Source organism: Corallococcus sp. AB038B, assembly GCF_003668955.1.
In the GTDB taxonomy this organism is placed as follows: Bacteria; Myxococcota; Myxococcia; order Myxococcales; family Myxococcaceae; genus Corallococcus; species Corallococcus exiguus.
Genome location: NZ_RAWO01000007.1, coordinates 112488 through 169999, shown reverse-complemented (window position 1 = coordinate 169999; position 57512 = coordinate 112488). Strand labels below are relative to the sequence as shown.

The window sequence follows — 57512 nt, the reverse complement described above, 5'->3', positions numbered from 1 at the left end:
GCTCCTCTTCGACGTGGTGCACGTGCCGTCCCCCGCTGAACCCGATGGCCACGCGCGCGCCCTGGCCGAGGTGAAGGCCGCGCTCGCGGCGGATCCGGACGGCATCGCTGGCGTCATCCTGGAGCCCGTCCTCCAGGGCGCGGCGGGCATGTGGATGTCGTCGCCGGACTTCGTGCGCGAGGTGCGCGAGGCCACCCGCGCGGTGGACACCTTCCTCATCGCCGACGAGGTCTTCACCGGCATGGGCCGCACCGGCGCTCGCTTCGCGGTGGACCTGGCTGGCGTGGTGCCGGACCTGCTGTGCCTGGCCAAGGCGCTCAGCGGCGGGATGCTGCCCTTCGCCGCCACGCTCGCTTCGGAGCGCATCTTCCAGGGCTTCCTGGGGGCGAAGGACCGGGCGCTCTATTACGGGCACTCGTATTGCGGCAACCCGCTGGGCGCGGCCGTGGCTCGCGAGGTGCTGGCCGTGTACCGCGACGAGGACGTGCTGGGGCAGGTGCAGCGCAAGGCGCCTCGCGTGAAGGCCGCCTTCGAGCGCATGGCCGCCACCCTCCCCGGGCTGGTGCGCCCGCGCTCGGTGGGCATGGTGGGCGCGGTGGACCTGGGCGGCGGAGGCTACTTCGCGGACAGCGGCTGGCGCGTCTACGAGGCCGCTCGCCGCCGCGGCCTCTATCTGCGCCCCATGGGCAACACCGTCTACATCGCGCCCGCGCTCAACATCCCGGACGCGGACCTGGACCTGCTGCTCGCGGGCGTGGAGGACAGCCTGCGCGAGGTGGCGGCGGGCTGAGTCGTCCCTTCCGGGGGGCGGAGTGGCGGAGCGCTGCGTCCGTACCCGCCCACCGGCGCGTGCCAGGAGGCCCCTTCCTGCCTTCCGGTCCTGCGAGGCCGTCACCGTGCGCATCCGTTGAGTCAGGCGCCGTGCCGGTGCCGGCTCTTAGGAGGGAACCGCCGTGACACTCGAAACCCACCGTCCGCAGACAGGCCCCGGCCTGCCCGCCGGGCTGACGCCGGACAGCGTGGAGATGTTCCGGGCGCAGCTGCGCGGAACGCTCATCCAACCGGGAGACGCCGACTACGCGGAGGCGTGCCAGCTGTACAACGCGATGATCCACAAGCGCCCGGCCATGGTGGCCCGGTGCGCGGACGTGGCGGACGTCATCGCCGCGGTGGCCCTGGCCCGCGAGCGCAAGCTGCCCCTGGCCGTGCGCGGCGGCGGCCACAACGGCGGCGGACTGGCGCTGGTGGATGACGGACTGGTCATCGACCTGTCGCGCATGCGCGGCGTGCGCGTGGATCCCGAGGCCCGCACGGTGCGCGTCGCGGGCGGCGCCGTCTGGGGGGACGTGGACCACGCCACCCATGCCTTCGGGCTCGCGGTGCCCTCCGGCATCATCTCCACCACGGGCGTGGCCGGGCTCACGCTGGGCGGCGGCCTGGGATACCTCACGCGCCGCTTCGGGCTCACCATCGACAACCTGCTCGCCGTGGACATGGTGCTCGCGGACGGCCGCTTCGTCACCGCGAGCGAGGACAAGCACCCGGACCTGTTCTGGGCGGTGCGCGGCGGAGGCGGCAACTTCGGCGTGGTGACGTCGTTCCTCTTCCGCGCCAACCCCGTGGACATCGTCATCGGTGGCCCCACGCTCTGGCCCCTGGACCGCGCGGCGGAGGTGATGCGCTGGTACCGCGAGTTCCTCCCGGCCGCGCCGGAAGACCTCAGCGGCTTCTTCGCCTTCATCACCGTGCCGCCCGCGCCGCCCTTCCCGGAGGAGCTCCACCTCCAGAAGATGTGCGGCGTGGTGTGGTGCTACACGGGCGACCCCGCGCGCGCGGACGAGCTGTTCGCTCCCGTGCTGGCGCTCAAGCCCGCGCTGCACGGCGTGATGCCCATGCCCTTCCCGATGTTGCAGAGCGCCTTCGACGCGCTCTATCCGCCGGGACACCAGTGGTACTGGCGCGCGGACTTCGTGCGCGAGATTCCGGACGCGGCCATCGAGCGACACGTGTCCTTCGCCGAGCGCCTGCCGTCCATGCAGTCCACCATGCACCTGTACCCCATCGACGGGGCGGCGCACCGCGTGGGCCCGCATGACACGGCCTTCCGCTTCCGCGACGCGCGCTGGTCGGAGGTCATCGTCGGGGTGGATCCGTCACCGGAGCGGGCGGCGGACATCTCCACCTGGACGAAGGAGTACTGGAGCGCGCTGCACCCGTACTCGGCGGGCGGCGCCTACGTGAACTTCATGATGGAAGAGGGCCAGGAGCGCGTGCAGGCCACCTACGGTGACAACTACCCGCGGCTGGTGGAGGTGAAGCGGAGCTACGACCCGGAGAACCTCTTCCACGTGAACCAGAACATCCAGCCCGGGCCGGTGAAACCCCCGAGCGTCGCGCACTGAAGGCGCGCGCTCAGGCCTGGGCCTGCGGAGGGAGCGGCAGGTCGATGATGAAAGTGGCGCCCTGGCCGGGGGCGCTGCGCAGGACCAGCTTGCCGTGGTGGCCCTGGACGATCTGATGGGCGATGAAGAGGCCCAGCCCCAGCCCGTGCACGGAGCGGGGCGGGCCGCCGCGCTCGAAGCGTTCGAAGACGCGGGCCTGGTGCTCGGGCGGGATGCCCGGGCCGCCGTCCGACACGTAGAGGATGAGCCGGTCGTTGTGCTTTCTGAGCCCGATGCCGAGCGCCGTGCCCGGCGCGTACTTGATGGCGTTGGACACCAGGTTCGTCAGCACTTGCAGCATGCGCGAGCGGTCCCACGACACGCGCAGGTTCAGCTCCGCCCGCAGCTGTAGGACGCAGCTGGCCTGCTCCATCTGTTCGCGGAAGGTGTCGAGGACCTCGTGGATCATCTCCATCGGGTCGCTCTCCTCCATGTGGAAGTCCAGCTTGCCCGCGCGGATGCGTGAGACATCCAGCAGCTCGTCCACCAGCCGCGACATCCGCTCCACCTGCCGCAGCGCGGAGTCCATCGCCGACGTGAGCTTCTCCGCGGAGGGCGGCTCGCCGCGCTTGGGAGACAGGCGCCGGCGCGTCATCTCCAGGTGCAGGAGCAGCGCGGTGACGGGCGTCTTCAGCTCGTGCGAAGCCACGCCCAGGAAGGTGTCGCGCGCGGCGACCGCGTGCTGGAGGTCATGCGTGAGGGCCTCCAGTTGCTGGCGCGCGTGGGTGCGCTCGCTGACCTCCTGCACGGCGACGAGCAGGCCCTGGATGCGGCCCTCGCCGTCGCGCTGGGCGTGGATGTCCACGTCCAGCAGCAGCTCCCTGAGGCCGCCCAGGCCGTCCGGCTGGCGCACCGGGACCTCGCGGCCCACGAACGGTGCGCCGGTTCGGTAGACGTGCTCCAGGTGCTGGAGCAGCACGCCGTGGCCCCCGACCGGTTGCGCGTCGCGCGCGGGCCTGCCCAGCATGTCCCGGCCCATCAGGTTCGCGAACATGGGGTTGATGACCGTGAAGAGGAGGTCCGGGCCCGACATCACGCACATGGCCGCGGGGGCCTGCATGAAGAAGTCGGACAGCTGCTGCCGGGCCCGCCCCAGTTGGAGCTGGCTGTCCACGCGCGCCAGCAGCTCACGCGCGGAGAAGGGCTTCACCAGGTAGTCGTCCGCGCCGGCCTGGAGCCCCTCGATGCGGGCCTCCTCGCCCGCGCGCGCCGACAGCATGATGAAGGGGATGCCACGCGTGCGCGCGTCGCCGCGCAGCTTGTGGAGCAGCCCGAAGCCGTCCAGCCGGGGCATCATCACGTCGCTGAGGATGAGGTCCGGCTTCGTTTCGAGCGCCGCCTCGAAGGCCGCCTCGCCGTCCGCCACCGCGCGCACGTCCCAGTAGGCCGACAGCAGGCTGCTCACGTACCCGCGCATGTCCGCGTTGTCGTCCGCGACGAGGACGCGCCCACGCCCACGCCCCATGGACAGCGCGAACCCTGCGCCTGTGTTTCCCAGCACGGAGGTCTCGACCGAAGCCCTCATCGGCTCCTGCTCGGCACCCGATGGCGGGAGGGACTCCGGCGCATCCGGCAGCCAGCGCAGCGCTTCCTCGCTGAAGGCGGACCCCAGCTTGCCCGCGTGCGGGGTCCCTTCGTCCTCCTGGACCTGTTCGGCGGGCAGGTGCGCGCGGCCCAGCGGCAGCTCCACGAAGAAGGTGCTGCCCTCGCCCTCCACGCTGTGGACGCCCAACGTGCCGCCGTGCAGCTTCACCAGCTCCTGGATGAGCGCCAGGCCAATGCCGGTGCCTTCATGCGTGCGCCCGCGCGAGGACTCCACGCGGTGGAAGCGCTCGAACACGCGCGGCAGCTCCGCCTCCGGGATGCCGGTGCCGGTGTCCCGCACGGTGAGCCGCACTCGCGTCCCCTCACGTACGAGCTGCACGGTGACTCCGCCGTGGAGCGTGAACTTGAACGCGTTGGAGAGCAGGTTGAGGACAACCTTCTCCCACATGTCCCGGTCCACATAGACGGGCTCGCCCACGTCCTGCGTCTCGACGGTGTACTGGAGCCCCGCCTTCTCCATGGCGGAGCGGAAGACGCTGGCCAGGTCCTCGGTGAGCCGCGTCAGGTCCGTGGGGTGGTAGCTGGCCTTCACCCGGCCCGCCTCGATGCGCGAGAAGTCCAGCAGCGAGTTGACCAGCTTCAACAGGCGCAGCGCATTGCGATGGGTGAGCTCCTGGCGCGTGCGCTGCGATGGCGGCAGGGGCGCGGAGGCGTCCGCGAGCGACTCCTCCAGCGGACCCAGGATGAGCGTGAGCGGCGTGCGGAACTCGTGCGACACGTTGGAGAAGAACGCTGTCTTCGCCCGGTCGATGGCCGCCAGCGCCTCCGCGCGCTGGGCCTCCGCCTCGTAGGCGCGCACGCTGACGACGGCGTTGGTGACCGTGGCCTGGAGCTGCTCATAGAAGCCACGATAGGTGTCATCCATCACGCGGCGGGGGCTCACGCCGGCCACCAGGTAGCCGAAGGGCTCCGCCATGCCGGCCGGGTGGATGGGCAGCACGCGCGCATGCGTCGGCGGCTCCTCGTACGGCCCCAGCGTCAGGCCCGCGTCCAGCAGCGCGCGCGGCACGCCCACCGGGTCCGCGCCCGCGGTGGCGAAGGGCCACGGCCCGTCCAGCCCCGCCTCCACCGGGCTCCACGCGGTGCCCGGAGGCAGGCCCATGCCGCCCACCCACTGGACGCGCGGGGCGGACTCGTCGCGGCGGTAGAAGAGGAGGAAGGGCACGTCGAGCGCGGCGTCCGGCTGCAACTGCGGCAGCGCGGCGCCAATGTCCTCCACCGTCTTCACCTTGCCCAGGAGGGCGGACAGCTCGCGCAGCGTCTGCGTGCGCCGCGCGCTGAGCATCTTGTCCGTCACCTCCGTGATGGGGTGGAAGAGGCCGCCCACGCGTCCGGACTCGTCGCGGATGGGGCTGAAGGAGAAGGTCATGAAGGCCTCCTCCAGATAGCCGTACCGGTCCAGGAACATGCGCTGGTTCTCGATGTAGGAACCCACGCCCGTGCCCGCCTTCTCGAACACGCCGCCCACCACCGGCAGTGCCGTGGCCCAGCAGTCGCGGAAGGGCTGGCCCATGGACTCCGGGTGCTTCGCGCCGCAGATGGGCCGGTAGCTGTCGTTGTAGAGCTGCACGCGCTCCGGTCCCCACGCGATGAGGATGGGGAAGGTGGAGGACAGGCACAGGCTGACCGTCGTGCGCAGGCTCTGCGGCCAGGTCTCCACCGGCCCGAGCGGCGTCCCCGACCAGTCCATGGAGCGGATCAACCGCCCCATCTCACCGCCGCCGGACAGCCAGTCCATTCCCCCTTCCGGGGGCGACACCGCCGTGGAACCGGCCTGGGAGGGACTGGGGGGAGTCATGAGGCCTCGGATGTTCGTCCAGGGAAACCGTTGGTTTGATAGCGGATTCACGCGGCGCGTGCCGTGGCATCAAGAGCAAGTGTGAGCTTGCTTGCTTCGGCCCCGGGTGGGGTGGCAGGGACCGCCGCTCGCGGGTTTCAGGGGGCCGGGCGGGGCTGTCGCTTCTCGCGGGCATGCCGCACGGCGAGCACGACGAGCAGCGCGGCCACGCCCGCCAGCGCGACGAAGTGCTCCACGCGGCCCACGCCCTTCGCCACGCGGTCCACGCTCGCGGAGCCCAGGTAGCCCAGCGTCACCACCAGGGGCGAGCTCAGGCACAGCGCCAGCCCGTCCCAGAGAAGGAAGCGGCGAAAGGACATGCCCTCCGCGGCGGCCATGGCGAACACCGGCACGCGCAGCACGGACATGAACCGGCCCACGAAGACGACGCGCGAGCCGTGCTTCGCGTACAGGCCCTGGATGCGCTCGCGGCGCTCGGGCGGGAACAGGCGGCGTGTGCGCCGGTGCGTGTAGAGCGCCTGTCCCAGCCTGCGCGCCGTGAAGAAGAGGACGGTGTCCCCGCACAGCACGCCCGCGAAGCACAGAGCGATGGCGGCCGGAAGCGGCATCGCGCCACGGTGTGAGAGCACGCCCGCCGCCAGTTGCACCAGGTCCTCCGGGAACGGCAGCCCCAACCCTCCCGCCACGAGCACGACGAAGAGCAGCGGGCCGGAGCCGTGTGTCACGAGGAGCTGGAGGGGCGAGTCGGTCATCGGGGCTCGGCCCGTCAGGGCTCTGGAAGAACGGCCGCGGCGCGGCGCTCCTGGCGGAAGAGGAGGACCTCGCGGACGATGATCTGCAGGGTGGCCGCCACGGGCACGGCCACCACCGCGCCCACGATGCCCGCCAGCTCCACGCAGAAGAGGACCGCGAGCAGGGTGACGAGCGGGTTGACGTGCACGGTGCGCTTGAACACGAGCGGCGCCATCACGTTGCCCTCCAGCTGGCCATAGAGGAGGAAGTAGATGAACACCGCGAGCGCCTTCCACAGGCCGCCGGTGGCCAGCGTGAGCAGCGTGATGATGCCGCCCGCGATGATGGGCCCCGCGTAGGGCACCAGGCTGGAGAAGCCGCTGGCCACGCCCAGGGGCAGGTAGAAGGGCATGCCCAGCACCGCCAGCATGGTGGTGGTGAGCGTGGCGTTGATGGCGCAGATGAGGGTGATGCCGGACAGGTAGCCGCCCGTCGCGGTGTACACGTTGCGCAGCACGCGCACGTAGCGCAGGCGGTGGTCGGGGCGGGCCAGCTCCAGCAGGCGCTTGAGCACGCCGCCGCCGAACACCAGCATGAACACCACCAGGAAGAAGACGGTGAGCATGCCGCCCAGGAGGCCCACCACGCCGCCAATGGCGCTCATCAGGAGCGCGGGCAGGGGGCCCGCGATCGCGGGCGTGGCCTCCTCCAGCCGTTCGTTCCAGCCCAGGCTCTGAAGCCGCTGGTTGAGCGCGCGCAAGATGCCGGTGCCGCGCATCTGCTTCCACAGGTGAGGCCACTGCGTCACCAGCGCGTCCACCTGGGTCACCAGGTCCGGAATCACCAGCAGGCCCAGCGCCACGGTGGCCACGAACAGCCCGAACAGCACCACGGCGATGGCCAGCCACCGCTTGAAGCCGCGCTTCTCCAGCCGCGACACGCCGTGCTCCAGCGACAGCGCGATGAGCGCCGCGATGCCGGTGAGCGTGAGCGCCACGCGCGTCTTGGCGACGAGCACCACCAGGACCATCACCCCCAGCACCACGAGGCACACGGTGAACACCGTGCGGGGCGACACCTGGGACTTCAGCTGCGGCGGGACGACGGGCTCGGACACCGGCGAGGCTCCCCAGGACAGGCCACCGGCTTCGGGCCCCATGTCCTGCGGATGCGTCATCCCGCGCCCGGCGGCAACCACTGTCGGCCGCCAAGTGTGCGCGCCGGGTCCGGGCCTCGCTCAAGCGTCCTGCGGGTGACACCCGGCGTTCGCGAAGGGGCTCCACCGGACGCAATCACCGGCCTGGTGGTTCGTCACCCCGGCAGCCCCGAAACGCCCGGGTTGGCCGCCAGGCCGTCCGTCCCCCCGAGCACGCTTGCGCGTCCGCAACGCGACGGCGCCGCGCTCGGGCGTCGTGCACCTGACGCGCCGGGACGTCGTGGAAAAAGGGGACAGCACGGTTTGCCGGGCCCGAGCGTCAGACGTGGATGGGAACCTTCGTGGGAAGGGACTTTCGCGGGCCGGGAGAGGACACCATGAAAAAGATGGGTGAGCAGGAGCTGGAAGGGGTGCGGCGGGAGGCCCTCGAGACCGAGGCCCGGTGGCGCGGGCTGGCGGCGAAGCTGGCGGAGCTGGGCGGCGAGGAGATGGACGCGCAGCTGCTGGTGACGTTCCGGGGCGCGCGGGACGCGGGAGCGGTGCCGCCGGATGCGGGCTTCTTCCTGGTGGCGCACATCCTCACGGCGATGGCGGACGAGGCCATCGCGGAGGATCCGCGCGTGCGGATGCGGGCGCGCGAACTGGACGCGATGGAGCGCGACTACGGCCTCACCAGCGAGGGCTGGCCGGAAGGGGAACTTCCACCGGAAGACTGGGAGGCGCTGTGCGTGGAGTACGAGCGGGCCTGTGATGAAGCACGCGCCGCGTTCTTCCGCGCGTACGGCGAGGAGGAGATGGCGCGGCTGTACCTGGATCAGCGCGTGACGTTCCACCACCGCTTCGAGAGCGGGCGGCGCTTCTTCCACGGGCTGCCCATGTTGCCCACGCAGCTGCACTGAGCGGGAGGTCCGCTAGACTCCGCCCTCCTGTGCTTTTCGGAAGGCGGCGGATGCGAGCGGCAAGCCTGGCTGTGGCGGTGGGGTGTTGGGTGTGGGGCGCGCTGGCGTTCGGGGCAGCGCCTGCGCCCGTGCCAGCGCGGGTGGAGGCCGGCGCGACGTACGACGCGCTCCAGCGGGTGGTGCGGATCCGCGAGGTGTCGCTGTCGCCGGACGGCACGCGGGTGGCCTGGGTGGAGTCGGTGCCGGGGACCGCGGAGGCCGCGAGGCTCCAAGTGAGGGCGCTGGCGCATCCGGAGCGGACGCCGGTGCGCGTCACCGCGTCGAAGGACGGAGCGCCGTGCGCGGAGGGTTCGCTGTCATGGAGTCCGGACGGCCGTCAGCTCGCGTTCCTCTCCACGGCGGGTGAGGGCCGGGCGAAACAGCTCTACGTGGCGGAGGCGTCGGGGACGGGCGGGCCCGCGAGGCGGCTCACCACGGTGAAGGGCGCGCTGGCGGCGCCGAAGTGGTCGCCGGACGGGAAGTCCGTGGGGCTGCTCGTCATCGAGGGCGCTGAGGACGCGCTGGGGCCTCGGGGGCCGGCGGCGCGCGAGACGGGCGTAGTGCAGGCATCCCCGCCGGTGAAGCGCTTCGCGGTGGTGACGGTGGAGGACACGCGGCTGCGGTGGGTGTCGCCCGCGGGCTTGTTCATCCACGAGTACGCGTGGAGTCCGGACGGCGCCCGGGTGGCGGTGATGGCCTCGAAGCCACCGGGGGATGCGAACTGGTGGAGCGCGCGGGTGTACGCGGTGGAGGCGGGGACGGGAGAGACGTCGCTGCTGCACACGCCCAGGTGGCAGGTGGCGGAGCCCGCGTGGAGTCCGGACGGCCGTCAGCTCGCGTTCATCGAGGGGCTGATGAGCGACGAGGGCAACACGGGCGGGGACGTGCTCGTGGTGTCGGTGCCGGAGCGGCTGGCGGCGAAGGTGCGGTTCGGGGAGAAGGCGGAGCTGCCCGCGAAGGTGCCGCCCGCGCGGAACGTGACGGAGGGGCTGAAGGCGACGGCCACGGACCTCTTCTGGCCCACGGCGGAGCGGCTGGTGTTCGTGGCGCAGGCGCAGGGCGAGGCTGCGCTGATGGCGGTGGCTCCGGGCGGCGGAGAAGTGAAGACATTGTGGAAGGGCCCGGAGCACGTGAAGGTGTCGCTGGGGAAGGACGGAGTCACGAGCGCGGTGGTGCGCGACGCCATCACCCAGGCGCCGGAGCTGTGGACGGGGCCGGTGGGAGCGTGGAAGCAGGCGACGCGCCTCAACGCGGACGTGCGCGTGACGGTGGGCGATGTGCGCAGCGTGACGTGGACGAGCGACGGACAGCCGGTGCAGGGCTGGCTGGTGTTGCCGGTGCCGGACGCGTCCGGGCGCAAGGCGCCCATGGTGACGGTGGTGCACGGAGGACCGGCGGCGGGAGTGCTGCCGGGGTTCAATCCGCAGACGGCGTTGTTCACGGCGAGAGGCTACGCGGTGTTCATGCCCAACCCGCGAGGCAGCTACGGCCAGGGTGAAGCGTTCGTGCAGGCGAACCGCCGGGACTTCGGCTTCGGGGACTTCAACGACGTGCTGGCGGGGCTGGATGCGGTGCTGGCGTCAGCGCCGGTGGATCCGGCGCGGCAGGGCATCACGGGGTGGAGCTACGGCGGCTTCCTGACGATGTGGGCGGTGACGCGGACACAGCGCTTCCAGGCGGCGGTGGCGGGCGCGGGCATCGCGAACTGGCAGAGCTACTACGGCACGAACCACATCGACTCATGGATGCTGCCGTACTTCGGAGCGACGGTGTACGACGAGCCGGAGGTGTACACGCGCTCCTCGCCCATCAACGGAGTGAAGCAGGTGAAGGCGCCCACGCTGGTGCTGCACGGAGAGAGGGACCTGGAGGTCCCCGCGTCGCAGGGCTACGAGTTCCACAAGGCGCTGAAGACGCTGGGCGTGAAGACCCAGTTGGTCATCTACGCGGATGAGGGCCACAGCCTGCGCAAGCCCGAGCACCAGAAGGACCGGCTCTTGCGCACGCTGGATTGGTTCGACGCGAACCTGCCGGCGGTGACGGAGTCGAAGCCGAAGGTGCGGGCACCGGCGCGCTGAGCCGTCGGACACGAAGGCCGTCCCACTGGATGAGAAGGTACGGGGCCTTCCGTGACGCCTCGGCGGGGCTACGAGCGAGGTAAGCACGTGGTTGCGCCACTGACCGTTGATCAATTTTGTCGATATTGGCGGTCAAGCCTCGAATGGGCGGCTTTTGAAGCCCCATATCTCCAATATCGACAAAATTGATGGAGGGCCGCGCGTCAGTCAGGGGCCGCCGCGGAGGCCGGGCTCGGCGGGGGCCACGAGTGAATTGAGCACGTGGTCGCGCCACTTGCCGTTGATGAGGAGGAAGTCGCGGGCGTAGCCCTCGGGGATGAAGCCGAGGCGGCGGAGGACGGCGGCGCTGCGCAGGTTCTCCGGCAGGTGGTTGGCCTGGAGCCGGTGCAGGCCCATGGCGCTGAAGGCGAAATCGCAGAAGGCGCGGAGGGCTTCGGTCATGAGGCCCTTGCCCTCGTGGCGGTGATCCAGGCCGTAGCCCAGATCCGCGGCCTGGAGCGGCCCCCGGCGGATGTGGGCGAGCGTGGCGTTGCCGATGATGGGCGCGAGCGCGAGGGGCTGGCCCTTGGGGAGAAGGAAGACGCGAAGGGACACGTCGTAGCGGAAGTCCTCGCGGTCCTGGGCCAGCCGCGTGCGCCAATAGGCAGGGGAGAAGAAGGTCGCCGGACGCGCCGGGGACACCGGGCCCAGGTGGTCCTTGTTGGCCACGTGGTACGCCAGCACCCGCTCCGCCGCGTCGGGCGGCAGCAGCATCAGGTGCAGGCGCTCGGTGGTGAGCAGGACGGGCGACTTGTCGATCATGGCGGTGCCGGACTTCAAGGGTAACGCGCTCCCAGGGGACGTGCGCGCCTGAAGCGCGGATGAAGAAAAAGGTCCCCACCCGCATGGAGTGAGGACCTTCATGCTCAGGGAGCACTGGCGTGCGTTACTCGCCGTGGTCCATGGGCTGCTGGGGCACCTGCTGCTGCGCCCCGCCGCCGCCCGTGCCCTGCTCGGGCTGCGGGCTCTGGTGGTCCACGCCCGCGCCGTGCGGCTTCGCATCCGGGCCGCTGCCGCCCGTGTTCTGCCCCTGGTCCTGGTCGCCCTGCTCAGGCTGCTGCGCTCCACTGCCGCCCACGCCTCCACTGCGCGACGGCTGCGCACCGGCCACGTTGCGCTCCACCACGATCTCCACGCGGCGGTTGTTGGCGCGACCCTCCGCCGTGCTGTTCGACGCCACTGGCCGGTTCTCACCCATGCCTCGGACCTGGATGCGGTCCTGCGGCACGCCCTGGTTCACCAGGAAGTTCCTCACGCTCTCCGCACGGCGCTCCGACAGCTGGTCGTTGTAGCCCTCCGCGCCTCGCGAGTCCGTGTGGCCTTCGATGAGCAACGGATTCTTCGCCTCCTTCAGCGCCGTCGCCACCTCTGACAGCCGGTCGCGCGCCGCGGGCAACAGCTCCGTCGCGTTCGTCGCGAACAGCACGCTGCCCGACAACGTCACCACCGTGCCGCGCGCCTCTTCCCGCACCTTCACGTTCTCGTCCTGAAGCCGCGTCAGCGCCTGCGACGCGCGCTGCTCCGCCTGGAGCCGCGCCTGTCGCTCCTGCTCCAACTCCTGCGTGCGCTGCTGGAGCTGCTGGTTCAGCTCAGCCAGTCGCTGCGCCTCGGCCTGCTGCTGCTCCGTGCGCCGCTGCATCTCCGCTTCCAGTTGCTGACGCTGCTGCGCGTCCGCCGTGCGCAGCCGTTCAGCCTCCTGCGCGCGCTGTGCATCGTACTGTTGGCGCTGCTGCTCGTACTGCTGACGCTGGGCTTCGTACCTCGCGCGATCCTCCTCCTGCTGACGCGTGAGGTTCTTCGCGCGCGCTTCCTGCTGCTCACGCAGGGACTGTTCCGCCTGGGCCCGCTGCTGCGCGGCCAGGTCCGCCTCGCCGCGCGCCTCGGCGATCTCCGCCTTGCGCAGGGCCACGTACGCCAGCGAGCGCGTCTTCACCGAGCCCTTGGTCTCCGCGTACTCGTTCTCCGCCTCCTGCAGGGCCGCCCGGGCCGCCGCCACGTCCGCGGGGCGCTCGCGGCCCTCGGGGCTCTTGGCCACGTCGCGGTACGCCTGGCGCGCCGCGGTCAATTCACTGGGCGGGGGACCGTGGGCACACCCCACCGAGAGCGCCGTGACTCCCGCGACCGCCAACCATCCAAGTTTCCAACGCTGCATGACTCGCTCCTCACAAGGCTAGAGGTAGGGGACTCACTGACCGCTGCGGAGGGACTCGGCCTGCTCGGAAGCCCGCCGCGCCTCGTTCTTCAGAGGCACCGCGCGGGCGAGCGCCGACGCCAGGTCCGCGTCCGCGGCCGCCTGACGGAACCGCAGCTCCGCGGCATCCTGCTCACCCTCCTGAATCAGCCGCTCACCGTCGGCGATCTGCTGACGCGCGAACTCCAGATGCCGGGCGGCCTCGGGCACGTTCGGCGCCTGCGAGTTCTCCGCCGAGCGGAGCGCGGCCTCCGCCTGCACGCGCTGCTGATGGGTGGACGTTGCAATCACCTGCTTGCCTGCACATCCAAGGGCCGCGATGGAAAGCAGGGCGGCGGCGAACAGCTTCGGGCGCATGGATCACCTCATGCCGGTGGAAATGCTGGGACGCTCCGGCGCGGCCCAGAGGGAGTTGGTTTGGAAAATGGGCGGTGCCCGGCCAGTCGGCATCGGCGACCTGTCCCCACCAGGCACGCTGGCCAAGGGGGTTGACAGGCGTCGTGTAGGGAACGAGGCGCACAGGCCACGCCCGCGCACGGGCTGCTGGCCGTGCGGCGAGAGGGACGCTAGAGGGAGAGCATGCGCCTGCACCTCGTGGACGGCACGTATGAGCTGTATCGGGCCCACTTCTCGCCTCGACCGAGCACCACCGCCCCGGACGGACGGGACGTGAAGGCCACGGCTGGTGTGATGGACTCCCTGCTCGCCCTCCTGCACGACGAGCAGGAGGCCGTGACGCACGTCGCGGTCGCGTTCGACAACCCCATCCGCTCGTTCCGCAACGCGCTGTTCGACGGTTACAAAGGTGACGAGGGCGTGCCGCCGGAGCTGCGCGCGCAGTTCGACCTGGTGGAGGAAGCCGTGGCGGCGCTGGGTGTGCGCGTCTGGTCCATGAAGGACCAGGAGGCGGACGACGCGCTGGCCACCGCGGCGGCGCGCTGGGCGGGCGAGGTGGAACAGGTGCGGCTGCTCACGCCGGACAAGGACCTGGGCCAGTGCGTGCGCGGCCAGCGTGTGGTGCAGGTGGACCGGCGGCAGCAGAAGGTGGTGGACGCGGACGGGGTGAAGGCGAAGCTGGGCGTGGCGCCGGAGAGCGTCCCGGACCTGCTGGCGCTGATGGGCGACGACGCGGACGGCATCCCGGGGCTGGCGGGCTTCGGGGCGAAGGGCGCGGCGGCGGTGCTCCAGGCGTATGGACATCTGGAGTCCATCCCGGACAACGCGGCGGAGTGGACGGTGAAGGTGCGGGGCGCGGACAAGCTGGCGGCGACGCTGAAGGCGCACCGCGAGGACGCGCGGCTGTACCGCACGCTGGCCACGCTGGTGGAGGACGCGCCGCTGCCGGGCACGAAGTCGCTCGCGGACATGGAGTGGAAGGGCGTTCCGGAAGCGCGCTTCAAGGCGTTCTGTGAAGGATTGGGATTGAAGAGCCTCCAGCGCCGGCCGAAGCGCTGGGCGGCATGAGGAAGCCATGAGCATGGAATTGAAGCCCCCACCGTCGGACGGCTGGGTCCCCACGCTGGACGACACCCCCTTCACCCGCATGGGCGGCGAGGCGCCCGTCCACGCGCTGGCGGAGGCCTTCTACGACGTGATGGACACGGAGGAACCCGCGCTCGCCGCCATCCACGAGCTGGACGCCGAGGGCAAGGTGAACCGCGGCACGCGCCAGCGCTTCGGCATGTTCCTGGTGGGCTGGCTGGGCGGGCCGCAGCACTACAGCGCGACGCACGGCCACCCCCGGCTGCGCATGCGCCACGGCCACCTGCCGGTGGATACGTCGATGCGGGACGCGTGGCTGCGCTGCATGCAGAAGGCCATGAACAAGCAGGGCATCACCGGCGGCCTGCGAAGCTTCCTGGATGACCGCTTCGCTCAGGTGGCGGACTTCCTCCGCAACACGGAAGGATGAGGTTCACCGAGTCCATCCGCATCACCTGTCCGCGCGAGCGCGTCTTCGCGTACACGCAGGACTACGGGCAGCGGCTTGTCTGGGACACGTTCCTGCGCGAGGCGGTGCTGATGGACGGCGCGACGGAAGCCGGGCCGGGCGTGAAGGCCTGGTGCGTGTCGTGGCACGGGCTGGGGATGGAGACGCAGTACGTGTCCTTCCAGCCGCCCGCCGTCACGGCGGTGAAGATGACGCGGGGCCCGCGCCTGTTCGAAAGCTTCGCGGGCTCGTGGCGCTTCGACGAGGACGTCCCCGGCGAGACACGCGTGACCTTCACGTATGCCTTTGAATTGCGGCGGCCCTTCGGCTGGTTCACGCCGCTCCTGAAATGGACCCTGACCCGAGAGGTCCGGGGCCGATTGCGCGACCTGAAGCGGCGGCTGGACGTGGGTGTCCCCGGCGCGGCATAGACTCGTGGGATGAGCACGCAGCTACAGCCGTCTCCTGTCACTCCGTCGGTCAATGAGCTGGAGCCGCTGTTCGAGGAGGCCTTGAGGACGGAGGGCTCCTCGCGCGCCCTGAAGGCCGGGTACCTCAACGCCATCATCGCCCGGTGGGTCCAGACGGAGGACCCGTCGACGCTCGCGCCCGCTTTGCACGCGCTGTTGGCGAAGGAGGGCGTGAAGCAGCTGGTGGACGAACAGGGCATGCCCGTCAGCGCCGCCGCGACGCAGGCATTGCTGGCCATGTCCTATCCGCACCCGCTGGAGGTCGCCCCGGAGCACCTGGAGGCGCTGCGCAAGCAAACCGAGCCGTCCGTGCCGCCCGCGCCCAAGGGCTGGATCCTCACGGTGCTGGTCGTGGCGACCCTGATTCAAGCCGTCTACTTCTTCCTGGCGGATGACATGCGGCACATGTTCGGGGCTACCGCCGAGCAACTGGCGGGAGAATCCGGCCTGGCACTCCCAGGAGGCGGGGTCGGCTTCTTCGACAGGCTGGAGATGGTGGCGTGGCGGCCCGTGCGCTCCCTGGTGCCCTGGGTGCAGGTCGTTGGCTCCACGGTCCTCTATTTCTTCTCCACCGCCCTCGCGACGAAGGCATGGGAGCGCACCCTGGCCCGGCGCGGCTTCCTGGGGTTGGGCGTGTTCGGCCTCGTGGTGGGCGTGCTCCCCAGGCATGTGTATGAGAACTGCGGGACGCTGGTGGCCGCGCTGGGCGCGCTGCTCGCGGGTTGGATGTTGCGCGTGCCCAGGCCGTCCGCGCCGCCGTCCGCCTGAGTGCCCGCTCGCCCGACGGTGGCCGGACGGGCGATGCGCCCCCACCCTCCAGTTTTCACCACCCGGATTGGGGGTTGGGATCCATGCGAACGAACAACGAACTCTGGACGGCGGCGGGCTTCGGCGTCCTCGCCGGGATGCGCAGCATGACGGCGCCCGCGTTCCTGTCGCGAGAGCTGTCGCGCAAGCCGACACGCGCCCTGAAGCGGGCCCTGCCGGGCCTTGCGTCGAGGAATGTGTCGCAGCGCCTGGGCTTCCTGGCGCTCGGCGAGCTGGTGGGGGACAAGTCCCCTCTGACGCCGGCGCGCACCTCCGCTCCGATCCTGACAGGACGCATCCTCTCCGGGGCCATCACCGGCGCCGCGGTGTCACGCAAGCGCAAGGGAGCGAAGCTTGGCTTCGCACTCGTCGGCGCCGCAGCCGCCATCGCCTCCAGCTATGTCTTCTATGGCTTCCGCCGTCTCCTGACGCAGAAGCTGCGCGTGCCGAACTTGGCCGCGGGCCTGGTCGAGGATGGCCTCGCGCTGGCTCTGGGCTCGCGCCTCACCCGGGCGCTGCGTTAGGCCTCGCTCCGTGGCTCACCCCGGCGCCTTGCCGGGGGTGAGCCGCGCCTCCAACCTCGCCAGCACCGCATGCTCCGCCCGCGCCCGCTCGGCCAGGGGCGCGAAGAGCAGCCGCGAGCGCAGGCCCATGCCTTCCGTCAATTCGAACTGGCGCAGGTCCTCCGGCAGCGCGAGCAGCACCTCGCCCAACGGCCGCACCCGGTGCAGTTGGTACGAACCCGCCGCCTCCAGCGCGCGCACCACGTCCGCCACGGGCTCCGCGCGGGCCATGGCCTTGCGTGACTGCTCCTCGTAACGCAAGCCCGCCTCCACCCGCTCCTCCAGGTCCGCGAGCACCGCCGCCGACGTGCGCTGCGCCTCCTTCACCAGCCGCAGCGGATCCAACGCCCGCTCCACTCGCCTTCGAACAGCAGGGGACAGCGCCCGGGCCCGCCCCTCCACGCGCGACAGCACTGCGTCGCGGTAGCTCGCCGCGAAGCAGACCACGAACAGCGCCTCCTCCAGCGGCGCCCGCTCCCGCCCGGCCAGCCCTTCCGCCAGCGAGCACAGCCCTTCGCCGGTGAGCACGTACCGGCGGCCCCGAGGCAGCCCCTTCACGGGCGCGCTGGTGCTCGCCTCCGCGTGGCCGCCGCGCACCAGCCGCTCCAGCGTCCTCCGCACCTGCGTCAGGTCGATGTCCTGCGAGGGCCGGGTCACGTCGTGCTCGACCCAGTTGGTGAACAGCAGGAAGTAGAAGCGCACGTCCGACACGCGGAAGCCGCCCGCGCGAGCCCCCGCCCCGTGCGCCGCCAGCAGCGCCGCCTGCACGAAGGTGGCCTGCGTGTCGATGTAACCCAACCGCGCCGTCAGGGTGCTGTTCCGAGCCATGGCCAGCAGGATGCCAGCCCCCGTCCCTCCCGTCCCATTCCTCCCAGGTGACAGTGTCCGCCAGGTCGAAAGACATATTCGGGCACGTCGTTCGTAGACAGGGCCAGCTTGAAGTCACGGAAGGATTTCCATGCTGCCCTGGCTCGTCCTCATCGCCGGTCTCTGCTTTCTCATTGAACAGCTGTCCCTGGGGTGGAAGTTGCCCCGCGTGCGCGGCTGGCACCTGCGAGTGGTGCTCATCAACCTGGCGCAGGTGGGCGTGGTGGTGCTGGGCGGCTACACCTGGGACCGGTGGTTCTCCGCGCACTCGGTCTTCCACCTGTCCCGGCACGTGAACCCGGTGGTGGGCGGCGTGCTGGCCTACCTCATCGCCACGTTCGTCTTCTACTGGTGGCACCGAGCCCGGCACGAGAGCGACGTGCTCTGGCGGTTCTTCCATCAAATCCACCACAGCCCGCAGCGGCTGGAGGTCATCACCAGCTTCTACAAGCACCCGCTGGAGATGACGGTGAACAGCCTCATTGGCGGGCTGCTCGTCTACACGGTGCTGGGGTTGAGCCCGGCGGCGGGCGCCATCTACACGGCCTGCTGCGCGCTGGGCGAATACTTCTACCACACCAACATCCGCACCCCGCGCTGGGTGGGCTGGTTCTTCCAGCGGCCGGAGATGCACCGCATCCATCACGAGTACGGCAAGCACAAGAACAACTACGGCGACCTCCCCATCTGGGACATGTTGTTCGGCACCTACGAGAACCCGGCCACGTGGGACGCCACGTGCGGGTTCGATGACGCGAAGGAACAGCAGCTGAGCGCCATGCTCGCCTTCCGCGACGTGCATCGCTCGTAGGCGGTGGCACACTGGCGCCCCCTTCGCTTCATCCGTGAGGTCGCGCCATGAGCAGCTCGCGTCGGCAGTTCCTGACCCACACCGTGATTGGACTCGCGAGCACCGCTGTCTCCGCGGCGCCGGACGCGGGCACGTCCGCCCCGCCGGCCGGTGCGCCGCCCACCTTCGGCGCGGGCCCCACGGTGGGGCCGGAGGTGAGCCCCACCACCTTCGCGGAGGCCGAAAAGCTGATGCAGGTGCAGCTCACGCCCGCCGAGCGCACCCAGGCCGCCGGCAACTGGCGCGTGTCCCTGGCCCCGCTGCACGAGCGTCGCACCGGCCCTCGCAAGCTGGCGCTGGAGCCCACGCTGTCGCCCGCCTCGCAGTGGAACCCGTCGCTGCCGGGGCTCAAGCCCACCGCGCCCGCGAAGGAGCGCTTCGTGCGCAGCCGAGACGCGAAGGCGCCGCTGCCCGCGAAGGAGGAGGACATCGCCTTCGCGCCGCTCACGCAGCTGTCGCGCTGGGTGCAGTCGCGCGCCATCACGTCCGAACGGCTCACACAGCTCTACGTGTCGCGATTGAAGCGCCATGACCCGAAGCTCCAGTGCGTCATCACGCTGACGGAGGACCTGGCGCTTCAGCAGGCCCGGCAGGCGGACAAGGACATCGCGGCAGGCCGCTACAAGGGCCCGCTGCACGGCATCCCCTGGGGAGCGAAGGACCTGGTGGACACCGCTGGCATTCGCACCACCTACGGCGCCGAGCCGTTCCGAGACCGCGTCCCCACCACGGACGCCGCAGTGGTGGAGCGGCTGCACCGCGCGGGCGCCGTGCTGGTGGCGAAGCTCAGCCTGGGCGCGCTCGCGCTCAACGACATCTGGTTCGGCGGCGAGACGAAGAACCCGTGGCTCCCGGAGGAGGGCTCTTCTGGCAGCAGCGCGGGGCCGGGCGCGGCGACGGCGGCCGGGCTCGTGGGCTTCTCCCTGGGCAGCGAGACGGGCGGCAGCATCGTGTCGCCGTCCATGCGCTGCGGCATCACCGGTCTGCGCCCCACCTACGGCCGTGTGCCGCGCACGGGCGCGATGACGCTGTGCTGGTCGCTGGACAAGCTGGGGCCCATGACGCGCGGGGTGGAGGATTCGCTGCTGGTGCTCGCCGCGCTCAACGGCGCGGACGCGGGCGACGTGGCGAGTGTGTCCGCGAAGCTGGACTTCGACGCGAACGCGCCCGTGAAGGGGCTTCGCGTGGGCTACGTGCCCGCGTGGATGAAGGAGAGTCCCGCCACGGACGTGGACCGCGCGGCGCTGGAGAAGCTCAAGGGGCTGGGCCTGACGCCGGTGGAGGTCCAGTTCCCCGACTGGCCGTACTCCTCCCTCAACGTCATCCTCTTCGCGGAGGCCGCCGCCGCGTTCGAAGAGCTCACGCTCACCCACGGCGTGGACGCGCTGAAGATGCAGACGCCCGACGCGTGGCCCAACCTCTTCCGCCAGTCCCGCTTCCTGTCCGCGGTGGACTTCGTCCAGGCGGACCGGATGCGCCGCAAGGTGGCCCAGGAGATGGCGCGCATCATGTCTCAGGTGGACGTGCTGCTCGTGCCTTCGCTGCGCGACGAAGCCCTCACCATCACCAACCACACGGGCCACCCGTCCCTCACGCTGCGTACCGGCTTCGTGGAGGTGTCCAAGGCCCGCAGCGACTGGGCCCCGGACCCCAAGCGCCCCATGCCCACCTTCGCCACCCCGCGCCGTGTCCCCCACGGCGTGACGCTCATCGGTCAGCTCTTCGACGAGGGCACCCTGGGCCGCGTGGGCATCGCCTTGGAGCGGGCCTCCGGCGTCGCCGCCGAGCGCCCGCCCGGCTTCTAGCCGCAGACCGATTATTTTGACAGGTCAGTCCAGAATCATTACGTAGGGGCATGGCACGCACGAAAGAGTTCGACCGGGACGAGGCGGTGCGCCGGGCGATGCAGGTCTTCTGGGAGCAGGGCTATGAGGCCACCTCCACGGACGACCTGCTGCGCGCCATGGGCATTGGCCGGCAGAGCATGTACGACACCTTCGGGGACAAGCACGGCCTCTACCTGGAGGCCCTGCGCGCCTATCAGGCGGAGTACAGCGCCAACCTGGTGGAGTGCCTGCGCTCCCACCCGTCGCCCCTGGGCGCCATCCGCGAGTACCTCCTCTCCATCCCCAATGGCACCCAGAAGGTGCGCGCCCGGGGCTGCCTCTTCGTGAACGCCACCGCGGAGCTGGCGCACGTGGACGCGGAGGTCGCCACGCTGCTGAAGACTGGAGGCGCCCTGGGCCAGGGCGCGCTGGAGCGCGTCGTGAAGGATGCCCAGCGCAAGGGGGAGCTCAATCCCAGGGTGGACCCGGGCGTCGCCGCCAGCTTCCTCCTGGCCACCATCGGTGGGCTGCGCCTGAGCGCCAAGGCCGGCACTCCGCCCGAGGCCCTCCGCGACGTCGTGGACTTCGCGATGGCGGGCCTCAGGGCCCAGTAACCCGCTCCACTGTTCTTCCGTCGCGGGAAGCCCCCGCGCCGTCTTCGCATGCCTGTATCTGGATTGTTAAGTCCAAATAAGTCGCTGGAAGGGAGTCACACCATGTCGATGGATCGCTACTACCTGCTGGGCCGCTCGGGGCTGCGCGTCAGCCCGCTGTCGCTGGGCACGATGACGTTCGGGAAGGAGGGAACCTACGGCGGGCCCTGGGGCTCCACGGAGGACGTGTCCCGGACGCTGTTCAACCGCTACCTGGACGCGGGCGGCAACTTCGTGGACACCGCCGACCTCTACACGCACGGCAGCAGTGAGACGCTCATCGGGAAGTTCCTGGAGGAGCGCGGCGACCGGGACCGCGTCGTCGTCGCCACCAAGTACACGTACAACGCCACCCGCCCGGGAGACCCGAACGCGGGCGGCAACAGCCGCAAGAACATGCTGCGCGCGGTGGAGGCTTCCCTGAAGCGGCTGCGTACGGACTACATCGACCTGTTCCTGCTGCACACCTGGGACCGCCTCACCCCCGCGGAGGAGGTGGTCCGCACGTTCGATGACCTCGTGCGCGCGGGGAAGATCCGCTACGCGGGCCTGTCCGACGTGCCGTCCTGGTACGCGGCGCGCGCGCAGACCTGGGCGGAGGCGCACGCGCTCACGCCGCTCATCAACCTGCAGCTCCAGTACTCGCTGGTGGAGCGCAGCCTGGAGCACGAATACGTGCCGCTGGCCCAGACGCTGGGCATGGGCATCACCACCTGGAGCCCGCTGGGCGCGGGGCTGCTCTCCGGCAAGTACCGGCCGAGCGAGTCCGGTGCCCATGGCGAGGGCCGCCTCAACTCCGCGGTGGGTGGCAACCAGCTGGGCCTGTTCACGGAACGCAACTGGCGCATCGTCTCCACGCTGGAGCAGGTGTCCAAGGAGCTGGGCCGGGACATGTCCCAGGTGGCGCTGAACTGGGTGGCCACGCAGCCCGGGGTGGGCTCGGTCATCATCGGCGCGACGAATCCCAAGCAGTTGGACGGCAACCTCGCCGCGCTCGACTTCAGCATCCCCGCCGAGCTGCGCCGCCAACTGGACGAGGCCAGCGCGCCGCCCGTGCCGTTCCCCCACGGCATGTTCTCCAATCCCTACCAGCTGAACCTGCACGGCAACGCCGCGGTGGGGGACAAGCCCGCGGGCTACTCGCAGCCCGTGTTCACCGGCGTCGCGCCCCGGGTCGGGTAGGGCACATCCCGTCCCCCCGTCAGGGCGGGGGGGACGGCCGCTTGAGACCCCGGGGCCGCTGGTCCCCGGGGTGGCACACCGACACCTTCCGCGCCGGTCAGACAGGGGAGGGTGTATGGGATTGCCAAAGCCGGGAGTGAAGCTGTGGTGGATGTTGGCGTTGCTGGTGGCGCCGGTGGCGAATGCCTTCACGGACGCGGACGCGGTGCGCGTGTTCACGTTCGCCCGCTCGCAGCTCGCGGACACCGTGCTGGAGATGCCCAGCGTGAACCGCTCACCCAAGGCATCCCTGTCCAACGGGACGTGGACCACGGTGGCCAACACGGACAAGGTCGCGTGGACGCAGGGCTTCTTCCCCGGGAGCATGTGGTTCATGTTCCAGGTCGCCAACGAGCCCTACTGGCGTGACCGCGCGGACATGTGGACGCGCCCCCTGGAGGTCCAGAAGACCAACACGGAGACGCACGATCTGGGCTTCAAGATGTACAACAGCTATGGCAATGCCTGGCGGCTCACCGGCAATCCCTACTACCGCGACGTGCTGCTCACCTCCGCCGCGTCGCTGGCCACGCGCTACAACAGCACCGTGGGCATCATCGATTGTTGTGATTGGAACTCGGCCTGGAACATCCCGCTCGTCACCGACACGATGATGGACATCGAGCTGCTGCTCTGGGGCGCCCAGAACGGCGGCCCCGCCATCTGGCGCACCATGGCGGTGAACCACGCGCTCAAGACGCTCCAGGACGCGGTGCGCCCCAATGGCAGCTCGTTCCACTACGTGGACTACAACAACAACGGCACCATCCGTTCGCGAGGCACCTTCCAGGGCTACTCCGCCAGCTCCACCTGGGCGCGCGGGCAGGCGTGGCTCATCTACGGCTACACGATGGTGTACCGCTACACGCAGGACGCTCGCTTCCTCACTGCGGCCCGCCGGGTGACGGACTACTACCTGGCGAACCTGCCCGCGGACCGCGTGCCCAACTGGGACTTCAATGCGCCCAGTCAGTCCAAGGACTCCTCCGCCGCGGCCGCCGTCGCGTCCGCCCTGCTGGAGCTGAGCACCCTGGAGACGGACGCCACGAGGCGCACCACATACCGCAACGCCGCGCTGGCCATGCTCGACTCGCTGGCGTCGCCCGCGTACCTGGCGCAGGGCACCAACAGCCCGGGCCTGCTGCTGCACGGCGTGGGCAACTACCCGGCGGGGCAGGAGATCAACGTCAGCCTCATCTACGGCGACTATTACTTCCTGGAGGCGCTGCTGCGCTTCAACTCGCGCCCCAACTACCCCTGGTACTCGAAGCTGGACCTGCCGCGGAGCCAGCACCTGCTGGGCACCACCAACACGGGCACGCGCATCGTGGAGTTCGACCTCACCCCGCTGGCGGACAATCTGGGCGGCGGCGTGGTGGGGTGGACGGACAGTTCCACGGAGGTGACAGCCTTCAACCGGCTGAACATGGCGCTGCGCATGAGTGAGGACGGCATCTTCCAGGTGCGCAACGGCGCGGGCTACTCGTGGATCCGCCGGGTGCCGTACGTGCGCAACCAGACGTACCACTTCCGCATGAACGTGGACCTCCTCGCGAAGCGCTACACCGTCTGGGTGACGCCGCCCGGCGCCGCGGAGGTGCTGCTCGTGGACCGGGTCGCGTTCCGGGCGGACGGGCCGCCCATCGACGACCTGGGCCGAGTCGCGGTCATCTCCACGGTGACGGACAGCGACTTCCGAGTGAACAACCACCGCGTCTACGCCCCCACCGCGAGCGTCGCGGCGGCGATGGAGAAACGGCCCCCGCTGCCTGAGGCCCTGTGGAAGCAACTGGACGCGCCGGCCCCCGCCTCCACAGGCCGCGCGGTTCCGTCCGAGCGTTGACAGCAGGCCCCTGCCCGGTGGCCCGCCCGACGTCAGGGTGGGCCACCGCGGGTGCATGGGAGACGAAACACGGTTACATCCGCCGGGTGACGAACCTGGACCTCTTCCTCCCGGAACCCGCCCCGCGCCCGGCCGCCGTCCCGACGGGCCCCGGCCCGCTCGACCGGCTGCTGAAGGTGTCGCGCATCTACCTGGAGCCCGCCGTGCAGGAGCATGCGCGCGGCCGGGAGATTCTCGCGCGCTACCCGGATGCGGAGCGGGTGGAGGTGGCCTCGCACCAGCACATCCCCGGCCTCTTCGGCAACGAAGGCAACGTGGAGGCCTGGAATCGCATCAAGGGCAGCACCCTGGTGCTGGGCGTGAAGAAGACGCTGTCCTTCATCGCCAATGACCGCAGCTCGGACTTCATCGCGCCCTCCACGGCGAATGGCTGCGTGATGGCGTGCGCGTACTGCTACGTGCCGCGCAACAAGGGCTACGCGAGTCCGGTCACGGTGTTCGTGAACATCGACCGCATCCAGGAGGCCATCCGCAAGCACGCGCACAAGCGCGGACCCAAGCTGGAGCCCAACACGGTGGATCCTCACGCGTGGGTCTATGACATCGGGTGCAACAGCGACTGTGCGGCGGACGCGGCCATCAGCGACAACGTGCGGGACCTGGTGCGGCTGTTCACCACGCTGCCCAACGCCAAGGCCAGCTTCGCCACCAAGCTGGTCAACCGCGAGCTGCTCACCTACGAGCCGAAGGGCAAGACGCGCATCCGCTTCAGCCTGATGCCGCACGCGCCGGCGAAGCTGTTGGACGTGCGCACCAGTCCCATCGCGGAGCGCATCGCCGCCATCGATGACTTCGTGGCCGCCGGCTACGAGGTGCACCTCAACTTGTCCCCCGTCGTCCTCCACGACGGCTGGCAGGACGCCTACGTGGAGCTGTTCCATCAGGTGGACGCCGGCATCGGGGAACGGGCGAAGCAGCAGCTCGCGTGTGAAGTCATCTTCCTCACGCACAACGCGGGCCTGCACGAGGTGAACCTGGGCTGGCACCCGAAGGCGGAGGAGCTGCTGTGGCGGCCCGAAATCCAGGAGACGAAGGTGTCCCAGGGCGGCGGCGTCAACGTGCGCTACCGCACCGGCTTCAAGGGCCGCCACGTGGCGGAGTTCGAAGCGCTGCTCGCGAAGCACCTGCCGTACTGCCGCGTGCGGTACGCCTTCTAGGCAGGTTGCCCAGAAGCGCGGTCGCTACCCGTCAGCGGAGGGTGTGCGGACACGCCGGGCTGTCGCCAGTCACGAACCAGGTGAAGATCCTGGAATGGGCAAGCGCCAGAGGCGCGCAGCCCACCGGATCAGGAGGCCCTGGATGGCATGAAGTGGTCCTCTCACCGTATGCGCTGTCACGCGTGTCTGCTCACTGCGGTCGGAGTGTGGAGGCTCTGACTGGATGTCCTCTTCCGGTGACGAAGCGTCCGAACCTGTCCGACAGCCGGACAGGTTTCCCGAACCCGTGCCCGTCATTTCTTCGTCGGCGCAAGCCAGGTCGAGCTCGCCCGGGGCGAACATCAAGGGGGTAGGAGACGGCTGCGACCTGTTGTCCGGCTTCACGGCAAGAGCCGCCACCTGGGGGCTGGCTGGAACCGCGAGCGCCTCGGTGTCATTGACGTCTTGTTCATGGTGCTCAGGGGCGCCCACGCAGGGAGGGAGGGCCTCCAGCGCCTCATCCTGCTCGGCGGCTGATTCGCTGCGGCCAATGCCATGCTCCTCCACGCAGGGATGCGCCGAGGGTGCCTTGTCCTGCACGGTGGCGCCGAGGGGCTCCTCCTGGGTGCGCGGGGCCTCGGGGGACGCAGGTTCCTGGGGCGCGGGGGCAAAGGCATTCAGTACGCGCTCATCGCGCGCCTTCAGCAGTGCTGGCAGCTCATGCTGAAGTGCCTGCACGTCGCGCTCGTGCAGCATCGCCATCACGCGGAAGGCCCACTCGCGCAGCGCCTCTCCGCCCATGAGCGGTAGCAGTTGGGCGGCTCCTCCCAGGAAGGCCCGCTGCAGGGATTGAACAAGGAGCACGTGCCCGGGACGCGCCGCCACCCGCGCCGCATGCCGCAGCAACTCGAATTCCGCCTGCGCGCAGGTTTCCCCCGACTCCCAGCGCGCCGCGTCCTGGAGCTGAAAGCACGTACTCCCCAGCCGGTCCAGGTCGAGGTCCGAGGCCCTCGCGCAGCAGTCGGCCAGAAGCTCCACCAGCACCTGACGCTTGAGGCTGAAGTAGCCCTCCAGAAGCCACCGGGCATCCGGGTTGCTCGCGTCATGCAGCGCCAGCCCCAGGTTCTCCAGCGTCAGCGACTCATCCAGCGGCACCGCGCGCGTCTTGCGTCCGGGGCGCTGCACCACCAGGCCCCGTGCGGCCAGCCGCCGCAGCGCCTCGCGGATGGTTCCCCGGCACACCTCATAGCGGCGCGCCAGCTTCGCTTCGGAGCCAAATTGTCCGCTCGGGTGCAGACGCCCCAGCGCGATATCGCGCTCGATTTGCGCCTCCACATAGGCCACGAGTCCTCGCCGTTCCATCCCCATCCCCATCCCCTTCCTCGCCCCAGCATCGCCATCCAACCACAGGGGTCTGACATGGACGCGCGGGCCCACCCTCCGCGCCGATTGCCAGGCCAGCGCGCCCCCGGGCCGCATGGGGCGAAAACCTGTCCGGCTGTCGGACAAGTTCGCGGGCCGCATGGGGCGAAAACCTGTCCGACTGTCGGACAGGTTTTGAGGCAACCGGCCCCGGGCGGGCGCTTCTGTCCGTGCCCTCATTCTGGTGCCCGCGCACGCACGACGTCCCGGCTGCCGCTGTGCTCCGCGAGGCGTGCGGCTCCGGTTTCATGCAGTGCGGACCTGTCCGACAGTCGGACAGGTTTTGAGGCCACCGTGCCCGGGCGGGCGCCTCTGTTCGTGGGCCCGCCTTTGCGTCCGCTTGAGTTCCCGTTGTGGTCTGCCGCGGCGCTCCGCGAGGCGCGTGCCCTCGCGGAGGATTTGAAGTCGCGGGATGGAATGACGGACTTCTGGGGGCCTTCTTGGGCGCCGCACTCCCTTGGGGGCCTCTCCGCTCAGTACTCGTGCTGGATGAGCCAGAACACCGCGGTGTGGTGCGACTGGGGGAAGTACACGATGTAGAGGTTGTGGAAGTCGTGCGCGCCCGGAGCCACCAGCGGGTCGTCGTAGAGGTGCGCCACCACCGGTACCTCCGTGCCGTTGCCCAGCTCCTGCGGCAGCACCTGGCCCAGCTCCGGGAAGGCCCACGCGATGCGGCTCGCGAAGTCCGCGTACGTCAGGTTGGGCTGCCGCGTGAACTGCACGCGCTGATTGGACGACAGCTCCGGCAGCGTGGCGAAGGCTCCCTCCACCACCCAGTCCAGCTGCGTGGGCTGCGTGTCCGCCACGGAGGGCACGTTGAACGTCCAGAGGAACTCGTCGCAGTAATTCTCACCGGCCTTGCACCGCGTGTGGCCGTCCGCCCGGGCCTCGTTGATGGCGTCGTTGTCCTCCAGCTGCGTGAGGGGCAGCGGGCCCGCGCCGTAGTAGCGCCGGTAGAAGTCCTTGCACACCGGCCACATCCGCGACGTGAAGGCCGCCTCTCCGTTGGCGCACCAGGGCTTCTGGCCGGAGGACACCGCGCACTGCGACAGCCAAGCGTCGTGCGCGTCCTGCGCGTCCGTGCACTGCGGCAGCGCCTGCGCTGGTGTCACGCTCTGCGTCTCCACCACGCTCTCGTCACACACCTCGATGCGCGTGGCCACGTCCAGGTCGCACGCGGTGAACAGGTCATCCTGCGCGCAGGCTCCGTTGAGACAGCCCAGCGCCAGGCGGAACTTCTTGCCCGCTCCCGTGCCGGTGCTCACCACCGCCAGGTACTCGCCGCCCTGGGCCAGCGTCAGGCTGGCCACCTTGGACAGCTGGCCGTAGCCCGCGTCGTCGTCCTGCGCGAGCACCGTGGTGCCGTAGCTGCCGCTCGCGTTCCTGGGGCCGTAGATGAACAGGCCCGTGTCCAGGTACATGCTGCTGCCCAGGTGCGTCACCTCCAGGCTCACCTTCGCGCCCGCGGCCACGTTGAAGCTGAAGGACAGATACTGCGGGTTCGTCGTGAACTGTGTCTGCACCGCGCCGTTCAGCCCTACCGGCCCCAGGTACGCCGTGCTGTCCACGATGTTGCCGCTCGTGGGCACGGGCGGCGGGTACAGAATGGCCTGCGTGATCGAGCCGACCTGAGTGGGCGCTTCCTGCTCCTGCGACGGACCACACGCCGCCACGAGCAACGACGGCACCAGCCACCACAGCCAATTCCAGGCGTGACGCATGCAGCACTTCCTTCTTGTCTTGGGGGGAATACAGCTTTGAGACAGAAGGCGTGTTCCACACCCGGAGGTGGGCGTTCAAGTCACAACCGGTTCACAGGTCCTGGAACCCGGCGGCGTAGGGCGTGTTCCGCGCGGGGCGCCGGTTGAGGTCCGGCATGCCGTCCGTCCACCACGGCGGGCCTCGCTCTCCCAGGCCCTGCTCGCGAAGCACCTGCCGTACTGCCGCGTGCGCTACGCCTTCTAGGGTTGGCGCTGCGGCTGCAATATCCAGGAGTAGGTGGTGTCCGAGTCGATGTACTGCCCGGACAGCTCTCCCGAGGGCGACACCACCGGCTTGGCCGCCCCCGCATCCGTCAAGAGGAGGTTGCCGGGCATGTCCAGCTCGGGCCCTCGGCAGTTGGGGCCACCGCTGACGTTGAGGTGCACGAGGGTCGGATCCGCGAGCGCCGCCGTGTAGGAGCGCGAGGGGTGTGACAGCCAGTCCTCCGTGTCGGGGTCCGGTGACGTCAATTCGTTGAAGGGGTTCAGCATCAGGATCCCGCCCCCGGGCAGCAGCGGGTACGGCTTGGGCCCGTGCGAGTACCTGCACCCTTCCGACACGTAGTCCACGTCGAGCGTGAAGCCGCCGGCGGGCTGCATGAGAATGGAGCCTCCCACCCGCTTCGTGTGGGGGATGAGCGGGTGCTCGAAGTCCAGGGCCTCGAAGCCGTCCAGCACCTGGAGCTCCACGTTCGTGTCGATGAGCTTCCGGCCCGACGACCAGGTCGTTCCCTTCAGGAGGGAGCGCGTGGTGCCCTTGAACCTCCAGCAGCCCACGTTGTTGCGCTTGAGGTAGGGCATCGCTTCGCCGTTCAGGCGCCCGCCGCCTTCGGGCTCGAAGTTGGCGTTGCTGAGGATGACGACGAGCTCCTGGGCTCGCTGGGACTTCATGTCGCGGCAGAAGCCCACGTACTCGTATTCGCTCCAGTCCTCGTCGTGCCACTCCCCGGCCTCGTCCTTCCAGAGCGCGAGCACCTTCACGGGGTCCTTCGCTTCGGTGATGTTCTTGAACCACCCGTTGTAGAAGAGGACGGAGCGGGTGCCTGGATCGCTGAACGTGATGCGGTAGTAGCGGTTGGACAGGTTGCCCAGCTCGTCGTGCATGTTGTCCGAGGACTCGGGCCAGCCCGACAGGTCCGCGTTGAGCTCGCCGTGCTTTACGTTGTCATCCAGGTTGTCCCACGACTTGAAGGACTCCGACCGGGTCTTGATGGGCGTGGCGTTCCAGAGCGTCTTCGCGAACTCCGGCCAGACCTTCTCGAATCCGCCGGGGATGACGGAGTCCACCGCGGTGAGGCTGGAGGTCTCCGTGGTCAGCTTCGTCAGCGCGGCCACCACGACCGCCGGCCCGTACTTCCTCTCCAGGTATTGGAAGAACAGGTAGGCGCCGTAGTCGTGCCCGGCGCCTCTCACCCCGATGCTCGTGCAGTGTCCTGTGGCCTGACTGTCCAGCGACAAGGCCGGGGCGTTCATGAAACAATCGGCGAACTGGTGTTCGTACTGCCGCCGCTGGTTCGGCCCCACCAGGAGCGTTCGATACACATGGTCGATGGCCCAGTTCGCGGTTGCATCGCGGATCCACCCGTAGTCGAGCTGAGGCCCCTTCATCTTGTAGGACCGCTGGATGGCGTGCATCAGCTCGTGCGTCGCCGCCCCCTTGAGGGAGGGGTCGTCGGTATCGGCTTCCAGCAGGATGTAGGTGGGGGCCTGCGTGAGGTCAGAGCCTTCAGCGACCGTCAGTCCACCGTCGGCCATGTTGAGGACCAGGTAGATGTCGAGCTGGGGGCTTCCCCCGTTGCAGGGGGAGGACTCGTCGGTGAGCGGCTCCTTGAGCCCCAGCGCCATCAGCCTGGGCCAGATCTCCTTCGCGATGGCCTCGTCGAGCATCAGGGCCTGGGCTTTCTGTCCCGGGAGGTTGACCCGGTACCAGATCCGCGTCTTCGACAAGGGCTCCGTCAGGTACCGCCAGCCGCCGGAGAAGGGGCGGCAGCGCGGATCCTCCGAGCTGCTCAACCGGGCGTCGGGCGTGGGCGCGTTGAGCCAGCTCCCCGGGTCCGCCGGGCGCAGCATGTACATCCCCAGGGTCGCCTGCATGGGCTTGGAGAGCGAGTTGAAGCGCTGACGCAGCTCCTCAAGCGAGGTGGCATCGAGCCCCGCTTCGACCGGGGCCTTGTACTGGATGGGCAGCCGGGGATCGCTGAACGCCGCGTACACACGGTAGGCCAGCAGCTCCTCGTCGTTGATGAGCCCGGCCTCATGCGCGGCCGTCAGCACCTCCGCGCTCGACGGACTGGATTCGTCGGAGGGCATCACGACCGCGGTCAGGGTCGCGCTCGCGGACCCGGCCCTGGCCGTGATGACCGCGCCGCCAGGGGCCACGCCCTCCAGCCGGCCGTCTTTCACCGTGACGGCGCCGGCCGGAACAGCGGACCACTCCACCCGCACGTCCTCGAGCACCTCGCCGGCGTCGTCGACCGCCAGGGCGGCCAGGGTCAGCGATTCGCCCACCAGGAGCGTCGCCCCATTCGGTGACAGGGTGAGGGCGGCGACCTTGGCGTTGTCGCCGCCTCCTCCTGGGGTCGGGTCTGGTTCGGTGGTGGAGCCGCAGGCGAGGACGGACGTGAGCAGCAGGCACAAAGCCAGCCGTGAAGCTCCAGGAACCACGGGCATGTCCAGACCTCAGGGCAATGGGGACGAGGCCTGAGGGTTACGACGAGCCCTCTTGATATTCACTTGGAGGGGTTTACAGGTCCTGGAACCAGGCGGCGTAAGGCGTGTTCTGGACGAGGCGCCGGTTGAGGTCCGGCGTGCCATCCGTCCACCACGGCGCGCCCCGCTCTCCCAAGCCCACCTTGGCGCGGTGCACGCGGTCTCGCGCCCGGCGCTCCAGGGCCGCGTCCTTTGTTCGCTTCGCCCGGCCCACGTCGGCACGGGCCCGCATCAGCGCGGCCACCAGCAGCTCTCGCTGCCGGGGCCCGAGCGCTGGATTGCTGCGGCGCCACAGCCGCCCGTCCACCACCAGGTAGCGTCCATCCGGGGTGGTGGTGGGCGGCGGCTTCGTCACTGCTTCACGGGATACAGGAAGCGCAGGAGGTCACCGAAGCGCGCGCTCCACGCGGCCTCGTTGTGCTGGCCTCCCTCCACCACCGTGTACTTGAGGTCGTCGTCCAGCACCCAGCCCTTGGCCACCAGCGCGTCGCGCAGCGCCTGCGCATCCGCCACCGTCTCAGCCTGGCTGCCGGAGCCTTCGTTGGTGCCGATGTCCTCCCAGATGCGCAGCTCGGGCTTCGCGGTGAGCGCGTTCACCTCCGAGACAATCTCCCGGTCCGCCCACCACACCGACGGCGACACCACGCCCAGGCGGGTGAAGACGTCCGGGTGCTTGAGCCCCAGCGACATGGAGACCAGCCCGCCCAGCGACGAGCCCGCGAGCCCCGTGAACTGCGCCTCCGGTTTCGTGCGGAACTCCGCGTCGATGCGCGGCTTCAGCTCCTGGATGAGGAACTGGCCATACACATCCGCGCGGCCCGCGTTCGGGTACTCCGGCGGGAAGGGCACGGGCGTGTACTCCGCGATGCGGTCGCTCGTGTTGTAGATGCCCACGATGATGAGCGGCTCCACCTTGCCGGACTCCACCAGCGCCTGCGCCGTCTCGTCCACGTTCCACTCGCCCGCGAACGCGGTGCTGACGTCCATCAGGTTCTGGCCGTCGTGCATGTAGAGCACCGGGTAGCGGCGCGTGGTGTCCGCCTCGTAGCCGGGCGGCAGCCAGATGATGACGTCGCGCGGCTTGAGCGTGGAGTCCTGGGGCACGACGTTGCGCAGGTAGCGCACGTCACCGGTGAGCGGCGGGGGCGGCGGGGGCGTGGAGAGGTCCGCCCAGCCCTTCACCGTCACGGGCACGCGCTCGAAGCCGCCGCCGGTGGTGAAGGTGTGGTTGGCCACCTCCGCGCCCGTGTCGCTCTTCTCCACCGTGTCCCACGAGCCGCGCGTCACCTTGAACTCCAGGCCCGTGCTCGCCGCGAAGGTGACGGCGCCGGCATAGGCGTTGTCCACGGCCTGGTAGAGCTCCACCTCCGCGCCATTCCAGTTCCCCAATTCCGGCTGGTTTCCGGACAGCCACACCTTGGCCCCAACCGGCGTGATGTCCGGGACCTGGACGATGAACACGGTCCTCGCGCCTGTCTGCCCCCCCTCGGCGCCGAAGCGCTCCACCGTGAGGGTGACAGTCTCCTCGTTCTCACGGGCGGTGAAGGTGCGGTCCGCCTCCGGTGCTCCTTGTGCGTCCAGCGCCACCTGGGCCGTGGGCGCCGTCATCAACACCGCGTAGGTGAAGGCGGTGTCCTTGGGCAGCCGGGCCTTCAGGCTGAACTGACGGCCGCCCTGGTAGACCATCTCCAGGCCTCGCCCGTCCGTGCCTCCGAACGTGGCGGTGGGGCCCTTGAGGAAGATCTCCGCGTCGACCGGCGTCTCCGGCGGAACGGTGAGGTCGAACTGGACGTCGGAGAAGACCTGCTCGACGGGCTTCGGCGCGTCGGAGGAACAGGCCCAGAGGGCCGTCAACGCCAGGACGAGCAACAGGGTGGGCCTTGAGGGCCGGGGATGCGACATGGATGGGTGGGCCTCCGGGGGCGGGATCAGGCCCCTCGTGAAGGCTCACCCTAGCAGCGTGTTCCAACGCCCATCAGTGGGGCGCGGATGCCCCGGAACGGACATCCCAAAAGGGCTGCCCCCTTGGCAGCTGGTGGACAGTGCCTACCTTGCGCGGCGCACGGGGGACGGCGGGTCTCATCCCGCCACCCCCTTCAAGCGAAGGAGTCACACCGTATGAAGAAGCTGACGCTGCTGGCCTTGACGCTGGGTGCTATCACCGTGGGCACGGGTTGCCACCGCAACACCCGCGAGGCCGCCAAGGACGACGTGGAGCAGGCGGGCGACAAGGTGAAGGACACGGCCGAGGACGCCGCCGAGGCCACGGGCGACGCCGCGGAGAAGGCCGGCGACAAGATCGAGGACGCGACCGACAAGTAGTCAGCCGCCGCCTTTCGCGCGCGGAAGAAACAAGCACCCCGGACGCCGGACCTTCACGGTTCCAGCCTCCGGGGTGTTGTCATTCATCGCGGATCCGCCGTGCGTGGCTAGAAGCCCGCCGCGAAGTCCTGGAGGAACCAGAACAGGCTGAGCTGGTGGGACGTGCCCTGCGTCGTGCCGTAGTCCGAGACGGTCCTGCCAGCCAGCGCGGGAATCTGGGGGCAGGTCAGCTGGCCGTGGATGGCCTGGGCATAGCCGTTGGTGACGAGGGCGCTCGCGAAGGTGGACGTGGAGGGAATCGTCACCTGGCCCGACGTGCTGACCGTGTTGTAGGCGCTGGTGTTCGAGAACGAGACGGCGATGGCGTCCGCGTCAAAGGCGTTGTTCCCGGTGATGAGCTGGTTGATGTACGGCGTGCCGCCGTTCACGCGCCAGGTGCCCGCTTCCCTCGCGGTGGCCACGCCGCTGATGGACGTCCGGCCGGTGACGCGCCCCGTGTGGTCGAAGCGGGCCTGGCACGGCGAGGTGCAGGGAATGCTGACAGGGAAGGGGAAGCGCACCGGGAACCACCCGCCCGGCCCGTGGATGATGAAGTCCCACCAGTAGATGTAGACGCGGCGCGAGCACCGCAGTCCCAGCGACAGCTGGCTGGTGCCGGTGACCGTCCGGTTGAGAAGCGGGCCGGTCGGGATGGCGTTGGCGCTCAGCGTGTGTTTCGCGCCCGGCCCGTTCCAGCCGTAGATGCTGCGGCCGGAGGCCGACACGAGGATGGACTGGGTGGTGGTGGGCGTGCGCGTCGTCGTGGTCGTCCAGCCGCAGGTGCAGGGGCCGGAGAGGGGGTACCACCAGTACCACTGCTGGACGTAGACCATGGCCTCGCCGCGCAGGTGCGGGAAGTCCTTGGACACCTCCTTCACCAGGTCGTACTCGCCCTGGCCATACTTCGCGTCGAGCTCCGAGAGGACGGCGTCCAGCTCGCTGCTCACGTGCACGACGTCCTTCTCCGACGTGACGCCCTTGGACACGGTGAGGCTGCACTCCTTGTCGGTCGCGCAGTCCAGGTTCACGTCATAGGGCTGGGTGGCCAGCGGCTGGCCCTGCGGATCCTCCAGCACCAGCTTCTGCGCCCAGCCCGTCTCCCAGGGCCTGGCCAGCGCGCCAAACACCTTCACCTGGGAGATTTCGCCCGGCTTGGGCGTCACGTTCACGCCCGTGGTGGCGGTGTCCTTGCCGTCGTAGGAGACGAGCTTCGCGGACCGGGGCAGGTCGTCCTGGCGGTCCGTCCACAGGATGCTCGCGGTCAGCTCGCCGTCCACCAGCGCCACGTCGAGCACGGTGGCGATGTTCGGGCGGACCTCCTGCGGATCCGCGGCGTGGGCCGGAGCGGCCGCGAGCAGGCCTCCGAGCGCGAAGGAGGAGACGGTCAGCGAGCGCAGCCAGGACGGCACGAGGCCGGACAGGCCTCGCGAAGAGTGATGGGGCATGTGGCAATCCCTTACTGACGAATGGGGGTCCGCCCCCCGACGCGGGAGGTCGGAGGGCGGTTCCCCGTCAGAGCAGGTCCCGTGCCAGGGATTGCGTCATGTCTGCCATTGATGCGGGTTTAGGAGGGAATGCGTGGTTTTCCACGATATTTCCGAAATCGTTGCTTGCGCTGGGAATGTGTCCCTTCCCGTTACGGAAACCCCGCCGGGTGTAGCGCGGAGGGCTACAGGATGCTGAAGAAGTCCTGGACGCTCTTCTCCATGGAATCCACCTCGTTCTCTGGGAGTGTATAGGTGGACTGGATGTCAAAGGCGCGGCCAATGGGACTCAGGCCTCCGCCCGGGCACACCGCGACGCCCTGCACGGCGATGGCGTAGTTGCCCTGTGCGCGGCCGTACGGCTGCCAGGTGCTGGCGTTGCCGTTGTAGGCGTGGAAGGCCTCGCCGGACGTCTGCACGTAGCCGGAGCCGCTGCCCATGTTGTGCATGGCAATCCCCCTGTCGAATTCCTGGTCGCCGGTGGGCGCGTAGCGGGTCTCGTTCAGCAGTGGGCTCAGGCCATTGCCCAGGTGGTACTTGCTCTGCTCCATGGCCGACCCGTTGGGGATGGTGGGCGGGGGGAAGGGGGTGGTGCTCTGCGCGGTCGTTTTGCCGGTGATGCGGCCGAAGTGGCTGAACCGGCCGCTGCACGTCCCGGCGCAGGTGCTGTAGACGGGCTGGAGCATGCGCACGGGCTTCACCAGCCCGCCGGGCTGCCGGATGCCGAACTCCTGCGTGAGGATGGAGGCCAGCGACGTGCAGTGGAGGGTCAGGGTGACGCGGCTGCTGCCCTGCGTGGTCAGGCGGGCGTTGGAGGGCTTGTTCTGGGACAGGGGGCGCGAGTACAGGTTGTGCGCCGCGCCCAGGCTCGTTCCCGAGGAGTTGGTGCGCGAGTAGGACGCCTCCCAGGAGCACTGGCAACCCTCGGCGGGGCCGATCTTGATCAGGCCGTGGGCGTAGCTCAGGGCCTCGCCGTACAGCGAGGGCTCACGCCGGGCCACCTCGCGCACCAGGTCGAACTGCTTCGTCCCCATCTCCTTCTCGATGGCGCCGAGGGTCTTCTGCAGGGCGTTGCTCACGTGCAGGACCTCGCGGCTGGCGGAGATGCCTGGCGCGGCCGTCAGCTGGCAGGTCTTCTCGTCCTCGCAGGCGAGGCTGACGTCATAGGGCTGGCTCGTCAGCTCCCGGCCCTTCGCCTCCCGCACGACGAGCCGCTGCGCCCAGCCCGTCTCCCACGGCTCCTGCACCGCGCCGGACAGCTTCACCTCCGTCTCCTCGCCGGGCTTCGGTGACACCCGCTCGCCGGAGGTGAGCTTGTCCGTGCCGTCATAGGACAGGACCTCCACCTCCCCGGGCAGGGACTTCGACTCCGCGGCCCAGCGGATGCGCGCGGTCAGCTCTCCGTCCTGCATGGACACGTTGACGATGGTGGCGGGCGCTTCGCTCGTTTCAGCGGCGTGGACGGGCGCGGCCACGAACAGGCCACCCACGGCGAACGAAGAGAGGGTCAGGGCGCGAAGCCAGGAGGCTCGGGAGGAACGACGGTGCATGGTGCTGTGCCTTGGAAAGAAGGTTCCGCCATATCTGACACGCGATGTCAGAATTGGCGGCCCGCCCCAAGAGCAGGTTGTGTGCCAGCGAGTCTCACGTCTGTCGCGAGAGAGGGGGCTGTAGCGCGGAACGCTACGCAGGGCCGGTGCACGGCTTTCCGGAGCGGCTCGCGTGCTAGAAGGGGAGGGTGATTTCCGCTCTTCCCGGCCCGGAGCGCGCGGGCGTCGCGCGGCTCGCGTTCGAGCGCTCGGGGCCCCGCACCGTGGTGCGCACCGCGCTGGCGCACAGCCCCTTGCGGCTGCTCACGCCGCGCAACCACGGCCACGCGGCATGGGCCTATACCAGCTCCTTCGGTGGCGGGCTGGTGGATGGGGACCACCTGCGGCTGGAGGTGGACGTGGCGGACGGAGCGTCGGCGCTGCTCGCGACGCAGGGCTCGAACCGCGTCTACCGCTCACCCAACGGTTGCCGCAGCGACCTGGTCGCGCGCGTGGGCCGGGACGCGCTGCTGGCGTGGGTGCCGGACCCCACCGTCTGCTTCACCGGCGCCCGCTATTCACAGACGTTGGACGTGACGCTGTCGCCGGGTGCGTCGCTGGTGCTCGCGGACGTGGTGACGGCGGGCCGGAGCGCCCGGGGCGAGCGCTGGGCCTTCCTGCACTACGCCTCGCGCCTGCGCGTCGCGCGGGAAGGGCGCGCGTTGGTGGATGAGCGGTGGGTGCTGGACCCCGCGCACGGCGCGCTGCCGGAGCGGCTGGGCCGCTTCGACGCGCTGGCGTCCGTGCTGCTGGTGGGGCCCGCGTTGAAGGACGCGCGGGAGACCCTGGCCGCTCGCGTGGCGGGCCTGCCGGTGAAGCCTCGCGCCCGGGAGGTGGTCTCCGCCAGTCCCCTGGGCGAGGACGGACTGCTGCTGCGCGTGGCGGCCGTGTCGTTGGAGACGCTGCTGGCCACCACGCGCGACTGGCTGTCCTTCCTACCGGGCCTGCTGGGTGACGACCCGTGGGCCCGGCGGGTGTGACTAGTAGCGGGTGATGTCGAACGTGGCGTAGTCCTTGTACAGCTCGCTGACGTGATCCGCCGTCAGGTTGACCGCGTCCTTGTGGTTGGTCGTCTTCCACTCAGCGGTGTTCGCGTCCAGCAGGCGGTTCGGGCCGTCCGTCTTGTGCAGGCCCAGCACGTGGCCCTCCGCGGCCTCGCCCGACTTGCGCATGCCGATGCGGTAGTGGCCGTTCTCCTTCGTGCCGTCGTACAGCTTCTGCGCGAAGGTGTCATTCGTGATGGGCTCGAAGTCCTGCACCTTCACGCCCGGGTGACCGCCGCCACGGCCCGTGCGGAAGTCGTCCACCATCGCGGCGATGCCTTCCTGCTTCTTCGCGATGGCGGCCTGGTCCTGGTTGAGCTGGGCCATTCCCGTCTTGATGTCCTGGGTCAGCTCGCTGCGCTGCGCCTTCAGCCCCTGGCGCTGCTCCGGCGTGAGGTCCGGGTTGGTGAGCAGCTCGTTGATCTCCTTGCGCTGCGCGCTTTTGCCCTGGAGCTCCTTCACGCTGCCCTGGAGCTTGTCGATGTCGGCCATGTGCGCGCCGTTCAGCTTCGTGAGCGCGTCGCTCTGCAGGTGCTCGGAGTGCTGCTTGTCGATGAGCTTCCCGAAGTGGTTGTCCGTCAGCTTGCCGAACGCCTGCGAGCCCTTCATCGGGTCGCCGCCCGACTCCTTGCCGGTGCGGATCCACTCGGAGGTCATCGCGCTGCACACGCCCGCGTCCGTGCCGGCGGGCATGTTCGGCTGCTTCAGCATCGGGTGGCCGCCCTGGTCCGTGTAGCGCAGCACCTCCGCGCCCGGATTCTCCAGCTTCATCTCCTCGACGATCTTCACGAGCTCAGGGCGCGGCGTCATGGCCTTGCCCTTGCCCGGCGTGCGGCCCAGGGCCATGTCCGCGATGTCGCTCTCGGAGAGGTTGGGCGACTGCAGCTGCGGACCCTGGAGCGAGTTCGCGTCGATGGTCGGGCGCGACGACGACGCCTGGGGGCTGCCGGTCGGCTTGAACGCGTCACCCTGGGGCGTCGTCCCGGTGGGAGTCGTCGGCCGGGAGACACTCGGCGAGCCCGTGGGCGACGCGGTGGGCGAGGCCGTGGGCGACGCGGTGGGGGTCGACGGCTTCGCGCCCGTCGTGCCCGGCTTCGAGAAGGTCGGCTGGGCCACCGTGTTCGTCGCCTTCGGTGGGGCGGGAGGCGCCTTGGGCGTCTTGGGGAAGCCGGCCTTGAAGCTCTTCATCGGGGACTCCGGAGGGGGAGAACGGCGCGAGGGGCCTCCATCCTGGCTCACACTGACGCGTCGCGCTAGGGTCTGGCGGGTCGGCGCATCCCGCACCCGGAAGAACCGAGGGAGTCGGACCCATGCATCTGTCCCCCCGTGACGTGGACAAGCTGCTCCTGCACCAGGCGGGCGTCGTCGCCCAGAAGCGGTTGGCGCGAGGCCTGCGCCTCAACTACCCGGAGGCGGTGGCGCTCATCGCCACGCAGCTGCTGGAGTTCATCCGCGACGGCCGCAGCGTGGCGGAGTTGATGGACCTGGGGCGCCGGTTCCTGGGGCGCGCGCAGGTGATGGACGGTGTGCCGGAGATGCTGGCGGAGGTGCAGGTGGAGGGCACCTTCCCGGATGGCACCAAGCTCGTGACGGTGCACCACCCGGTGGTGGCGGAGCACGGGGACCTGTCGTTGGCGCTCTACGGCAGCTTCCTGCCGGTGCCGCCGCTGGAGCGCTTCACCGTGCCCGCCGCGTCACCGGAAGGGCCTCCCGGGCTCGTGCGCGCGGCGGAAGGCGCGCTGGATCTCAACGCGGGCCGCAAGGCCATCACCCTGCGCGTCACGCACCGGGGCGACCGGCCCATCCAGGTGGGCAGCCACTACGCGTTCGCGGAGACGAACCGCGCGCTGGTGTTCGACCGGGGCCGCGCCTACGGCCACCGGCTGGACATCCCCGCGGGCACGGCGGTGCGCTTCGAGCCCGGCGAGGTGAAGACGGTGTCGCTGGTCCCCATCGCGGGTGAGCAGGTGGTGCGCGGCGGCAACGCGCTGGGCAGCGGCAAGGTGTCCGATGAAGGCCGTGAGCGCTTGCTCGCGGCGGTGCGCGCGCAGGGCTTCGGTCACGAAGAAGAGACTCCCGAGGAGGACCGCTCATGAGCCGCAAGCTGGACAGGCGCCACTACGCGGACATGTTCGGTCCCACCACGGGGGACCGGGTGCGGCTGGGAGACACGGGCCTGTGGCTCCAGGTGGAGCGCGACGCCACCGTCTACGGCGACGAGTGCAAGTTCGGCGGCGGCAAGGTGCTGCGCGAAGGCATGGGCCAGCGCGCGGGCACAGGCGACGCGGACGCGCTCGACTGCGTCATCACCAACGCGCTCGTGGTGGACTGGACGGGCATCTTCAAGGCGGACGTGGGCATCAAGGCCGGGCGCATCTCCGCCATCGGCAAGGCGGGCAACCCGGACGTCATGGCGGGCGTCACGCCGGGCATGGTGGTGGGCGTCACCACGGAGGTCATCGCCGGTGAAGGGCTCATCCTCACCGCGGGCGGCCTGGATACACATATCCACTTCATCAGCCCGCAGCAGGCGGACGAAGCCATCGCCAGCGGCATCACCACCTGGGTGGGCGGCGGCACCGGCCCGGCCACCGGCACCAACGCCACCACCTGCACGCCGGGCGCGTGGAACCTGGCGCGCATGCTGGAGGCCACGGACACGATTCCCCTGAACATCGGCCTCACCGGCAAGGGCAACACGTCCCTGCCGGAGGGCTTGCTCGACCAGGTGTGCGCGGGCGCCATTGGACTCAAGCTGCATGAAGACTGGGGCACCACGCCCGCGGCCATCGACACGTGCCTCACGCTGGCGGACGCGGAGGACGTGCAGGTCACCATCCACACGGACACGCTGAACGAGTCCGGCTACGTGGATGACTCGCTGGCGGCGTTCAAGGGCCGCACCATCCACACGTACCACTCGGAGGGCGCGGGTGGCGGCCACGCGCCGGACATCATCCGCGTGTGCGGCGCGCCCAACGTGCTGCCCAGCTCCACCAACCCCACGCGGCCGTACACGGTGAACACGCTGGATGAGCACCTGGACATGCTCATGGTCTGTCACCACCTGGATCGCGAGATTCCGGAGGACGTGGCCTTCGCGGAGAGCCGCATCCGTGGAGAAACGATTGCCGCGGAGGACATCCTCCACGACCTGGGCGCCATCAGCATGATGGCCTCGGACAGCCAGGCCATGGGCCGCGTGGGCGAGGTCATCACCCGCACGTGGCAGACGGCGCACAAGATGCGCGAGCAGCGCGGGCGGCTCCCCGGCGAGCAGGGGGACAACGACAACCTGCGCATCCGCCGCTACGTGGCGAAGTACACCATCAACCCGGCCATCGCCCACGGGCTGTCCCACGAGGTGGGCTCCGTGGAGGTGGGCAAGCTCGCGGACCTGGTGCTGTGGCGGCCCGCCTTCTTCGGGGCGAAGCCGGAGCTGGTGCTCAAGGGAGGCTTCATCGCGTGGGGCCAGATGGGGGATGCGAACGCGTCCATCCCCACGCCGCAGCCGTACCTCATGCGCCCCATGTTCGGCGCGCGAGGAAGGGCGCGCGGCTCCACGAGCATCGCCTTCGTATCCGGGCGCGCGCTGCGTGAGGGCACCGTGCAGGGGCTGGGGCTCACCAAGCGGCTGTCCGCGGTGGTGAACTGCCGCGCGTTGGGCAAGAAGGACATGCGCCTCAACGACGCGCTGCCGGTCATCACGGTGGATCCGGAGACGTACGAGGTCCGCGCGGACGGAGAGCTGCTTCGCTGCGAGCCCGCGACCTGGCTGCCATTGGCGCAGCGCTACTCGCTGTTCTGAGGACCGCGCGCCATGGCTTCCGGCTGGAGGGTGTTGCAGCTGGCGGACTCGGGCTTTCCCACGGGGGGCTTCGCGCACTCGGGGGGCCTGGAGGCCGCGGTGCAGGCGGGCGAGGTGCGCGGCCCGGGCGACGTGCGGCGCTTCGTGGAGGCGCTGGTGTGGCAGGCGGGCCTGGGCGGCCTGCCGCTGGTGGGCTCGGCGTGGCGCGAGCCCGCTGCACTGCCGGCGCTGGACGCGCGCGCGGACGCGTTCCTCACCAACCACGTCGCGAACCGGGCCAGCCGCACGCAAGGCAGGGCCTTCCTGGACACCTGCGCGCGCATCTTCCCGGAGGCCGTGGGGCCCGTGCGCGAGGCGGCTCGCGCGGCCCGTGTGAAGTTCCACCATGCGCCCGCGTTCGGCGCGGTGCTGTGCGCGCTGGAGGTGGAGCAGGAGGACGCCCTGCGACTCTTCCTGTCGCTCACCCTGCGAGGCGCGCTGTCCGCGGGCGTGCGCATGGGCGTCATCGGCACGCATGAGTCCCACCAGGTGCAGCACGCGGCCACGCCGCTGCTGGAGTCCGTCCTGGAGCAATGCAAGGCATTGGGCGTGGAGGACCTGGCCCAGCCCGCGCCGCTGTGGGACCTGGTGGGCGCCACGCATGACCGGCTGTACTCCCGGCTGTTCCAGTCCTGAAACAAGAGACGAAAAGGAAGCGCGACATGCACGATGACGACCACCGCGGCCATGGGCAGGACGGGCACGAGCACACGCACGAGGACTGGGAGCACCCGGGCCACTTCGACGCGCGCGACAAGCCGCACCGGCGTGACTACTCGCAGCGGGCCTTCACGATTGGGATTGGTGGGCCAGTGGGCAGCGGCAAGACGGCGCTGGTGCTGGCCCTGTGCAAGAAGCTGCGCGACCAGTACCGCCTGGGCGTGGTGACCAACGACATCTTCACCAAGGAGGACGCGGAGTTCCTGGTGCGCAACCAGGCCCTGTCCCCGGAGCGCATCAAGGCGGTGGAGACGGGCGGCTGCCCGCATGCCGCCATCCGCGAGGACATCAGCCACAACCTGCTCGCGCTGGAGCAGTTGATGGAGGAGCTGCACCCGGAGTTGCTCATCGTGGAGAGCGGCGGTGACAACCTGGCCGCGCAGTACAGCCGCGAGCTGGCGGACTACACCGTGTATGTCATCGACGTGGCGGGCGGGGACAAGGTGCCGCGCAAGGGGGGGCCGGGCATCACCCAGTCGGACCTGCTGGTCATCAACAAGACGGACCTGGCGCCGCACGTGGGCGCGGACCTGGGCGTGATGGACCGCGACGCCCGGAAGATGCGCGGCGAGGGCCCCTTCGTCTTCACCCAGGTCACGCACGACGTGGGGGTGGATGCGGTGGTGGGGCACCTGCTCGACGCCTGGCGGCGGAGATAGGGACTGGACGAACGGTCCGTCCCGGGCCGCACTCCGCCACTGACAGCCGGAGCGGGACGTGTAGTGTGCCGCCCGTGGGCATCCTCGAGCGGGCACGGGTGGAGTGGTTCGCGGCGGCCTTCGGACTTGTCGTCGGCACCACGATGGTCTTCGTGCCCTACGAGTTCGGGGCCGCCATCTTCCAGGTCATCTATCCGTTCGTCCGCCCGCTCGGCAGCCTCTTCCTGGTGGGCTCGGCGACGATGCTCGCCGCGATGCTGTACCCCACCTGGCCTCCGTTCGTGGGGTGGCTTGGCCGGGCGCTCTTCCTGGCGGCGGTGGCCTTCTACTGGTGGTCCGCCACCGTGCTGCCCCGAGGCATCACGGGCTTCATCCTGTACCCGCTGCTGGCGGGCCTGCTGCTGCTGGAGCGGACCCACCGCTTCCAGGGACGGGGCCTGCTCTCGGTGTTCATCGCCTGCGTGGCGCTGAGCTTTGGCGGGATGATGATCCTGGTTCCCAGCAACTTCCTCCGCATGTCGCTGCTGGCGTTCGGGCCGTTCATCCGGTTGCTGGGCGTCGCCTTCCTGGTGACGGGGGCGCTGATGGCGGTGGGGCTGTGGCGTGGCCACGAAAAGGCCTGCCGCATCGCCGCGGGCAGCTTGAGCGTCCTGTTCCTGAACATGACGCTCGCGTTGGGGTCGCGACGCTCCTGGGCCGGGATGGGCGTGTACGCGGTGCTGGCCCTGGCCTGTCTGCTGTTGTGGCGGATGCGTCAGGTCCCTGCCCCGTCCGGGGTGCGCTGGCGGCTGTTCCGGGGCATGGCCCTGGCGTCGGTGCTGCCCATCCTGGGCGTGGGGGCGGTGACGTCGTACGTGGCCCAGCGGGCCATCTCGGCGGAGCTGCGCGGCAAGGCGCAGCAGGCGGTGCTGGCGGAGACGGCGTGGCTGGAGCAGTCGGCGGCCATCGCGCGCTCGCTCTTGCGTTCGCAGAGCCAGGACCCGGGCTTCATCGAAGCGGTGCGCACCGGGGACCGCAAGGAGATGATTGAACGGGTGGAGTTGCTGGAGAACGACACCGGCCTCTTCGACGCGGCGTGGCTGCTGGACGCCACCGGGGAGACGCTGGTTCCGTCCAAGCAGCTGAACCGCCTCACCGGCAACTTCGCGGACCGCGAGTACTTCCAGCAGGCGCTGAACGGAGGCGACTCGGTCTGGGTGTCGCGGCCCTTCCTCACTCGCGCGGGGCTGCCCTTCATCGTCTTCTCCACGCGGGTGGACCTGGGGGAAGGCCAGCGCGCGGTGCTGGTGGGCGGGCGGTCCCTGCAGCGGCTGGGGCTCCAGTCGACGCTGGCCTCGCGCAGCTACCACGTGGAGTTGTTCGACCGGCGCGACGGCACCCTGCTGCGAGAGACCGAACGGGGCGACGTGCTCACGCGAGCGCCGGTGCTGGGAATGCTGCCCCCCGAGGCGCTGTCGGCGCGGGAGGGCCTGCTGGAGGCGTTCAATGAATCCGGGCGCCGCCTGTTGGTGGCGTACGCGCAGGTGCCGGGCACGGAGTGGACGGTGGTGGTGACGGCGCGGCTGCGCGAGGCGTTCGCGCCGGTGACGCGCATGGGCGCGTGGGTGGTGGGCATCGCGGCGCTGGCGGGGGCCATCTCGCTGCTCCTGTCGCAGTGGGTGGGGCGGGACGTGGCGGTGCGGCTGGAGACGCTGCGGGACGGCTTCGCCGCGCTGGGCACGCCTGCTCTGGAGCAGCGGGTGCAGGCCCGGGGCGACGACGAGGTCGCGCAGCTGGCGGACGGATTCAACGACATGGCGGCGCGCATCGACCGGACGCAGAAGGAGCTGCGCGAGGCCATCGTCATCCGGGATCAGTTCCTCTCCATGGCGAGCCACGAATTGCGCACGCCGCTGACGCCGCTGAAGGCGACGCTGGAGCTGCTCATCCGCCAGTCGGAGTCCGGCGTGGGGCTGACGCCGGAGCGGCAGCGCGCCACCTTCGAGCGGCTGACGCGGCAGGTGGACCGGCTGACGCGGCTGATTGGCGACATGCTGGACGTGTCGCGGTTGCAGTCGGGGAGATTCGCGCTGACGGTGGCGCCCATGGACCTGACGGCGCTGGCGCACGAGGTGCTGGAGCGCATCCAGTCCACGCGTCCGGAGCGCCAGGGGTTGTTGTCCCTGGACGTCCCGGAGGGGCCGCTGGTGGGCCGGTGGGACGAGCAGCGGTTGGATCAGCTGCTGACGAACCTGGTGGAGAACGCCCTGCGCTATTCGCCGCCGGGGACGCCGGTGTCCATGCGGGTGCGCGAGGAGGAAGGGCAGGTGCGGGTGGACGTGGAGGACCAGGGCATCGGCATTCCGCAGGAAAGCCTGCCGCAGCTCTTCACGCCCTTCTTCCGCGCGCGAAACGCGGCCGAGCACTACGCCGGAGGCCTGGGATTGGGGCTGGCCATCTGCCGCGAAATCGTGGAGCGCCACGGAGGCCGCATCCAGGCGAGCAGCGAAGGGCCGGGGAAGGGGACGTGCTTCACGGTGTGGCTGCCCCGCGCGGCCGTCGCGGACGCGGCCTGATGCGCTACGTGGAGGCGAGCCCCTGCGCGGCGCTGGCGCCGTACGTCCAGTGCTACTGGGCGCTGGAGCTGTCAGGAGCGGCGCCGGTGGGTGTGCACCGGGTGCTGCCGGACGGGTGTCTGGACATCCTGGTGGACCTGACGGACGGGGTGGGGCTGCGCGTGGTGGGCGCGATGCGAGCGGCGGAGGTGGTGCCGTTGTCCGCGCGTGCGTCCTTCGTCGCGGTGCGCTTCCGGCCCGGAGGCGCGCAGCCATTCCTGCGGCTGCCCTTGCTGGAGTTGACGGACGCGAAGGTGGCGCTGGGGGACCTCTGGCCGCGCGAGGCGCGTGAGTGGCGGGAGCGGTTGGGCGCGGTGGAGGGGACGGCGGCGCGCTTCGCCCTGCTGGAGCGGCTCTTGCTGGGCCGGCTGCCCGGGCAGGAGGGGGACGCAGGGGTGCGGCACGCGGTGGACCACATCCTGGGAGCGAGGGGGCAGGTGCCGGTGCGCTCGCTGGAGGGGGTGATGGGGGTGGGGGCGCGGCAGGTGGAGCGGCGGTTCCATGCGGCGGTGGGGCTGTCGCCGAAGGTGTTGTGCCGCATCGCGAGGATGCAGCACGCGGTGGAGCTGTCGCGGGAGTTGGAGGGCGCGGAGTGGGCGCTGGCGGCGGGGTACTACGACCAGGCGCACCAGGTGCGGGAATTCCGGGCGCTGACGGGGCTGACGCCGGGGGCGTACGTGCGCGAGCAGGCGGAGGTCGGATTCGTCCAATCGCCGGAGGGGGCGGGTGCGTAAGGTGGGGGTGTTCCCACTTCGAGGAGGCACACCATGTCCACCGCACCGCAGCAGGCCGAGCAGCACCACCGCATCGACTACATCGAGCTTCCCGTGAAGGACATCGCGGAGGCGAAGCGCTTCTACGGCGCCGTGTTTGGCTGGAGGTTCGAGGACTACGGCCCGGATTACACGAGCTTCATGGACGGGCGGCTGAACGGAGGCTTCGACAAGGAGCGGGAGGCGTCGAAGGGCGGCGCGTTGCTGGTGCTCTATTCGAAGGACCTGGACACGACGCTGGCGAAGGTGCGCGAGGCCGGAGGGCGCATCGTGAAGGACACGTTCTCCTTCCCCGGAGGCAAGCGCTTCCACTTCACCGACCCCACGGGCAACGAGCTGGCGGTGTGGACGGAGCCTTGAGGCGCTGAACCAACGGTAGGGCGGGGAGTGCCGCGGTTCACGCGAGCTGTCGCGGTCCCAACACTCCCGGCCCTCCCGCGACGCGTGGTGCACGCGCGGGCGGGACGCGGAGTGTTCCCGGATCGCTTGCGCTCCTGGCGCGCGGTAGAAGTCGGGTCGGCTCCTCCCTGGGAATGTCGCCCGTGCTCGCTACCGCCAACGCCACCGTCCTCCACGTCAACGACACGCCCGCGAGCCTCTATCTGGGGACCTTCTCGCTGCGCCAGGCGGGCTACCGCATGCTGGAGGCGGTCACCGGAGAGGAAGCCCTGCAGGTCGCCTTCGATTCACGCCCTGACGTCATCGTGCTCGACGTGAAGCTTCCCGACATGAGCGGCTATGACGTGTGCCGGCGCCTGAAGGAGGACCCTCGCACCCGCGAGGTCGCCATCATCCACACCTCCGCCACCTTCATCACCGCGGAGAAGAAGGTCGCGGGCCTGCGCGCCGGCGCGGACGTCTACCTCACCCAGCCGTTCGACCCCGAAGAGCTCATCGCCACCGTCAACAGCGTCCTGCGCCTGCGGCGCGTGGAGCGCGAGGCCCTGGCGAACGCCGCCCGCCTGGAGGAGGCCGACCGCAAGAAGGACGAATTCCTCGCCATGCTCGCCCACGAGCTGCGCAACCCGCTGGCCGCCATCTCCGTCGCGGTGCAGATGCTCGGACAGAAGGACTCGAACGGTCTGTCCGAAGCCGACGCGCGTCGCCGTGACATCATCGAGCGGCAGGTGAGTCACCTGCGCCACCTCGTGGACGACCTGCTCGACGTCAGCCGCATCACGCGCGGCAAGTACGCCCTGCGTCGCGGCCGGCTGGACCTCAACACCGTGTTGCAGCACTCGCTCGCCGCCGCGCGGCCCGTGATGGAGGAGCGCGGACTCGTCCTGCGGGAGGCCCGCCCCACCGAGCCCTGCTGGGTGGACGGCGATCGGACGCGCCTGGAGCAGGTCTTCACCAACCTGCTCGACAACGCCGCCAAGTACTCACCCGAGGGTGGCATCGTCACGGTGGGCGCCCACGTGTCCGAGGACTCCCGCGTGCGAGTCTCCGTGCAGGACACCGGCATCGGCCTGCGGCCGGAGGACCAGGAGCACATCTTCGATCTCTTCGCGCAGCTGGACGCGGGTCTCGCGCGCAGCCGGGGCGGACTGGGCATTGGCCTGACGCTGGTGCGCCACCTCGTGACCGAACACGGTGGCCACGTGGAGGTCTTCAGCGAGGGGCCGGGCCAGGGCAGCACCTTCACCATCACCCTGCCGCTGCTCACGGACGCCGCGAGGCCCGAAGCCACCGTGGAGCGCATCGAGTCCCGCCGGCGCGAGTGGCGCATCCTCCTGGTCGACGACAACCCCGACGCGCGCGAGGGCCTGAGCGAGATGCTCCAGCTGTGGGGCCACACCGTCGCGGTCGCCGCGGACGGTCCGGAGGCGCTCGCCATGGCGACTCCTGGCACCTACGACGTCATCATCCTGGACATCGGCCTGCCGGGCCTGGACGGCTATCAGGTGGCGCAGGAGCTGAGCGGGCGCGTGGCGTCGGACGCGCACCTCATCGCGCTCACGGGCTATGGGACGCCGGAGGACCGGGCCCGCAGCGAGGAGTCAGGCTTCGACCTGCACCTGGTCAAGCCCGTGGAGTTGGTGGAGATTGGCCGGGTGCTCGCGCAGCTGGGGCCCGTGAAGCGCGGCACACGCCGCCGGTCCCAGATGAAGAGCGCATAGGTCCTCACGCCCGGGGCTAGAGGCCCGCTGCGGACTGCTCCGTGCCTCGCCGAGCCCACCGGTCGCGGATCCATGCCCGGGCGGGTTTCTCCACGCGCTCATGCACGAGCAGGCTGAGGCCCATCGAGCCCACGACGAACGCCACCACCGCCCAGGCGGCCGTGGGCGACTCACCCAGCCGCTTGAGCACTGCCTTCCAGGCGAACAGCACCGGCATGTGCAAGAGGAAGAGTGCATAGCTCGCCTCACCCAGCATGCGCAGCGGACGTGAAGCCAGCACCCGAGCCACGGCGCCCTGGCTCCACGACAGCAGGATGAACAACGCCGCGAACACCGGCGCGAGCAGCCCGTTATGCAGCAGCGGGAAGGGCAGCACGGTGCTCCCCGCGAGCGCCGCGATGACTCCCGCGCACACCGCCGCCAGCGCCACCGGATGCGAGCGCCGCGCCGCGCCGGAGCGCAGCACGAAGAAGCGCGCCGCGAGGATGCCCAGGATGAACTCCGGCAGCCGCGCCAGCGGGTTGAAGCGCAGCGCCAGCATCCACGGGCCGGAATTGTATGCGGACGCCGTGCCTCCGGTGTGGTCCGGATCCACCGTCATGTAGAGCGCCGGGAACACCATCGAGGCGCCGTACGCCACCGCCGCGCCCACCGCGAGCGCCCTTGGTCCCAGCAGGCCCAGCCTCCCGGCCAGGAAGGGGAACGCCGCGTAGAAGAACGCCTCCACCGCCAGCGACCAGCCCGAGCCGTTCCACGCCATCGCCGTCCAAGGCGTCCAGCTCTGGAGCAGCAGCGGCGTGACCACCAGCGCCTCCGCGTGCTGCAGCCCCCTCGATGGCTCCACCGCCCACGTGTCACGCAGCCCCTTGAGGTACGCGGGAGCGTCGAGCGCCAGGCCCAATGCATAGACGGGATAGATGCGCGCGAAGCGGGCCACCCAGAACGCCTTGCGCGCCTTGTGCGTGTCTGGCGGCCGCTCCAGATAGTTGTAGCCAAGGATGAAGCCCGACAGGACGAAGAAGAGCCCGAGGCTCACGTACCCGCTGCCGAGCAGCCCGTGCAGTCCCAGCGGCGCCTCCGTGCCGGAGAAGACCAGGTGATACACGTGGTAGGCGACGACGTGCGCGGTCGCAAGGAACCGCAGCCCGGTGAGTGCATGCAGTTGCTGCAGGGAAGAAACCATGAGGGCCGCGAGTCTCGCAGCCCCGAGAGCGCTCCTCAATCAGCCCGGGTGCAATGGCCCTGCCCGGCGGCTGAGTAGACTCACTGCGCGAGTCAGGTCACCCGAAGTGTTGCAACCACACCCACGGCCGGAAGTCCTTCGCGAGAACGTGCACCGGATGCGCTCCTCGATGGACCGCGACGGCAGGCATTGAGGCGCCGAAAAAGAGGGCCACCAGGCAGGTCCGCCCGCCGGGCGCGCAGCGCAGAAACCTGTCCGACAGTCGGACAGGCTCAAACCACACGAAGCCGAGGTCACGCGCCTGGTGGAGCTCAGCAACAGTTCCTGACGTCATGCGTGCGCGGGCGAAGAAAGAAGATTCACGGACAGGGCCCCCTGCCGGGCACGCAGCTCAGAAACCTGTCCGACAGTCGGACAAGTTCGCGCCACATGAAGCCGAAGAAGCATGCCCAGCGGAACTCCGCCGTGGGCCAAGACGTCGTGCGTGGACGGCAAGGCGAGTCCACGGAGAGGGCCCCTGCCGGGCACGCAGCTCAGAAGCCTGTCCGACAGTCGGACAAGTTCGCACCACATGAAGCCGAAGACGCATGCCCGGCGGAACTCCGCCGTGGGCCGAGACGTCGTGCGTGGACGGCAAGGCGAGTCCACGGAGAGGGCCCCTGCCGGGCACTCATTCTCAAAACCTGTCCGACCGTCGGACAGGCTCTCGCCAAACGAAGTCGGGGAAGCGGGCCTGACGAAGTCCTGCGGTGATCTGCGACATCGTGCGTGTGCGGAGAGAGAAGGCGGATCCACGGTCGGGGCCGTCCGCCGAGCGCACAGGCCAGAAACCCGTCCGACTGTCGGACAATCTCGCGCCACACGAAGTCGAGGAAGCGCACCTGACGGAGTCCCGCGGTGAGCCGCGACGCCGTGCGCGCGCGGACGGCAAGAGGGGCAATGGGTGGGGGCCGCCCGCCGGGCGCAAAGGCCAGAAACCTGTCCGACAGTCGGACAGGTTTTCGCCGCATGCAGCCCGCGAACGTGTCCGACAGTCGGACAGGTTTTTCTCCGACCGGGCCCGGAGGGTGACCCCCTGGCAGGCAATGAGAAGGGTGGGCCCGCACGTCCATGTCAGACCCCTGTGGTTGGATGGTGATGCTGGGACGAGGAGGGGGATGGGGATGGAACGGCGAGGACTCGTGGCCTATGTGGAGGCGCAAATCGAGCGCGATATCGCGCTGGGGCGGCTGCACCCGAGCGGGCAATTTGGCTCCGAAGCGAAGCTGGCGCGCCGCTATGAGGTGTGCCGGGGCACCATCCGCGAGGCGCTGCGGCGGCTGGCGGCGAGAGGCCTGGTGGTGCAGCGCCCCGGACGCAAGACGCGCGCGGTGCCGCTGGATGAGTCACTGACGCTGGAGAACCTGGGGCTGGCGCTGCATGACGCGAGCAACCCGGATGCCCGGTGGCTGCTGGAGGGCTACTTCAGCCTCAAGCGTCAGGTGCTGGTGGAACTTCTGGCCGACTGCTGCGCGAGGGCCTCGGACCTCGACCTGGACCGGCTGGGGAGCACGTGCTTCCAGCTCCAGGACGCGGCGCGCTGGGAGTCGGGGGAAGTCTGCGCGTGGGCGGAATTCGAGTTGCTGCGGCATGCGGCACGGGTGGCGGCGCGTCCGGGGCACATGCTCCTCGTTCAGTCCTTGCAGCGGGCCTTCCTGGGAGGAGCCGCCCAACTGCTGCCGCTCATGGGCGGAGAGGCGCTGCGCGAGTGGGCCTTCCGCGTGATGGCAATCGTGCACGAGCGCGACGTGCAGGCACTTCAGCATGAGCTGCCAGCACTGCTGAAGGCGCGCGATGAGCGTGTGCTGAATGCCTTCGCTCCCGTCCCCATGAAGCCTGCGTCCCCCGAGGCCCCAGGCTCCCAGTCGGATGTTCACGGCACCCCTGTGTCAGCCATCGCGCGGGACGATGCGCTGGAGGCGCGGCCTTGCGCCCAGGAGTGCCGTCCCGGCGATTCCACACAATGCAGCGTGCAGGAGAAGGCGCTGGAGGCACGGCCCTTGGGCGAGGAGCGCGACCTTGGCGGCGTTGCGTCAGCCGCTGGGGATATCCAGGTGCTCGGGATTGCTCCCTGCTTCCCTGTGGAGCCCGACAGCGGAGGGTCGTTGTCTCCAGATGCCGCCGGGCTCGCCTTGATCGCGTCTCGGGGGGAATGCATCGAGATGGACCTGTTGGGAGCGGCCTTGGGCAACCTGTCCGACTGTCGAACAAGTTGGGACGATTCGTCTCCGAATGGCGGCCTTCAATCCGAACCATCACCCACTCGCGCCCATGGACAAACGGGCGTGGTGGAGCGCGAGGCGGGTGGCGTGGTTCACGGCCGCCTGAGACGGTGGGTGGCTCGTCTCTGGCTGTCGATTGCGCATTCCCTGGGACGACCCGCCTCGGGTTCCCGCGTTTCAGGCGACCTGCTCAGAGCAGCTCAATGCCGGGAGCCGCCGACGAGCCCTTCACCGTCGCCTCGTCCGGACGCAGCTTCGCGCGCACACGCGGGTCCAGCTTGAGGATGACCGCCTCCACCGCCTGCGCCTGGGTGTAGTCGTCGGCCGGCGTGAGCAGGAAGAGGCCGACGGCCGCGTCGCCCCCCGCCGCCTGCGCCACCTTCCTCACGTGCGCGATGAGGTCCTGCTTGGAGTCCACCCGCCCCCGGCTGAAGGCCAGCTTGCCCAGCAACTGGTGCGAATACCCGTCCTTCACCTGGAGCATGTGGGAGGTCATCTCGATGCCCTCCGGCAACGTCTCCTGCAGGAAGATGACCGCCGCCGCATCCTTCACCGCCGCCGCCTGGGCCAGCACCTCTCGGTCGCGCTCGGGCAGGTACTCGCCGTAGCCCCGGTACTCGTTCTGCTCCAGGGCCTTGCCGTGGAGGTAGGTGGGACCCGAGCAGCCCAGGATGGCGAAGGCGCCCACCACGAGGGAAAGACAGACAGGCCGAAGGTTCATGCCCTGGCTGTCTAACACACCGCGCGAGTGCACTCGTGGACGCGCGGTGTGCCCTTTCGTGCGCGAAGCTGGAAATGGAGACCCCGGCTTCGGCGTAGAACGGGCCACATGCTCAGCCTGCGCAACCTGGTGAAGGTGTATCCGGGCCCGGTGACGGCCCTTCGTGGCGTGGACCTGGACGTTCCCAAGGGGATGTTCGGCCTGCTCGGGCCCAACGGCGCGGGTAAATCCACGCTGATGAAAATCCTCTCCGGCCTGCTGGAGCCGACCTCCGGCGAGGTGACGCTCGACGGCCTGGACCTCGTGCGCCACCCGGAGGCGCTGCGCCCGCACCTGGGCTACCTGCCGCAGGAGTTCGGCTTCTACCCGTACCTCTCCGGGCAGGACATGCTGCGCTACCTGCTGGAGCTCAAGGGCGTCACCGCGCCGCAAGGGTTGAAGGCCCTGTGCGCCCAGTTGCTGGAGCGCGTGAACCTCACCTTCGCGGCGAAGCGCAAGGTGAAGGAGTACTCCGGCGGCATGCGGCAGCGGCTGGGCATCGCGCAGGCCCTGGCCGGCGACCCGAAGCTCCTCATCGTGGACGAGCCCACCGCGGGCCTGGACCCCGAGGAACGCCAGCGCTTCTACCGGCTGCTCGCGGAGGTGGCCCATGAGCGCACGGTGCTCCTGTCCACGCACATCGTGGAGGACGTGGCCATGCTCTGTCCTCGCTTCGCCGTCATCCGCCACGGCCGCGTGATGGCCATCACCAGTCCCACCGAGGCGAAGGCCGCCCTCCACGACTCCCTCTTCGAAGGCACCGTCCCCCCGGCCGACATGGCCGCCTTCCAGCAGGCCCACCGCGTCACCCAGGCCGTGCTCTTTGAAGGCAAGAACCGCGTGCGCATCCACGCCGCTCCGGGTGCGCCCGTGCCCCCCGGCTTCGAGCGCACGCCGCCCACGCTCGAAGACGCCTACCTCCTCCTGATGAAGGACGCGCCCGAGCCCAAGGCCCCGGCGCCCGTCTCCGCCCCGGCGGTGGGCGCGTGAACGCGGCCCGGCTCTGGCGCGTGGCGCGCACCGAGTGGCGTCACCAGACACGGCGCCCCTTGTTCTGGGTGCTGCTCGTGCTGCTGGTGCTGGTGGTGTGGGGCGTGTCCTCCGGCAACGTCACCATCGACGCGGGCAGCACGGAGGTGGGGGGCAAGAAGGCATGGATTACCAGCGCCTTCGCCGTCGCGCAGACGGTGCTGCTGCTCACCTTCATGCTGTTCACCTTCTTCGTGTCCGTGGGCGCGGGCATGTCCGTCCTCTCCGACGACGAGGCCCGCGTGCAGCCCATCCTGCACACCACGCCGCTGACGCCCTCGGAGTACGTGTGGGGCAAGTTCGCGGGCGTGCTGGGCGCGTATGTGCTGGCGCTCGGGTGGATGATGGGGCTGCTCGTCTTCTTCCACCACGTCGTGCCGGCGGGCGCGGACGCGGAGTTCCGCGGGCCCTTCGCATGGGGGAACTATGTGGGCGGCGCGGTGTGGTTCGGCCTGCCGCTCATCGTCTTCATGGCGGGCGCGGCCTTCGCCACGGGCGAGCGCACGCGCCGCGCGGTGCCGGTGTACTTCCTGCCGGTGGGGCTGTTCTTCCTCTGCGCGTTCTTCCTCTGGGATTGGTCCCCCGGCTGGTTGGACCCGCGCGTGAACCGGCTCCTGATGGCGCTGGACCCCGGCGGCTTCCGGTGGCTCACGGAGACGTGGATCAAGGTGGACCGGGGCGTGGACTTCTACAACACGCAGCCCGTGGGCCTGGACGCCCTCTTCGTCACCAGTCGCTTCGTGCTCATGGCCCTGGGCCTGGGCGCGGTGGCCTGGAGCGAACGTCACTTCCGCCGCGCGCTCCGGGGCGAGGTGCGCACGAAGACCCCTCGCAAGGGCGTGGTCATTGACGCGCCTCCAACTCAGGTGGCGTTGTCGCACGCGGAAGCACCGCTGTCCGCGCTGCGGATGGGCGTGAGGCCGCCGGGCTTCTGGACGGGGCTGTGGACGGTGACGCGCGCGGAAGGACGGGGCCTGCTGTCGCAGCCGGGGCTCTACCTGTTCCTGCCGCTCCTGATGTTGCAGATGGTGTCCCAGGGCGCCACGGCGGTGGGCCCCTTCGACACGAGCCTGCTGCTGGTGCCCGGCCGCTTCGCGGTGCGCACCATGGGGCAGGCGTCGGTGCTCGTGTGTCTGTTGTTGATGTTCTACGTGGTGGAGTCGCTGGAGCGCGAGCAGGCCTCCCACTTCGCGCCCATCCACGACACGACACCCGTGCGCACGCTGTCGGTGCTGCTGGGCAAGGCGTTGGCGAACAGTCTGGTGGCGGTGGCGCTGCTTACGGCCATGGGGCTCGCGGGCTCGCTGGTGCAGGTGTCCCAGGGTACGGTGCCGCTGTCGCTGACGCCGTATGTCCTCGTGTGGGGCCTGTTGCTGTTCCCCACCTTCCTCCTGTGGACGGGCTTCATCCTGGCCTCGCGCGCGATGACGGGAGGCCGCTTCGGCACCTATGCGCTGGCCCTGTCCGCGCTGGGCCTCACCGGCTACGTCGCCGTGCGAGGCGACCTCACCTGGGTGACGAACTGGCCCCTGTGGGACGCCGTGCGGTGGACCGACCTGGGCGCCTTCCAGGTGGACCGCGCCGCGCTGGTGCTCAACCGCGTGGCCGCGCTGGGCGGAGCGGTCTTCTTCACCGCGCTGGCGGTGCGCCTGGACGGCCGGCGCGTCCGCGACTCGGTGACGACACTGGAGGGCCTGAAGCCCGCGGGCCTCGCGCTCGGGCTGTGGCGACTGGCACCGTTCCTGGTGGTGCCGGTGGTGGCGCTGGTGTGGCTGGGCATCCTCGTGGGTCAGGGCCACCAGGGCGCGGCGGCGAAGAAGCGCGCCAAGGAGTACTGGCAGAAGAACCTGGCGACGTGGAAGGACGCGCCTCAGCCCATGCTGGCGGACGTGGACCTGGACGTGGACCTGGAGCCGGAGGCGAGCGCCTTCCGCATGAAGGGCACGTACTCGCTGATGAACCGGCACGCAGTGGCGCTGCCGCGCTTCGCCTTGAGCGGCGGTGACGGCTGGACGGACGTGCGCTGGACGCTGGACGGCCAGGACGTGACGCCGGAGGACCGCGCCGGGTTGTATGTCTTCACCCCGCCCACGCCGCTGCCCCCCGGCGCGAAGGTGACAGTGGGCTTCCAGTACGCGGGCCACGTGCCCGCCGGCGTGTCCCGCGCGGGCGGCGCGTTCAAGGAGTTCATCCTCCCGTCAGGCGCGGTGCTCACCAGCGAGACGCCCACGTTCGCGCCGGTGGTCGGCTACGAGGAGGAGCGCGGCATCGACCCGAAGGAGAACCGCTACGAGCCACGCGTGTACCCGGACGACTTCTACGAAGGGCCCACGGAGTCCTCGTGGGGCAGCAACATGCCGTTCCCCTTCCGGATCCGCGTGAGTGGCCCGGAGGCCTACACGCTCAACTCCGTGGGCGTGCGCGAGAGCGACACGGTGAAGGACGGCCGGCGCACCACCGTGTGGCGGAGCGACCATCCGGTGAGCTTCTTCAACGTCATCGCGGGAAAGTGGACCCGCGTGGACGGCGCGGGCACGGTGGTGTTCCACGACCCTTCGCACGGCTACAACGTGCCGGAGATGATGCGTGGGCTGGAGGCCGCTCGCCGGTACTACTCGGAATGGTTCCACCCGTTCCCGTGGGCGGAGCTGAAGCTGTCCGAGTTCGCCGGCCTGGACAACTACGCGCAGGGATTCCCCACGGACATCACGTTCTCGGAGTCCATCGGGTTCCTCACGCGGACGACGCCGGAGTCGAACGCGGTGCTGCTCGTCACCGCGCACGAGGCCGCGCACCAGTGGTGGGGCAACCTGCTCATCCCCGGCAAGGGGCCCGGCGGCAACGTGCTGTCGGAGGGCATGTCGCATTACTCGTCGCTGAAGCTCATCGAGCAGCTCGATGGGCAGGAGGCTCGGCGGCAGACCGCGAAGCGCATGGAGGAGCGCTACGGCAAGGACCGGCGCGTGGACGCGGAGCAGTCGCTGGTGAAGCTGGACGGCTCGCGCGACGGCGACACGGTGGTCCTCTACGAGAAGGGCGGCTGGACGTTCTGGATGCTGGAGGACCTGATGGGCCGCGACGCGATGCACGCGGGGCTCCAGGCCTTCCTGAAGCAATACATGAACAACGCCGACCATCCGGTGCTGCAGGACTTCATCGCGGTGATGCGCCCGTTCGCGCCGTCTCCCGAAGCCTTCGACCGATTCACCCGTCAGGCCTTCTTCGAAGTGGTGGTGCCCGAGTACCGCGTCAGCGACGCGCGCGTGACGAAGTCCGGCGGCCAGTGGGTGACCACGGCGACCGTGACGAACGTGGGCACGGGCCGCATGCCGGTGGAGGTGACGGTGACGAAGGCCGGTGAGTCCACTGCGCCCCCGGGTGCCGCGGAGGCCGTGACGCGCGTGGAGCCCGGGGCTGGCGAGGCGGTGCAGGTGACGCTGCGCTCGGAGTTCGCGCCGGAGCGGCTGGTGGTGGACCCCGACGTGCGCGTGCTCCAGCTGCGCCGCGAGCAGGCCCAGGCGCAGCTTTCACCGCCGTGACGCGATGACATGACACGGTGACACGCGTGTCCCCTCGCGCCGGGGACACGTTGTCACGATGTCAGACGTCACCGTCGTGCCGCTCCCCCTGCGAGCAGGCTGGCACATTGATTGCGATGGGCGTCCCCTGCATGGCGGACCTTGGGGGTCCTGCTCCATGACGGGGGTTCATCACATGGTCGCGATGAAGTGGAAGCTGGGTGTGTCGCTGGTGTTCGTGTCGGTGGCGGCGTTCGCGCAGGAGGGCGTCACCACGGGGTCGTTCCCGGTGGAGCGGCGCAACGTGGTGACGGTGTCCGTTCCCCTCAACAACCTGAATCAGCTGTCACTGGAGGGCGAGCGCGTGATGGGGGAGCGCTTCTCCGTGGGGTTGGGCGTGTCCGCCATCTTCAATCAGGTGCGCTCGCGGTTCGAGGAGCCCCAGCCCGGCGGCGTGGAGGGCTTCGACAGCGCGT

Annotated in this window: 46 protein-coding genes (2 of these 46 cut by a window edge); 29 read left to right on the top strand and 17 right to left on the bottom strand. The window is 69.9% G+C overall.

The features are described 5' to 3' along the window. Together bioA and D7Y04_RS26085 are read left to right on the top strand one after the other, a co-directional pair. On the top strand, positions 1-790 hold the 3' portion of the coding sequence (gene bioA / locus D7Y04_RS26090; RefSeq protein WP_121761027.1) for an adenosylmethionine--8-amino-7-oxononanoate transaminase. Its footprint begins 542 nt before the window's first position; only the last 790 of its 1332 coding nucleotides appear in the window; its start codon lies beyond the left edge, outside the window; its stop codon occupies positions 788-790. Between the two features lie 163 nt (positions 791-953). Next, on the top strand, positions 954-2402 hold the full coding sequence (locus D7Y04_RS26085) for an FAD-binding oxidoreductase (RefSeq protein ID WP_120595465.1): 1449 nt from the start codon (positions 954-956) through the stop codon (positions 2400-2402). A 10-nt stretch (positions 2403-2412) separates the two neighbouring features. Here the strand turns inward: D7Y04_RS26085 and D7Y04_RS26080 are convergent, their stop codons facing one another. The 3 genes from D7Y04_RS26080 to D7Y04_RS26070 all read right to left on the bottom strand — a co-directional run bounded on the left by D7Y04_RS26080 (position 2413) and on the right by D7Y04_RS26070 (position 7753). After that, on the bottom strand, positions 2413-5844 hold the full coding sequence (locus D7Y04_RS26080) for an ATP-binding protein (protein WP_121761026.1): 3432 nt from the start codon (positions 5842-5844) through the stop codon (positions 2413-2415). A 137-nt stretch (positions 5845-5981) separates the two neighbouring features. Next, positions 5982-6596: a DedA family protein gene (locus D7Y04_RS26075; protein WP_121761025.1), complete on the bottom strand. Its 615-nt coding sequence runs from the start codon at positions 6594-6596 to the stop codon at positions 5982-5984. 14 nt (positions 6597-6610) lie between these two features. Continuing rightward, the gene (locus D7Y04_RS26070) at positions 6611-7753 is read right to left on the bottom strand and encodes an AI-2E family transporter (RefSeq protein ID WP_233601582.1); all 1143 of its coding nucleotides are present in this window, start codon (positions 7751-7753) and stop codon (positions 6611-6613) included. A gap of 356 nt (positions 7754-8109) precedes the next feature. On the opposite strand from D7Y04_RS26070, the gene D7Y04_RS26065 reads away from it, so the two are divergent. Both D7Y04_RS26065 and D7Y04_RS26060 read left to right on the top strand, forming a co-directional pair. Next, entirely contained in the window at positions 8110-8631 is a 522-nt protein-coding gene (locus D7Y04_RS26065; protein WP_120578796.1) for a hypothetical protein, read from the top strand. Positions 8632-8681: 50 nt separating this feature from the next. Continuing rightward, entirely contained in the window at positions 8682-10748 is a 2067-nt protein-coding gene (locus tag D7Y04_RS26060; protein ID WP_121761024.1) for a S9 family peptidase, read from the top strand. A gap of 207 nt (positions 10749-10955) precedes the next feature. Here the strand turns inward: D7Y04_RS26060 and D7Y04_RS26055 are convergent, their stop codons facing one another. The 3 genes from D7Y04_RS26055 to D7Y04_RS26045 form a co-directional block, all read right to left on the bottom strand. After that, positions 10956-11549, bottom strand: a complete 594-nt coding sequence (locus D7Y04_RS26055) for a GNAT family N-acetyltransferase (RefSeq protein ID WP_120595461.1) — start codon at positions 11547-11549, stop codon at positions 10956-10958. A 124-nt stretch (positions 11550-11673) separates the two neighbouring features. Continuing rightward, a complete protein-coding gene (locus tag D7Y04_RS26050; protein WP_121761023.1) occupies positions 11674-12939 on the bottom strand; it encodes an OmpA family protein in 1266 nt (421 codons plus the stop codon). Between the two features lie 33 nt (positions 12940-12972). Beyond that, positions 12973-13335 (bottom strand): DUF4398 domain-containing protein, encoded by a 363-nt coding sequence (locus D7Y04_RS26045; protein WP_120578801.1) that lies wholly within the window; start codon positions 13333-13335, stop codon positions 12973-12975. Positions 13336-13557: 222 nt separating this feature from the next. Between D7Y04_RS26045 and D7Y04_RS26040 the strand changes: the two genes are divergently transcribed. From D7Y04_RS26040 to D7Y04_RS26020, 5 genes are all read left to right on the top strand, one after another. Next, on the top strand, positions 13558-14442 hold the full coding sequence (locus D7Y04_RS26040) for a 5'-3' exonuclease H3TH domain-containing protein (protein WP_121761022.1): 885 nt from the start codon (positions 13558-13560) through the stop codon (positions 14440-14442). A gap of 7 nt (positions 14443-14449) precedes the next feature. Further along, entirely contained in the window at positions 14450-14890 is a 441-nt protein-coding gene (locus D7Y04_RS26035) for a group II truncated hemoglobin (protein ID WP_120595458.1), read from the top strand. Further along, positions 14887-15339, top strand: coding sequence for an SRPBCC family protein (locus tag D7Y04_RS26030; protein ID WP_121761021.1), 453 nt, complete (start codon positions 14887-14889; stop codon positions 15337-15339). The genes D7Y04_RS26035 and D7Y04_RS26030 overlap by 4 nt, the downstream gene beginning before the upstream one ends. Before the next feature lie 9 nt (positions 15340-15348). Beyond that, positions 15349-16146 carry a hypothetical protein gene (locus D7Y04_RS26025; RefSeq protein WP_121761020.1) on the top strand — a complete coding sequence of 266 codons (798 nt, stop codon included), beginning with the start codon at positions 15349-15351 and terminating at the stop codon, positions 16144-16146. Positions 16147-16229: 83 nt separating this feature from the next. Continuing rightward, on the top strand, positions 16230-16709 hold the full coding sequence (locus D7Y04_RS26020; RefSeq protein WP_121761019.1) for a DUF4126 family protein: 480 nt from the start codon (positions 16230-16232) through the stop codon (positions 16707-16709). Positions 16710-16724: 15 nt separating this feature from the next. On the opposite strand, the gene D7Y04_RS26015 is transcribed toward D7Y04_RS26020, so the two are convergent. Continuing rightward, the gene (locus D7Y04_RS26015; protein ID WP_014400472.1) at positions 16725-17576 is read right to left on the bottom strand and encodes a hypothetical protein; all 852 of its coding nucleotides are present in this window, start codon (positions 17574-17576) and stop codon (positions 16725-16727) included. A gap of 130 nt (positions 17577-17706) precedes the next feature. On the opposite strand from D7Y04_RS26015, the gene D7Y04_RS26010 reads away from it, so the two are divergent. The 6 genes from D7Y04_RS26010 (at position 17707) to D7Y04_RS25985 (ending at position 25225) form a co-directional block, all read left to right on the top strand. Then, entirely contained in the window at positions 17707-18426 is a 720-nt protein-coding gene (locus D7Y04_RS26010; RefSeq protein WP_120595454.1) for a sterol desaturase family protein, read from the top strand. Positions 18427-18473: 47 nt separating this feature from the next. Further along, positions 18474-20270: an amidase gene (locus tag D7Y04_RS26005; RefSeq protein ID WP_121761018.1), complete on the top strand. Its 1797-nt coding sequence runs from the start codon at positions 18474-18476 to the stop codon at positions 20268-20270. Between the two features lie 50 nt (positions 20271-20320). Next, on the top strand, positions 20321-20905 hold the full coding sequence (locus D7Y04_RS26000; protein WP_120595452.1) for a TetR/AcrR family transcriptional regulator: 585 nt from the start codon (positions 20321-20323) through the stop codon (positions 20903-20905). A gap of 102 nt (positions 20906-21007) precedes the next feature. Beyond that, entirely contained in the window at positions 21008-22126 is a 1119-nt protein-coding gene (locus D7Y04_RS25995) for an aldo/keto reductase (protein ID WP_120595451.1), read from the top strand. 115 nt (positions 22127-22241) lie between these two features. Continuing rightward, positions 22242-24008 (top strand): glycoside hydrolase family 88 protein, encoded by a 1767-nt coding sequence (locus tag D7Y04_RS25990; RefSeq protein WP_121761017.1) that lies wholly within the window; start codon positions 22242-22244, stop codon positions 24006-24008. A 17-nt stretch (positions 24009-24025) separates the two neighbouring features. Continuing rightward, positions 24026-25225: a spore photoproduct lyase family protein gene (locus D7Y04_RS25985; RefSeq protein WP_233601581.1), complete on the top strand. Its 1200-nt coding sequence runs from the start codon at positions 24026-24028 to the stop codon at positions 25223-25225. A 69-nt stretch (positions 25226-25294) separates the two neighbouring features. On the opposite strand, the gene D7Y04_RS25980 is transcribed toward D7Y04_RS25985, so the two are convergent. From D7Y04_RS25980 to D7Y04_RS25960, 5 genes are all read right to left on the bottom strand, one after another. Continuing rightward, positions 25295-26572 (bottom strand): FadR/GntR family transcriptional regulator, encoded by a 1278-nt coding sequence (locus D7Y04_RS25980; RefSeq protein ID WP_121761016.1) that lies wholly within the window; start codon positions 26570-26572, stop codon positions 25295-25297. Between the two features lie 527 nt (positions 26573-27099). Beyond that, entirely contained in the window at positions 27100-28347 is a 1248-nt protein-coding gene (locus D7Y04_RS25975) for a PPC domain-containing protein (RefSeq protein WP_121761015.1), read from the bottom strand. A 240-nt stretch (positions 28348-28587) separates the two neighbouring features. Beyond that, positions 28588-31056: a hypothetical protein gene (locus D7Y04_RS25970; RefSeq protein ID WP_147477197.1), complete on the bottom strand. Its 2469-nt coding sequence runs from the start codon at positions 31054-31056 to the stop codon at positions 28588-28590. A 73-nt stretch (positions 31057-31129) separates the two neighbouring features. Beyond that, positions 31130-31450 carry a hypothetical protein gene (locus D7Y04_RS25965; RefSeq protein WP_121761013.1) on the bottom strand — a complete coding sequence of 107 codons (321 nt, stop codon included), beginning with the start codon at positions 31448-31450 and terminating at the stop codon, positions 31130-31132. Then, the gene (locus D7Y04_RS25960) at positions 31447-32997 is read right to left on the bottom strand and encodes an alpha/beta hydrolase-fold protein (protein WP_121761012.1); all 1551 of its coding nucleotides are present in this window, start codon (positions 32995-32997) and stop codon (positions 31447-31449) included. Before D7Y04_RS25960 ends, D7Y04_RS25965 begins: the two co-directional genes overlap by 4 nt. A gap of 216 nt (positions 32998-33213) precedes the next feature. On the opposite strand from D7Y04_RS25960, the gene D7Y04_RS25955 reads away from it, so the two are divergent. Then, positions 33214-33417 carry a YtxH domain-containing protein gene (locus D7Y04_RS25955; protein WP_120599180.1) on the top strand — a complete coding sequence of 68 codons (204 nt, stop codon included), beginning with the start codon at positions 33214-33216 and terminating at the stop codon, positions 33415-33417. 107 nt (positions 33418-33524) lie between these two features. Here the strand turns inward: D7Y04_RS25955 and D7Y04_RS25950 are convergent, their stop codons facing one another. Continuing rightward, a complete protein-coding gene (locus tag D7Y04_RS25950) occupies positions 33525-34901 on the bottom strand; it encodes a hypothetical protein (protein WP_121761011.1) in 1377 nt (458 codons plus the stop codon). Positions 34902-35125: 224 nt separating this feature from the next. Further along, positions 35126-36490, bottom strand: a complete 1365-nt coding sequence (locus tag D7Y04_RS25945) for a hypothetical protein (RefSeq protein WP_121761010.1) — start codon at positions 36488-36490, stop codon at positions 35126-35128. Positions 36491-36678: 188 nt separating this feature from the next. On the opposite strand from D7Y04_RS25945, the gene D7Y04_RS25940 reads away from it, so the two are divergent. Continuing rightward, a complete protein-coding gene (locus tag D7Y04_RS25940; RefSeq protein ID WP_121761009.1) occupies positions 36679-37509 on the top strand; it encodes an urease accessory protein UreD in 831 nt (276 codons plus the stop codon). Here D7Y04_RS25940 and D7Y04_RS25935 read toward each other — a convergent pair whose 3' ends face one another. Beyond that, positions 37510-38760, bottom strand: coding sequence for a hypothetical protein (locus tag D7Y04_RS25935; RefSeq protein WP_147477196.1), 1251 nt, complete (start codon positions 38758-38760; stop codon positions 37510-37512). Positions 38761-38882: 122 nt separating this feature from the next. On the opposite strand from D7Y04_RS25935, the gene ureA reads away from it, so the two are divergent. The 8 genes from ureA to D7Y04_RS25890 all read left to right on the top strand — a co-directional run bounded on the left by ureA (position 38883) and on the right by D7Y04_RS25890 (position 48285). Further along, positions 38883-39668: an urease subunit gamma gene (gene ureA / locus D7Y04_RS25925; RefSeq protein WP_121761007.1), complete on the top strand. Its 786-nt coding sequence runs from the start codon at positions 38883-38885 to the stop codon at positions 39666-39668. After that, positions 39665-41380 carry an urease subunit alpha gene (gene ureC / locus D7Y04_RS25920; RefSeq protein WP_121761006.1) on the top strand — a complete coding sequence of 572 codons (1716 nt, stop codon included), beginning with the start codon at positions 39665-39667 and terminating at the stop codon, positions 41378-41380. The genes ureA and ureC overlap by 4 nt, the downstream gene beginning before the upstream one ends. Before the next feature lie 12 nt (positions 41381-41392). Next, positions 41393-42055, top strand: coding sequence for an urease accessory protein UreF (locus tag D7Y04_RS25915; protein WP_121761005.1), 663 nt, complete (start codon positions 41393-41395; stop codon positions 42053-42055). A gap of 26 nt (positions 42056-42081) precedes the next feature. Continuing rightward, positions 42082-42798: an urease accessory protein UreG gene (ureG, locus tag D7Y04_RS25910; protein ID WP_120599188.1), complete on the top strand. Its 717-nt coding sequence runs from the start codon at positions 42082-42084 to the stop codon at positions 42796-42798. Between the two features lie 74 nt (positions 42799-42872). After that, positions 42873-45353, top strand: coding sequence for a sensor histidine kinase (locus D7Y04_RS25905; RefSeq protein WP_366928242.1), 2481 nt, complete (start codon positions 42873-42875; stop codon positions 45351-45353). Then, positions 45353-46126, top strand: coding sequence for an AraC family transcriptional regulator (locus tag D7Y04_RS25900; protein WP_121761163.1), 774 nt, complete (start codon positions 45353-45355; stop codon positions 46124-46126). The genes D7Y04_RS25905 and D7Y04_RS25900 overlap by 1 nt, the downstream gene beginning before the upstream one ends. A 33-nt stretch (positions 46127-46159) precedes the next feature. After that, positions 46160-46525 (top strand): VOC family protein, encoded by a 366-nt coding sequence (locus D7Y04_RS25895; protein ID WP_121761004.1) that lies wholly within the window; start codon positions 46160-46162, stop codon positions 46523-46525. Between the two features lie 182 nt (positions 46526-46707). Continuing rightward, positions 46708-48285, top strand: a complete 1578-nt coding sequence (locus tag D7Y04_RS25890) for a response regulator (RefSeq protein WP_120595829.1) — start codon at positions 46708-46710, stop codon at positions 48283-48285. A gap of 16 nt (positions 48286-48301) precedes the next feature. On the opposite strand, the gene D7Y04_RS25885 is transcribed toward D7Y04_RS25890, so the two are convergent. Then, complete coding sequence (locus D7Y04_RS25885; protein WP_120595810.1) at positions 48302-49468, bottom strand: acyltransferase; 1167 nt, start codon at positions 49466-49468, stop codon at positions 48302-48304. Positions 49469-50625: 1157 nt separating this feature from the next. Between D7Y04_RS25885 and D7Y04_RS25875 the strand changes: the two genes are divergently transcribed. Further along, positions 50626-52011: a GntR family transcriptional regulator gene (locus D7Y04_RS25875; RefSeq protein WP_199749728.1), complete on the top strand. Its 1386-nt coding sequence runs from the start codon at positions 50626-50628 to the stop codon at positions 52009-52011. On the opposite strand, the gene D7Y04_RS25870 is transcribed toward D7Y04_RS25875, so the two are convergent. Continuing rightward, positions 51920-52450 (bottom strand): hypothetical protein, encoded by a 531-nt coding sequence (locus D7Y04_RS25870; RefSeq protein ID WP_147454549.1) that lies wholly within the window; start codon positions 52448-52450, stop codon positions 51920-51922. The genes D7Y04_RS25875 and D7Y04_RS25870 overlap by 92 nt on opposite strands. A 108-nt stretch (positions 52451-52558) precedes the next feature. Between D7Y04_RS25870 and D7Y04_RS25865 the strand changes: the two genes are divergently transcribed. The 3 genes from D7Y04_RS25865 to D7Y04_RS25855 form a co-directional block, all read left to right on the top strand. Further along, positions 52559-53479 (top strand): ABC transporter ATP-binding protein, encoded by a 921-nt coding sequence (locus D7Y04_RS25865; protein WP_121761001.1) that lies wholly within the window; start codon positions 52559-52561, stop codon positions 53477-53479. Continuing rightward, entirely contained in the window at positions 53476-57057 is a 3582-nt protein-coding gene (locus D7Y04_RS25860; RefSeq protein WP_121761000.1) for a M1 family aminopeptidase, read from the top strand. Before D7Y04_RS25865 ends, D7Y04_RS25860 begins: the two co-directional genes overlap by 4 nt. Positions 57058-57214: 157 nt before the next feature. Beyond that, positions 57215-57512, top strand: the beginning of a protein-coding gene (locus D7Y04_RS25855) for a hypothetical protein (RefSeq protein WP_158627589.1). 383 nt of this gene lie beyond the right edge of the window; 298 of the gene's 681 nt are visible here — the first part of the coding sequence; the start codon lies at positions 57215-57217; its stop codon lies beyond the right edge, outside the window.

What these genes read in the sequence shown, in the direction of transcription:
- ureC (WP_121761006.1), top strand. Translation starts at nt 39,665, where the DNA reads ATGAGCCGCAAGCTGGACAGGCGCCACTACGCGGACATGTTCGGTCCC.
- D7Y04_RS26055 (WP_120595461.1), bottom strand. Translation starts at nt 11,549, where the DNA reads ATGATCGACAAGTCGCCCGTCCTGCTCACCACCGAGCGCCTGCACCTG.
- D7Y04_RS26070 (WP_233601582.1), bottom strand. Translation starts at nt 7,753, where the DNA reads ATGACGCATCCGCAGGACATGGGGCCCGAAGCCGGTGGCCTGTCCTGG.
- D7Y04_RS25980 (WP_121761016.1), bottom strand. Translation starts at nt 26,572, where the DNA reads ATGGGGATGGAACGGCGAGGACTCGTGGCCTATGTGGAGGCGCAAATC.
- D7Y04_RS26015 (WP_014400472.1), bottom strand. Translation starts at nt 17,576, where the DNA reads ATGGCTCGGAACAGCACCCTGACGGCGCGGTTGGGTTACATCGACACG.
- D7Y04_RS25955 (WP_120599180.1), top strand. Translation starts at nt 33,214, where the DNA reads ATGAAGAAGCTGACGCTGCTGGCCTTGACGCTGGGTGCTATCACCGTG.
- D7Y04_RS25990 (WP_121761017.1), top strand. Translation starts at nt 22,242, where the DNA reads ATGGGATTGCCAAAGCCGGGAGTGAAGCTGTGGTGGATGTTGGCGTTG.
- D7Y04_RS26035 (WP_120595458.1), top strand. Translation starts at nt 14,450, where the DNA reads ATGAGCATGGAATTGAAGCCCCCACCGTCGGACGGCTGGGTCCCCACG.
- D7Y04_RS25950 (WP_121761011.1), bottom strand. Translation starts at nt 34,901, where the DNA reads ATGCCCCATCACTCTTCGCGAGGCCTGTCCGGCCTCGTGCCGTCCTGG.
- D7Y04_RS25915 (WP_121761005.1), top strand. Translation starts at nt 41,393, where the DNA reads ATGGCTTCCGGCTGGAGGGTGTTGCAGCTGGCGGACTCGGGCTTTCCC.
- D7Y04_RS26065 (WP_120578796.1), top strand. Translation starts at nt 8,110, where the DNA reads ATGAAAAAGATGGGTGAGCAGGAGCTGGAAGGGGTGCGGCGGGAGGCC.
- D7Y04_RS25885 (WP_120595810.1), bottom strand. Translation starts at nt 49,468, where the DNA reads ATGGTTTCTTCCCTGCAGCAACTGCATGCACTCACCGGGCTGCGGTTC.
- D7Y04_RS26075 (WP_121761025.1), bottom strand. Translation starts at nt 6,596, where the DNA reads ATGACCGACTCGCCCCTCCAGCTCCTCGTGACACACGGCTCCGGCCCG.
- D7Y04_RS26050 (WP_121761023.1), bottom strand. Translation starts at nt 12,939, where the DNA reads ATGCAGCGTTGGAAACTTGGATGGTTGGCGGTCGCGGGAGTCACGGCG.
- D7Y04_RS25900 (WP_121761163.1), top strand. Translation starts at nt 45,353, where the DNA reads ATGCGCTACGTGGAGGCGAGCCCCTGCGCGGCGCTGGCGCCGTACGTC.
- D7Y04_RS26080 (WP_121761026.1), bottom strand. Translation starts at nt 5,844, where the DNA reads ATGACTCCCCCCAGTCCCTCCCAGGCCGGTTCCACGGCGGTGTCGCCC.
- D7Y04_RS26000 (WP_120595452.1), top strand. Translation starts at nt 20,321, where the DNA reads ATGGCACGCACGAAAGAGTTCGACCGGGACGAGGCGGTGCGCCGGGCG.
- D7Y04_RS26040 (WP_121761022.1), top strand. Translation starts at nt 13,558, where the DNA reads ATGCGCCTGCACCTCGTGGACGGCACGTATGAGCTGTATCGGGCCCAC.
- D7Y04_RS25895 (WP_121761004.1), top strand. Translation starts at nt 46,160, where the DNA reads ATGTCCACCGCACCGCAGCAGGCCGAGCAGCACCACCGCATCGACTAC.
- ureA (WP_121761007.1), top strand. Translation starts at nt 38,883, where the DNA reads ATGCATCTGTCCCCCCGTGACGTGGACAAGCTGCTCCTGCACCAGGCG.
- D7Y04_RS25935 (WP_147477196.1), bottom strand. Translation starts at nt 38,760, where the DNA reads ATGAAGAGCTTCAAGGCCGGCTTCCCCAAGACGCCCAAGGCGCCTCCC.
- ureG (WP_120599188.1), top strand. Translation starts at nt 42,082, where the DNA reads ATGCACGATGACGACCACCGCGGCCATGGGCAGGACGGGCACGAGCAC.
- D7Y04_RS25975 (WP_121761015.1), bottom strand. Translation starts at nt 28,347, where the DNA reads ATGCGTCACGCCTGGAATTGGCTGTGGTGGCTGGTGCCGTCGTTGCTC.
- D7Y04_RS25875 (WP_199749728.1), top strand. Translation starts at nt 50,626, where the DNA reads ATGGGGATGGAACGGCGAGGACTCGTGGCCTATGTGGAGGCGCAAATC.
- D7Y04_RS26005 (WP_121761018.1), top strand. Translation starts at nt 18,474, where the DNA reads ATGAGCAGCTCGCGTCGGCAGTTCCTGACCCACACCGTGATTGGACTC.
- D7Y04_RS25995 (WP_120595451.1), top strand. Translation starts at nt 21,008, where the DNA reads ATGTCGATGGATCGCTACTACCTGCTGGGCCGCTCGGGGCTGCGCGTC.
- D7Y04_RS26060 (WP_121761024.1), top strand. Translation starts at nt 8,682, where the DNA reads ATGCGAGCGGCAAGCCTGGCTGTGGCGGTGGGGTGTTGGGTGTGGGGC.
- D7Y04_RS26030 (WP_121761021.1), top strand. Translation starts at nt 14,887, where the DNA reads ATGAGGTTCACCGAGTCCATCCGCATCACCTGTCCGCGCGAGCGCGTC.
- D7Y04_RS25865 (WP_121761001.1), top strand. Translation starts at nt 52,559, where the DNA reads ATGCTCAGCCTGCGCAACCTGGTGAAGGTGTATCCGGGCCCGGTGACG.
- D7Y04_RS26025 (WP_121761020.1), top strand. Translation starts at nt 15,349, where the DNA reads ATGAGCACGCAGCTACAGCCGTCTCCTGTCACTCCGTCGGTCAATGAG.
- D7Y04_RS26045 (WP_120578801.1), bottom strand. Translation starts at nt 13,335, where the DNA reads ATGCGCCCGAAGCTGTTCGCCGCCGCCCTGCTTTCCATCGCGGCCCTT.
- D7Y04_RS25870 (WP_147454549.1), bottom strand. Translation starts at nt 52,450, where the DNA reads ATGAACCTTCGGCCTGTCTGTCTTTCCCTCGTGGTGGGCGCCTTCGCC.
- D7Y04_RS26020 (WP_121761019.1), top strand. Translation starts at nt 16,230, where the DNA reads ATGCGAACGAACAACGAACTCTGGACGGCGGCGGGCTTCGGCGTCCTC.
- D7Y04_RS25960 (WP_121761012.1), bottom strand. Translation starts at nt 32,997, where the DNA reads ATGTCGCATCCCCGGCCCTCAAGGCCCACCCTGTTGCTCGTCCTGGCG.
- D7Y04_RS25970 (WP_147477197.1), bottom strand. Translation starts at nt 31,056, where the DNA reads ATGCCCGTGGTTCCTGGAGCTTCACGGCTGGCTTTGTGCCTGCTGCTC.
- D7Y04_RS25945 (WP_121761010.1), bottom strand. Translation starts at nt 36,490, where the DNA reads ATGCACCGTCGTTCCTCCCGAGCCTCCTGGCTTCGCGCCCTGACCCTC.
- D7Y04_RS26010 (WP_120595454.1), top strand. Translation starts at nt 17,707, where the DNA reads ATGCTGCCCTGGCTCGTCCTCATCGCCGGTCTCTGCTTTCTCATTGAA.